The organism is Pyxidicoccus sp. M6, from assembly GCF_055568925.1.
Genome location: NZ_CM145714.1, coordinates 2214771 through 2270927 on the forward strand (window position 1 = coordinate 2214771; position 56157 = coordinate 2270927).

A 56157-nucleotide genomic window follows, 5' to 3' on the forward strand; every position below is an offset into this window, starting at 1 on the left:
GCGGCTGGAGCCGCTGGCGCGCGAGGCGGGAAACCGCCTGCGCATCCACGCGCTCGACGTGGAGGACGACGCCAGCATCCGCTCCTTCGCCGCGGACGTCTGCGCCTCGCCGGTGGACGTGCTCATCAACAACGCGGGCGTGCCCGGCCTGTGGTGTGGCCTGACGGACGTGGACTACGTGGACATGGCGCGCACCTTCGCCGTCAACGCGCTGGGCCCGCTGCGCGTCACCACCGCGCTCCTGCCCGCGCTGCGCCGGGGCCGCGCGCGCAAGGTGGCGCATGTCAGCTCGCGCATGGGCTCCGTGGCGGAGAACACCGAGGGTGGAGCGTACGCGTACCGGATGTCCAAGGCGGCGCTGAACATGGGCGTGCGCACCCTGGCCAATGACTTGCGCCAGGAGGGCTTCACCACCGTGGTGCTCCACCCCGGCTGGGTGCGGACGGACATGGGCGGACCGCAGGCGCCGCTGCCGGCGCCGGACTCGGTGCACGGCATGCTGCGCATCATCGACGGCATGGGGCCGGAGCACACCGGCCACTTCTTCGACTACCAGGGCTCGGAAGTGCCCTGGTAGGGCGTGGGGCCCGCGCCGTTCCGCCGGAACCATGGCTGGAGCCATGGCGGGGCCTACGGGTACAGCATCTCCGTGCGCCATCCGTCCCCCTCGCGCAGGTAGACGTGCCTGTCGTGCAGGCGGCTGGGGCGCGCATGCCAGAACTCGATGCGGTCTGGCACCACGCGGAAGCCGGACCAGTGCGGCGGGCGGGGCACCTCACCTCCGGCATGGCGGGCCTCCACCTCCGCCACGCGCGCGTCCAGCACATCTCTCGAGGGTAGCGGCTGGCTCTGGAGGCTGGCCCAGGCGCCCACCTGGCTGCCGTGCGGCCGGCTGTGGAAGTACGCGTCCGCCTCCGCGTCGGACACGCGCTCCACCCGGCCCTCGATTCGCACCTGCTCTTCCAGTGGCGCCCAGTGGAAGCACAGCGCGGCGAAGGGGTGCGTGAGCAGGTCGTGTCCCTTGCGGCTGTCGAAGTTCGTGAAGAAGACGAAGCCGCGCGAGTCGAAGTCCTTCAGCAGCACCACGCGCGCGCTGGGGCGTCCGTCCTCGCCCACGGTGGCGACCACCATGGCATTGGGGTCCACGGGAACGGCCTTCTTCGCCCGCTCGAAGATGGCCGCGAAACGCTGGATGGGGTCTGATGGAATCTGCACGTTTGAAACATAGGGGACGAAACGCCCAGGTGCACGTTCGCGGTTGACTCATGCCTGCCACTCGTCAATGTGGGCCCATGAAGATTCTCTTCATCTCCTCGGAGGTGGCGCCCTTCTCCAAGACGGGAGGCCTGGGGGACGTGGCCGGGGCCCTGCCCGCCGCGCTCGCCGCGCTGGGCCATGACGTCAAGGTCGTCACCCCGCGCTACCGGGAGCTGCGAGACGCTTCCCGCCTCACTCCCACCGGCCAGTCCCTGATGGTGCGGCTCCCCATCGGTCAGGCGTCCGGCCCCATCCTCTCCGCGCGCCTCTCGGAGAACCTGGAGGTCCTCTTCCTGGAGAACGAGCACCTCTACGGCAACCGCGACGGCCTCTACGGCGACGCGTGGGGCGAGTTCGGCGACAACGCGTGGCGCTTCGCCTACCTCTCCGTGGGCGCGCTCCAGGCGGCGCAGCGGCTGCGCTTCGTGCCGGACATCGTCCACGCCAACGACTGGCAGACGGGGCTCGTCCCGGTGTCGCTGCAGCGCGGCTACCGCAACACGTCGCTCTCCCGCGCGAAGAGCGTCTTCACCATCCACAACCTGGCCTACCAGGGGCACTTCCCCAAGCGCGTCATGGACGAGCTGGGCCTGCCCTGGGATTTGTTCACCGCCGAGGACGGCCTCGAGTTCTACGACACGGTCAACCTCCTCAAGGGTGGGCTCGTCTTCTCCGACGCGCTCACCACCGTGTCCCCCACGTACGCGCGCGAAATCCAGGCGCCGGAGCAGGGCTACGGGCTGGACGGCCTGCTGCGCCGCCGCTCGCACCGGCTGCACGGCATCCTCAACGGCATCGACGCGCACGAGTGGGACCCGCGGACGGACCCCGTGCTGCCGGCCCGCTTCGGCCCGCGCGAGCTGGAGGGCAAGGCCGAGTGCAAGCGCGAGTTGCTGAAGCGCTTCGGGCTGCCGGACGGGGACGCGCCGGTGTTCGCCATCGTCAGCCGGCTGGCGTGGCAGAAGGGCATGGACCTGCTGCTCGACGTGCTGCCCACCGCGCTCCAGGCGGACATCCGCTTCGTGGGCATTGGCAGCGGGGAGGGGCCGCTGGAGGACGGGCTGCGCGCGTTGCAGGCCCGTTACCCCAAGCAGGTGGCCGTGCACCTCGGCTTCGATTCGGCGCTGTCCCACCTGGTGGAGGCCGGGGCGGACTTCTTCCTCATGCCCAGCCGGTACGAGCCGTGCGGGCTGAACCAGATGTACTCGCTCCGCTACGGCACGGTGCCCATCGTCCGGGCCACCGGGGGGCTGGTGGACACCGTGGAGGGGGGGCTGGAGGGGACCGGCGTCCTCTTCGAGGCCTTCCATCCGGCCGCCCTCCTGGCGGCCATCCGCCGGGCCCTGGCCCTCTACGCGGACCCTCCCCGGCTGACGGAGTTCCGGCGCCGGGGCATGGAGAAGGACTTCTCCTGGAGTGCTTCCGCCCGGAAATACGAGTCCGTCTACGCCGGCCTCATGGCGGAATAATGGGTGCGGACGGAAATTCGCAGTAGGATTGAGACGTGGCGGAAGCTCCGGACCTGGGCGGTTACGAGGTGGTCGGCCGGTTGGCTGTCGGCGGCATGGCGGAGGTGTACCAGGCGCGTGCCCGGGCCACCACGCAACGCTCGCCGGGCGAGCCGGAAGAAGTCGTCATCAAGCGGCTGCACCCCTCGTTCCGCAGCGACACTGCGTACGTGAAGGCCTTCGTCGACGAGGCGAAGCTGACGGTACGGCTGCGCCATCCGCACATCGTCCGGACGTACCGGCTCTTCAAGGCGGGGCCGGACTACCTCATGGTGCAGGAGCTCGTCAGTGGCCGGACGCTCGGCTACATGCAGGAGCTGCTCATCAAGGCCGGCGCGGCCATGCCGCCCGAGTCCGCCTGCTACATCGCCTGGTGCCTGCTCAAGGCGCTCGACTACATCCACCGGGCGAAGGTGGGGGAGAACGGCGCCACCATCGTCCACCGCGACCTGAATCCGGCCAACGTGCTGCTGGGCATCAACGGCGACGTGAAGCTGACGGACTTCGGCGTGGCGGAGGTGGAGGGGATGATGCGCGGGGACGCGGGCGCGCTGCGCGGCACGCTGCCGTACATGAGCCCGGAGCAGGTGCTGGGCCAGCCGGTGGACGCGCGCACGGACTTGTTCGCGCTGGGCGTCATCCTCTGGGAGCTCTGGGCGAACCGCCGGCTGCACTCCGGGGAAAACGAGGCGGAGCTGATGCACAAGGTGCGTGACGCGCGGGTGCCGCTCCTGTCGTCGCTGGCGCCGGACCTGCCGGACTACGCGGTGCAGGTGACGCGCAAGGCGCTCTTCGCGGACCGGGCGCGGCGCTTCCAGACGGCGGCGGAGTTCATCAAGGCGCTCGAGGCACTGTCGAAGCGCGCGGGCTGGCCGCTGACGGTGGAGGCGCTCCAGCCTCTGCTGGGTGGGTGAGGCCTGTGCGCAGGACCGCGCTGGCGCTGCTGTGCGGTGGCGTCCTCTCCGGATGCCTGGGCTCGGTGCCCTTCCGGCCGCGCGCGTACGACGAGGCCGTGCGCGTGGAGGCCGTCGCGGTGGACTTCCGGCCGGACGGCTCGGGCGTGTTGGATTTGGCGCTCCAGGTGACGAACCCGTCCTCGGACGCGGCCAGCGTGTCCTCGGTGGACTTCGAGCTGCGGGTGGACGGGCGGCGGGTGGCGTCGGGCGCGCAGCAGGTGGCGGTGGCGCTGACGTCGGAGGAGGGGGCCATGCCCCTGCGCGTCCTCTTCCCGCTCGCCAGCGAGCCCACCACCGGAGCCTCCACCAGCGGCGCGGACCCGGAGACCCGCGAGGTGCGCGTCACGGGCGGCGTGGTGCTGCGCTTCGGCGGCACGGAGCGGCGCGCGCCCTTCGACGACACGCGCACGCTGCCCCTGTCCCACGTGCCCCCGCTGAATGGCCCCGAGGGGGACTGACACCTCAGGGCTTCGCCGTCACCGCCGGCTCCACGCGCGGCTCTCGGGGGCCGGGCTCCTTGCCGTCGCGCGGCTCGCGGCCGTCCTTGCCGTCGCGGCCGTCCTTGCCCGCGGAGGACTTCAGGCGGGACATGCGCACGCGGTCGATGCGCGGCCCCTCCTTGGAGGCCACCACGAACTGCCAGCCGCTGTACGTGAAGCGCTCGCCCACGTCCGGCAGGTGGCCGGCCAGCGACGACAGGAAGCCGCCGAGCGTGTCGAAGTCGCCCTCGGGGAGCGGGAAGCCGAAGGCCTGGGTGAAGGCATCCACCTCCAGCGCGGCGTCCACGAGGAAGCTGCCGTCGGCCATCTTCTCGACCTGCTTCTCCTCCACCTCGAACTCGTCGCCGATGTCGCCGACGATTTCGCGCAGGATGTCCTCCAGCGTGACGATGCCCATGAAGCCGCCGTACTCGTCGACGACCATGGCCATGTGAATCTTCCGCTTCTGCATGTCGCGGAGCAGGTCGCCGATGGGCTTCATCCACGGCACGAAGTGCGCGGGGCGGATGATGTCCTGGAGGACGATGAGCTCCGGGTGCTGGAGCAGGGGGATGATGTCGCGCGCGTGCAGCACGCCGATGATGTGGTCCACGTCGTCGCGGTAGACGGGGATGCGCGAGTGGTTCTCCTCGGCGAGCAGCCGCAGCAATTCGTCCGTGGAGACGGTGCTGTCCACCGTGACGACTTCCGTGCGCGGCACCATGACGTCGCGGCAGCGCTTGTCGGACAGCTCGAAGATGGAGCGGATGAGCTGCGGGGCGCTCTTGTCCACCTCGTTCTTCGCGGCCTGCGCGGCGAGCAGCTTCTCCAATTCCTCCAGCGGCGGGGGCGGGGGCTCGAAGCGCAGCGTGCGGCCGAAGGTGCGGGCCATGAGGTTGAGCACGCCCAGCGTCAGGCGCATGGGCGGGTAGAGCAGGAACACCAGCAGCGACACGATGCCGGACAGCCGCAGCGCCCAACGCTCCGGGTTGGCGTTGGCGAGGCCGCGCATGGTGACTTCCATGAGGCTGGCCAGCACGCCCACGAAGAGGGCGCCCGCGGCCACGGTGGCCACGGGCAGCCAGGCGGCCTCTCCGTACCGGGTCATGTCCAGCATGCGGGGTGGGACGAAGGCGCCAATGGCGGCGGCGAGGAAGCCGCTCAGCAGCGTGCCCAGGCGCAGCGCGGTGGCGGTGGCCTCGCGGTTCGTCTTGTGCCGGAGCACCCGGCGGCTCGCCGCGCCGGGCTGTGACTCCGCCAGCTCCTGGGCGCGCAGGTCCGACGTCCCGTACAGGGCGGACTCCGCGGCGGCGACCAGGGCCCGGGTGAAGCACAACGCCAGGCAGGCGACCCAGAGGGTCCAGGTAGGCATAGAGCCACTCTCTTATCCCGTGCTAGGGGTACGTACCACCCCGCCGGAGCACCCATGTCCGCTCGGATGTACGCCGTTGGAGCACTCCTGGCCCTCCTCGTCCCGGCCCTGTCCGGCGCCTGGCCGGTGGACCTGTCCGTCCCGCTGGAGCCTGGAAAAGAGCACTTCCACAAGCTGGCCACCGTGGATTGGGTGGAGGTGGAGGACACCTCCGTGGCCACGGCGGAGCTGCTCCCGGGCAGCAACGAACTGTTGCTCACCGGGCATTCGACGGGACGGACGCTCCTCCTCCTGTACGCCGAGGGGCGCTTCGCGGTGTGGCGTCTCACGGTGGGCTCGCCGCCGCCGGAGGACGTCGCGTCCCGGCTGGCCGCCGCGCGCAAGGCGTGTCCGGACCTGAAGACGACGGAGGGCGGGGAGCGAGGCCTGTCCGCCACGGTGAAGGACACCGCGTGCCGCACGGCGCTGATGGAGCTCTTGCGCACGGATGCGTACGTGGCGCGCGAATTGGAGCTCACGTTCGACATGCCGGTGCTGCAGGAGCAGCTCGCGTCGGTCGTCTCGGGGCTCCAACCCCTGGGGTTGGAGGCGCGCTACAGCGGCGCGGGCATCGTGCTGTCGGGCACGGCGACGCCGGAAGCGCACCACCGCGCGCTGTGGGAGCTCTTCCGCCGCTCCGTGGGGCGCGTGCCGCTGAATGACGAGGTGGAGGTGAAGGCCCCCGAGGCCCCCGCGGCGGCGCCGGATGCGGGGCCGGCCGTGAAGGCGGAGCCGCCGGTCCAGGTGGAGGTGCTGCCTCCTCCGAAGAAGCGCAAGCGCAAGCCCTGAGCGAGCGGCACCCCGCGTGGGCGTCTTGAGGTATGACGGCGCTCGGTCTTTTGCGAGGGGAGGAGTCCGATGATGTCCGCGGTCCGGCTGACTTCGCAGGCGCTGGTGGTGGGCCTGTCGCTACTCACGCCCCTGGGCGCGTTCGCGCAGGATGACGGCGAAGCGACGGTCATCCCAATGGAGGAGGCCGACCGAGGCTGCCCGGCGAAGCCGGACGTGGTGCCCTTCACCTCGCGCGCGCTGGTGGGGCTGTCCGGCTCGGGCTGGCTGGTGCACCAGGCCATCATCCCTCCGGCGAAGGACACGTACTTCCGGGGCGGCGAGGCCGACCGCGCCGGCGTGAAGCTGGTGCCTCCGGAGGACGTGAAGCGGCTGGGTGCGCCGGACCCGAAGGTGCCGCTGTGGGTCTTCGGCAAGGCGGACACCCAGGCGTGCCGAGCGACGCCCACGACATGGTGGGCGGTACGGATGGGCACGGACGAGGACCGCAAGACGTACCTCATGGCGGAGCTGGAGGTGGGGTGCGATTTGCTGCCCCCGGGCCGCCTGTCGGGCACGCCGGTGGCGCTGCGGCAGAAGGACGCGCCCACCGGGTGCAAGCTGCGCCGGGCCAACGACAATGAGACGGGACGCGCGGGCGTGGGCATGCCGCTGGAGGTGTTGGACTTCGTGCCCACGCGCGAGTGCGAGGCGCCCGACTGCACGCGGCTCTGGGAGAGCTTCGGCAGCAAGTGGGATGACGGCAGCTCGGTGACGGACCTCACCGTGTCGTGGATGGACCGCAAGGGGCGGAAGGACCCCTGTGAATGGCAGACGGAGGACTTCTCCATCCTGCTGCTGCGCCCGCCCAACGCGCTGGCGCCGATACCTCTGAAGCCCGCGGGTGCGTTCTTCGGCGCGTTCCACGACAGCACCGGCCTGCGCACCGTGCTCAGCCGCCAACTGGGCGTGGTGTACGTGCACGATGTGGCGAAGCTGAAGGCCGCGCCGAAGCAGGTGCGCTACGCCAGCCCTACTGAAGAAGACCTGCTCACCGCGAAGCGCACGCTGTCGCCGTGCAAGACGCGGTGAAGAGCAGCAGGCGCCCGCCGTGTTGAAGATGCGGGTGGTTTTCGTCACACTTCCCCAACCTGAAAAGGGCCGTGTTGATGCAACGGCAGGGGGGCGCGATGGCGAATACGGTCGGCGTCAACAAGATGTCCGTGGTCACCAAGGACTCCAGCGGGGTGACGGTGGCATTTCCCGATGTCTGCAAGACGCCGAGTCCCGGCGGCCCCATTCCCCTCCCGTACCCCAATATCGCGAAGTCCTCCGACACCGCTCAGGGCAGCAAGTCCGTGACGGTCGAGGGCAACCCCCTGTGCGTGAAGGACTCCAACTTCAGCACCAGTACCGGCGATGAGGCGGGGACGGCCGGTGGGGGAGTCGTGTCCGGAAAGACGAAGGGCAAGGCCGAGTTCGTCAACTTCTCCTTCGACGTGCAGGTGGAGGGGAAGAACGTGGCCCGTGCCATGGACCTGATGCTCCACAACGACAAGAACACGCTTCCTGCTCCGCTCATGCAGCCACCCGTGGTTGCGTTCGGCAAGGGCACGGGCAGGTGCAACTGCCTGGTCTGTGACAAGGAAATGTAGAAGCGGCCGGGAGCCGGTCGTAGGGGGGCACGTGGCCACACATGAGCGGGATGCCGGGCGTCCTCCGGCCGAGTTGGAAGAGCAAATCCTCGGAACACGGGTCGGCTGGGTGGTGGGCCAGGGTCGGCAGGGCACGGTGCAGGTGGACTTCGAAGGCAACCGCCTCGGTCCCCTGGAGGCCCGGCTCACGATTGCCGTGGAGGGGGCCACGCTGAAGCGGGCCATCGAGCAGCGTCAGGGCGCGGTCCTCTGCTTCGAGCGGGGGGCGCCCTCGCAGCCCATCGTCCTGGGCCTTCTCCAGATGGCAAGCGAGACGCCCTTGCTGGACGAGCTGCTGCAACCCGCGTCATCAGGAGCGGCGGACGCCGAGGCCCCCGAGCTCATCGCCAATGGGAAGCATTTCTCCCTGGCCAGGCTGCTGGGCGGAACCCCGGATGAAATTGAGCTGCGCTGCGGCAAGGCGAGCCTCGTCCTCCGGCGCAACGGTCAGGTGCTGCTCAGGGGCGACAACGTGCAGGTCGACGCCGAGCAGGTCCTCCGCCTGCGTGGCGGCAAGACGCAGATCAACTAGGCGCGCAGGGATGGATTGATGGCCGTGTCTCCACAGCACCTCTCGCTCCCCATCTCCTGGGACATGCTGGAGGCGCACCTCGACGAGTCCTGCTTCCTCTGGGGGAAGTGGCGGCTCGCCCTCGTGTCTCCGGACCATGTCCTGGAGGAGGTGGCCGTGTTGGAGGGCAGGCTCCTGGCCCACGTGGATGCGCTCGTCCTCGCGGGAGCGAAGGCGGCGGACCGGCTGCTGGTACCCGCGCTCGGTCAATGTGACGAGCCGGGCAGGGGGGAGTGTGGCGCGCTCGCACTGCTCCTCCAGGAGGCGCAGCCCGAGGTGGGGGTGCGGAGTGTGCTCCAGGTCTTCCTGGAAGGGGAGGACGGCCCGCGTGACGGCATCAGGCGAGCCCTGCGGCTCTTCAGGGGAGCGGAGTTGGAGAGCCGGCTGCGCTCCCTGCTGGAGTCCGCGCTTCCTCCTCCGGTGCTCGCAGCGGTCCTCGATGTGCTGGGGGCCTGGCGCGTGGACCCGGGGGCCCGGCTGGCTGGCTTGCTGACGCACGAGGCCCCCGAGGTGCGGGCCGCTGCGTTCCGCTGCGTGGGCGTGCTTCCTGGACGTCTTCCCGACGCGGCCCTGGCGCTCGGCCTGCGCTCCGCGTTGACGGAGGTGGGGGCGGCCGCCTTGGAAGCGGGGCTGACCGGGGGCAGTCGGCTGGCATGGCTGGAGTGCCGCCGGCAGGTGGCGGAGCGCGGGCCCCTGCGTGGGCTGGCGATGCAGGCCCTGGCCATCGCGGGCGGGGCCCAGAACCAGCGCCTGCTCCTCGAAGCCCTGGATGACCCACTCACCCGGGCCGAGGCCACGAGGGCGGTGGGGCTGCTCGGCACGGTGGATGCTGTCCGGGCCTGCCTGTCGCTGATGCGGGAGAAACGCTGGGCACCGCTGGCGGCGGAGGCATTCTCGATGGTGACCGGGCGGGTGATGGAGCCTGCCGCCGAAGCGCGGGAGTCCGCGACGGGAGATGAGGAGGCGGGCCTCGAGACGTCCCCGACGGAGTACGACGCCGAAGCGGACCTGCCCAGGCCGGACGTCGCCGTGGTCGAGGCGTGGTGGGCGGAGCACGCGAAGCGTTTCGAGCCCACTGCTCGCTATGTCCATGGCCAGCGCCTCGGGCAGGTGGCGCTGCTGGATGCCCTGCGGGACGCGTCCATGTATCGTCGGCGGTCGCTCGCACGGGTGCTGGAGGTGCGAACCCAGGGGGAAACGGGGCTGAGCCCCGATGCGTGGACGCGGGTGCAGCGTGCGCAGCTCGAGGCCGCGCGCCGGCTGCCCGCGTTGCGCTTCTCCCGCTCGCTGGAGGGCGGCGCTCATGGCTGACAAGGCATACGTCGATGGCGTAGGCGCGCGGGGGCTCCCGTGAAGGTGCTCGTCGGAGGAGTGGGGATGGCCTCCTGTCTCGGGCCGGCGCTTCCTGCCTGTGCCGCATTCCGGGCCAACCTGTTGCGTCCCTCCTCCGCCCTGGAGACCGAGCTCGCCCTGCCTGGAGACGAGGTGCCTTGGCCGTTGACCGTGTGTGCCCTGCCAGTGGCAACGTTCGGCTTCACGGGAGTCGGCAGGCTCGTCGCGCTCGCGTGCGAGGTGCTCAAGGACCTGGGGGCCCGCTTGGCTCTGGAGGCACTCGGGCCGGAGACGGGCCTCTACCTGGCGCTTCCGGACCCCTGGGAGCGCGGACTGGACCTGGGCGAGCCGGATGACACGGCGGCGCGGCGCATCGAAGTCCTGGGGACGCGCGTGCTGGACACCAGCCTGCGCAACCTGGGGCTGGGCTGGAAGGGGCCGCGACGCTTCTTCGGCGGCGGCAATGTGGCCTACGCGCAGGCGCTGCACGCGGCCCATACCGAGTTGCTGCGTCACGGGCTGCGCTCGTGCGTGGTGATGGGGCTGGACTGTCTGGTCGAGGAGTCGACGCTCCAGGTCCTCGCGAACGACGCGCGGCTGAAGACGCCGGACCAGCCGGTGGGGCTGACACCCGGAGAGGCGGGCGCCGCGCTGTTCGTGACGCTCGACGGGCCAGAGCCCTCGCCCCGGGGGGCGGCCCGCGTCGTGCTGCACGGGGTCCGGCTGGGGCAGGAGCTTTACCCGCGAGGCTCGGACAGGCCTTCGGATGGGCGGGCGCTGGCGGAGTGCGCGCGAGAGGTGCTCGCGGCGGTGGGCCCGGTCGGGGCGCCGCCGCTGCTCGTGAGCGACCACAATGGCGAGGAGGTTCGCGCCCGGGAGTGGGGGATGGTGCTGCTACGACTTCGCGAGTTGGCTGCGGCTCTGGCCGGCCCCCCGGCGTGGTATCCGGCCATTGGCTTCGGAGACGTGGGGGCTGCCACGGGAGGCGTCGCCGCCTGCGTGGCTGTCCGGGGCCTGCAACGCGGGTATGCGCCCTCGTCCACCTGCCTCATCCTTTCCAGCGCGGACGACGCCGGACGAGCAGCCATTCTTCTGGGGGCCGAGCCTCCACCACCGTCCAGGGGAGCTGTTCCATGACGACCGATGACTCCCGGCACAACCCGAACACGGAACTGGCGCGTCGGCTCAACGCCATCTTCAAGAGTGGCCTGGCCCGGAAGGCGGCGGCGCGGACGGCGGCCCAGGAGGAAGCGAAGAAGAGCAAGTCGAAGAAGAAGAAAAAGGCGGCGGAACCTCCGCCTCCCGACGGGCACCTGGACCCCAACGCGCCGCTGAATGGCGTGCTGACCAAGGGCGACAACTACGCGCGTCGCGGCTACACGTACCTCAAGGCGCAGGACGGCCGGGGCGTGTACCGCAACTTCAGCCATGCCCACCTGGATGAGATTCGGGACATGGTGAAGGAGCGGGCGGAGTTCCCCGAGGGGCCGAAGGAGAACTTCAACCCCACCTACGAGCAGCAGTACCCGTACGCGTGGAAGGCCCACCACATGCTGCCGGGCTCGGCCTTCTATTACGAGATGAAGGACGGCAAGCCTGCGTTCACGTACAAGCAGCTTCGTTTGATATTGATGTCTGATTACAACATCAACCACGGGCACAACATCATCAACCTGCCCGCGGAGGACTGGGCCGTTCCGGTCCACTCCCTCATCTGCCATCCCAGCGACCACGAGACGTACACGCTGAAGGTCATGGATGAGATGCGGAAGGTGTCCAAGGACCTGCAGGAACTCATTGATACTCAGAAGCCGCACGGCAATCTTCCGGAGCTTGTCTTCGAAGAGCTGAAAAAGCTGGAGGGTCGTTTCTGGAATTTCCTGGTCAAGCTCAGCCGGGCCCTCGTTGCCGCCAAGGTCGCTGGGGTGCGGTATGTGGGACCCGGCTCCGAGCATGTGAGGTACGCCAACAAGGACGGCGGTACCTACGAGTGGGGCAGCCTCTGGTAGGAAGCCAAACGCATGAACTACTGGGTATTGAAGGCGGAGTCAGCGGATGGGGCCATCATCGACGCGCTGCCCAAGGACAGCCCCACCAACTGGAAGTTCAGCAAGGGCGAACCCCTGGGGCGGCAATTCCCGGCGGGAGGGAAGGTCTCGTTCTCCGACCACTTCCCGAATCGGCGCAAGGTCTACGACTTCGTGCGCAACACGGTGGGCGTGCTGCTGGTGTCCTCGCGAGTGAAGGGGGTGTTGGGGGGGGTGCACGTGGACAACGTGGAGTTCCTGCCCGTCACCCTGTGCGACCACCAATGGAATCCGGTGGCGGAGGGCTACGGCATCCTCAACGTGCTCGGCTCCCAGGACGCCATCGACATGAAGAAGTCGGAGTACGAAACCAGCGCCATCTCCGGTGACATCAGTCATGTCAGCAACCTGGTGCTGGCGAAGGACAAGATCGACCCGAAGGCAGACCTGTTCCGCGCCCGGAACATGATGGAGCTCATCCTCATCTCGGACCGGGTGCGAGAGGCCTTCACCCAGGCAGGGCTGACGGGGTTCAAGGCGCACCCCGCCGAGGGCTTCGACGACATGTTCGCCTGAGCACCGGACGGAAGGAGACGGCGTGGCAAAGCTCGCAGCACTTCGGGAGGACTCGGCACGCGCCATTCAGCAACTGATTCGTCGGGTCGCATCCACCGCGGAGCGTGATGCGCTCGTCCGGGACGTGGATGAGCTCTGTCTTCACTTCCATATCGTCGCCGTGGCTACCCTGCTGGTGGACGGCAATCCGCAGGGCTTCTTCCTCAACCTCTGCCGGGCCGCAGAGAACTGGCGGCGGCTGCTGAAGCACCTTCAGCTCAAGGCGCTGCCCCTGCCTCCCTCCCGGTACACCGCGCCCCTGCTCGGGGCCGCTGCCGCAGGTGCCTGGGACCTGGCCCGGCAGGTGGCGGAGCTGTCGGAGACGCGCTGGCTTCCCGAGGAGGAGTACCGCACCGAACATGCGCGGGCCCAACTGCTCCATGCCCTGGTTGCTCCTGGGACGCGGGAAGCCGTCCTCCCGAAGCTCGAAGCCCTGGAGACGCTCGGCGGCGAGGAGGGTGCCGACCTCGTGGCCTGTGCCGGGGCCCTGCTGGACGGGGATGGCGCGGCCTTCACCGAGGCCTTCCGGCACGCGGTGCTCGTCCACGGCGAGGACGTGGAGAAGCGCGCGAAGCTGTTCACGACGCCGGTGACACGCTTCGCGCCCCGGCGGGCCATCTGGATGGAGGGGCTCGCACTGCTCCGGCTCGCCGAGCGTGCCGGAATAGCGCCCTTCGAGGAGCACTTCCGGTATTGCCCGCCGCTGGCCCGCCTGCCCATGACGGAGACCTATCGGGGGGACTGGGTCATCTCCCTGGCAGGGTGAACGTCCGCGACGCGGCCACCCGGCAACGTGCCGCTGAATGGCGTGCCGGCCAAGGGCGACAACCACGCGCGCTGGGCTCCGCCTTCCATTACGAGATGAAGGATGGGTAGGAAGCCAAACCACGGAAGAGGACCTGCTCACCGCGAAGCGCACGCTGTCGCCGTGCAAGACGCGGTGAGTGCCTCCTCCGGGCTCACGCGGGAAGGACGGCGACGGCTTCGATTTCGAACAGCATCCCGTCCAGCGCCAGGCGCGGCACCGGAATCAGCGTGCACGTCGGCTTCATGGCGCCGTTCCACGCCCGCTCCAGCTCGGCGCCGAGGACCTTCAGCTTGTCCTCGGAGTGGTCCACGATGAGGACGGTGAGCTTGGCGACGTCGCGCACGCCTGCCCCCGCGGCCTCCAGCGCCGTGCGGAGGTTGCTCATCGCCTGCCGCACCTGGGACGGGAAGTCCGGTGCCAGCGCGCCGGACTCGCTCTCACCGCCCTGGCCCGCGATGTAGACGAGCCGGCTGCCGGGCGCGACCTGGGCCACGTGGGAGAACCCGTAGGGTGTCGGGTCGAAGAGCCCCTTCGGGTTCATCAAGGACAGATGATTTGCCGCCTTCGCGGTGGGGGACTGGGACATAGGGGTGACCTCGTTGAATCTGGTTGCTCGGTGTCTGGGTTTCGAGCCGGAATGTGCGAAGGGGTGGATGCCTTGTCAATTCAATCTGGATGAGCAATATCCAGGTTGAGAGGACTGCGGACGATGCGGATGAGCGAAGGGGTGGAGTGGGGGATTCACTGTTGCGTGACGCTCGCGTGGCTGGGCGGGGAGGCCCCCGTTCCGGCGGCACGGCTCGCGGAGCGGTTCCTGCTTCCGCCGGCCTACCTGAACAAGTGCCTCCAGGCGTTGGGGCGCGCGGGCATCCTCACGTCGACTCCGGGCGCGCGCGGCGGGTTCCTGCTCGCGCGTGCTCCCGGGAAAATCACGCTCCTCGACATCGTCTCCGCGATTGAGGGAACGGAAGAGGCTTTCCGCTGCACCGAGATTCGCCAGCGCTGCGCCGAAGCCAACCCGTCGTCGCGTGAGTTCCTGAGGCCGTGTGCCATCGCAGCCGCCATGCACAGGGCCGAGGCGGCGTGGCGCCGGGAGCTCGCGGCGCAGACGGTGGCGGACCTGATGACCGCGGCCCCGCGCTCGGCGAGGGAGGGGACCCTGCGCTGGTTCGGCCACGACAGGCGGTCTTGAGCGCCACCAGCCGAGATGGCCGCAGCCCGTTCTCCCGCATGCCCCACGACGGGCCGTGCAGGGGTGGCGCGACAGCCAGGGATGCACGCCCTACCGTTGAGGGCCATGAGCCCCCTCTCCCTCCCCGCGAAGCTCCGTTCCTGGCTCGGTTCGAGCCGGCTCTCCGTTCCGTTGCTGGTCGCGGTGTCCGCCTGCGGCCTCGGTGCTCCCCGGCCACGACGCATGCGCGCGCTGGCCGTGTGCCCCGCGCTCCTGGGGCTGGCCTCCCTGGGGGTGCTCGGCTGGAGGGCTGCTCGAGCGCGCAAGGCCCCGGTGGGCGCGCCCGTCACCGGCCGCTCCCTCGGGGTGCCCTTCTTCTTCACCTGGCAGATGTCCGAGGAAATCACCGCGTCCGCCGCGTCCGGGCACTGAAGCCACGCCCCGCCGCGCGCAACGCGGTTGCGTCTTCGGAATGGGCGGCTCGCTCCCGCTTCTCAGGGCGACACCGGCCACGCTCCGGGCGCGAGCCACTCGGGGTGGTGGACGCGCAGGTCCTCGCGGTCCATGGGCACGCCGCCCAGGTCGTGGCCCGCGAGCATCGCCACGTCGGGCCTCGCGGCGAGGAGCGCGCGCACCTGGTTGCGCACGTCCGCCGCGCGCTCCGGCTCCACCGCGATGCGCTGCACGTCCCGGCTCTCCAGCCAGTCACGGTGCACCACCGCGTCCCCTGCGAGCAGCACCGGGCCCGAGGGGAGTGAGACGAGTGCCATCAGGTCCTCGTGGGTGTGCCCGCCACCTGCGAGCAGCACCACGCTTCCGTCGCCGAAGAGGTCCAGGCTCGCGTCGAAGGGCGGGAGCGGAGTGGCCTTGTCGAATGACAGCTCACGCCAGCGCGCGGACCAGGCGTGCTCGGCCGCGAACGAGGACGTGCCGGGGCCGGCGATGATGCGCGCGTTGGGGAACTCGCCGAGCTCTCCCACGTGGTCGTCATGGAGATGAGACACGATGACCTGACGCACGTCCTCGGGGCGCAGGCCCGCCTCGCGCAGCTGCGCCGTGAGGAGCCGTTCTTCACGGCCCCGGCTCTCGAAGAGCCACCGCAGGGGAATGGGCAGGGCGCTCTCTCCGTCGCGAGCCACCTCGCGCGAAATGCCCGCGTCGAACAGCACCAGGCCTTGCGTCGGGTGCTCGATGGCGAAGGCAGGCGCGGGACGCCACGGCCGCTGCGAGCCGACGAGCACGGAGGACATGCGGTTCATCGCCGTGTTGAAGACGTGCAGCCGGAGGCCGGGCTGGGGCGAGGGCAGGGTGTACGGCGCTTTTGGAGGCGCGGAGCCGTCGACCTCCACGGGTCGATAGGGCACGAGCACCGCTCCGGCCGCTCCGATCGCAAGCACCGCGAGGCCGGCAGCCCACTTCATCCAGGCGCGGCTCATGACCGGACCTCCTCCAGGGCAGAGGAGTGCGCTGTCATCGTGGGGGAGCGCATCCGTGCCGCTTCGAGCAGCAACGCGAGCGAGAGCCCGAGCACCGGACCATGCGGCATGTAGTGGAGTGCGGCGGTGGCGAGCAGCGCCAGCGGCAAAGCGAGCACCGATGGGCGGAGCCTTCCATCGCGGCGCCAGGCCCATCCGGCTCTCGCGCTCACGAGCAGCAGCAAGCCGACGAGCGCCGGTACCTCGAGGTTCCAGAAGACTCGCTCTCGGAAGGCCACGCCCAGCGTGCTGCTCAGCCAGTAGACGCCCACATCCGCGAGGGCTGCCACCGCGACGAGTGCCATCGCGAACGTGTTTCCGCGCCTGCCCTCGGCACGCGCGAGCGCCACGAGCGCGAGGCCCAGCGCGACGTAGGCCAGGACGAAGGGCCTTCCGAACGTGAAGTACGCGGCAGGCGGCGCGGCGAGATGCTCCGCGCCCGGTGAGCCTTCAGGGGGAAGCATGCCCCCGGTGATGCCGTACGCTACGGCCTGGGCCCAGCGTGGCGCAGCGGCGCCATTCCACAGAACGGTCTGGAACGTCCCCAGGGTGAGTGAGAGCGCCGCGGTCAGGGAAGCCAAGAGGAGGAGCGGTCGTTTCATCGGCGTGCCTTTCGATGGCACTTTCATGCCCCGGGCACGCCCGGAGCGCCGTGACCGCGCTGACCACCTGGGTGACCGCGCTGACCGTCGCCTGTGTCTCAGCTCCCGCGCGGCGTGCGGCCCGTCCACCGTCGGAATGCACGATGGAACGCGCTGGGCTCCGAGAAGCCGAGCAGGAAGGCGACCTCTCCGAGCGACACCTCGGCATTGCGCGTCAGCTCCAGCGCGAGCCCCCGGCGCAGGTCATCCACCACGCGCGCGAACGTCGTCCCTTCCTCCTCCAACCGCCGCCGCAGCGCTCGCGGTGACACCGCCAGTCTCTCCGCCACCTGCTCCAGCCGGGGCGTGCCGTCCGCGAGATGCCTTGCCACGTCCTCGCTCACCTTCGCGGACCACGGATGTGCGGTTCGCGCCTGGAGCAGCAATTGCTCCATGTGCCCGTCCAACACGCTCGCGAGCGATGCATCTCCTCGCGGCAGGGGCGCGTCGAGCACGGCCGCAAGGTAGTGCAGCTCCGCCTCCTCGCTCCCGAAGGACACGCCCTCACCGAAGAGCTCGCGGTGCAGAGTCGTGTCCGGCGGAGCGGGGTGGGGCAGCAGGACTCGCGACGGCGGCACGGGCGTGTCCACGAGCTGCCGGCCCATGTTCACCCAACTGCCGAGCACGAACTCGACATATGGCGGGGGCATCCGCGCTTCGATTCCGGGTCGCAGGTATCGGATGCGCACCTCTCCCGGGTGCTCGCTCAGCATCACCCGCGTGCGGTCATTCAGCAGCGCATGGAATCGGCTGACGCGCTCGAACGCGGCTCGCAGCGTGGGGCTGGAGCGCACTGCGAATTCGAGCGCCCCGTAGTCTCCGGGCACCAGCTCACGCGCCACGCGGATGCCGACGAGCGGGTCCTTCATCACCTCGGCCGCGGCGCGCCAGATTCCGGCGGCCACCTCCAACTCGACACGAGCCCCCACCTCGGGCACCACCCGCGACGCGTCCACACCCCGCGCGGCGAGGAAGCGCCGTAGGGGCTGCACGAAGTACGTCGCCACCGTCACCGTCGCGGGTGCCGTGGCTTCCTCCACCGCGAGCCGTCTGGAAGGCATGGCCCGAGGCTCCCCGGCTCAGGCCGGTGGCGCCGGTGTCTCCGTCCACTTCCCGCGCCGCGTGGGCTCCCTCAGCGCACGGGCGAGCGCCGCCAGGAACTTCTTCCTCGGCCACTGCTGGGCACCGAAGCGCGCGAGGTGCTCCGTCTCCACCTGGCAGTCGATGAGCTGGAAGCCCCACGACTTGAAGCGCTCCACCGACGCGACGAAGGCCACCTTCGACGCGTCCGGCGCCAGCGCGAACATGCTCTCCCCGAAGAAGGCCGCGCCCAGCGACACGCCGTAGAGGCCGCCCTTCAGCTCGCCCTCCGACCACGTCTCCACCGAGTGCGCGAAGCCCAGCTCATGCAGCGTGATGTACGCGCGCAGCATCTCGTCGGTAATCCACGTGCCCGTCTGCCCGGGGCGCGGCACGCGGCCGCACTCCTCGATGACGCGCGCGAAGGCCGTGTCGTAGCGCACCTCGTAGAGGCCCCGGTTCATCGTCTTGCGCAGCGAGCGCCCCACGTGGAGCTGGTCCGGCTCCAGCACGAAGCGCGGGTCCGGCGAGTGCCACAGGATGGGGTCCCCCTCGCTGTACCAGGGGAAGATGCCCCGCGAGTACGCGGCCAGCAGCCGCTCCGGCCGCAGGTCTCCCCCCACCGCGAGCACGCCGCTCTTGTCGGCCCGCTCCGGAGGAGGGAACAGCTCGGGGTGCTCTTCGCTCAGCAGGTAGATGGGCACGCGTGCTCCACTCTACCGGGACACGTTCAGCTTCACCTCCCCAGACAGTGAATAGGGCACGCGCATCAGCGGGCCCGTCAGCTCGCCCGCTACCCCGTACGGCAGCACGCCCTTGGAGATGAGCGCCTTCACGTCCGGGCCGTAGGTGTCCTTCGTCACCGCCACCTCCACCGGGTACACCCCCGTGGCGGACGCATCCACGCTGTCCGCCTGGGCCAGCGTCCCGGTCTCCAGCTTCTTGCCCGCCACCGAGACTTCGAAGCTCAGCCCTTCGAGCTTCAACGGGAAGGGATTGGGGTTGCGCACACCCAGGCGGAGGTTGAGCTGGACCTCCTCGGGCGAGTAGCGCGCCCCGTCCAACTCCGCCACCTCCACCGTGGGCAGGCGGGGCACGCGGGCCGCGCGGCTGGCCGCGAAGGGGAGCTTCTCCTCCTGGTCTCCCGAGCGCACCACCAGTGTGCCGCGCAGCGCCAACAGCAGCGTGCCGCCCTGGCTGCTCAGCCGGGCCAGGTCCTCGGGGCTCTTCACGTAGGGGGCCTTCTCCTCGAAGGAGACGTCCGCGGGCACGCCAGGCTCCAGCTTCACGTCGAGCTTCGCGCTGCCCGTCTTCACCACCTGCCCGTCCGAGACGAGCTCGTAGTCCGCCCGTTCCACCACGGCGGGGCCGGGGCTGGCGACCTGGGCGTGGTAGTGGACGGCGGCCTCGGTGAGGCCCTGCGAGAGGATGGTGGTCTCCTGGGAGGTGAGGACAGCCGGGCCGGAGGGCTTCGTCGGAGCGGAAGCACACCCCAGGCCCACGGTGAGCAGAACGGCCAGTCGGAAGAGGGGCGGGTTCGAGCGCATGGCGTTAGACATTGTGGCCAGCCTGGGGACCGACCCAAGGACTTTTCCGCTAGACTGTCCACCACTCGTGGCCCGACGCCGCCCCAACTTCAACAAGACGCTCCGCACCCTCATCCGCGACATCGCCGCGAAGATGCCGGAGTTCGCCCACGTGAAGCCGGGCCGCATCCTGGTGGTGGCGGGCGAGGCGCGCCGGGCGTCTCGGGGCACGGTGAAGCCGCTGTGCTTCCGGGGCGGCAAGAGCGTGGACCGCACCGGCCGCCGCAAGCCCATCATCCGCATTCGCGGCAAGCGGATGCTGTACTGCATCACCCTGCGGCCCCTCTTCTTCCGGGCCTCCACCGCCCAGACGCGGGTGGAGACGGTGATACACGAGCTCTTCCACCTGTCGCGCCGCTTCGACGGGACGCTGCACTCCGGACGGCGGCACGCGGTGCTGGGCAAGGCCTTCTCGCGCAAGCTGGGGCCGCTGGTGCGCCGCTACCTCAAGCTGTGCCCGCCGGAGCTGCTCTCCGAGCTGGCCCACACCGGCGAGGTGCGCGTCCTCCAGTGGCTGGAGCGCCCCGGCTCCGCCTACGTCCCCGGCACCTACAGGCGCGTGCGCCGCGTCTACACCGAGGACCAGCTGTACTACGGCATCGCCCGCATGGTGACGCGCAAGGCCCGCGCCGCTCGCGACGTGCCGGCGCGCGCCAAGGTCCACTGAATGACACCGTCCCGTTTCGACTCATTGACGCGGTCGGATTGAATGTTGACTCTGATAATGAGTATCAATATCGTCGGTGCCGTTTCGAGCCACGGAGCCGGGATGCGCGAGGGATGCCAGCCAGAGGGTGGAGAAGGGGAGCTGCGGTGTCTGTGCGGCAGCCTCCTGGCGAGGCTTGTGCCCGGGGGCGTGGAGCTGAAGTGCCGGCGGTGTCACCGCACGCGCGTGGTGCCGCTGGAGCGGGCGCAGGAGGGTGGGGCGGAGGGTGGGCGCGGCGAGCGCCGCTGAGCTCGTGAAGTAAGCGGGCTCTGTGGCCCGGAAGCAGAATCTTTCCTGAGGCCCGAGGCCCTTGAGCCCAGCGCCCTACGGGGTCTCCCACGGGAGGCCCGCCGGCCGTGAGCCGGAGGACGCGGTATGTCCTGGCGCGGGTGTCTTCTCATCCTGGCGTGTGCCCTGCCGCTGGCGGCGTGGGGGCAGGCCCCTTCGGGCGCGGATGGTGGCGTGGCGGCGCCCGTGGCGGACGTCGAGGCCGAAGAGCACGCCGTGCCACGAACAGTGGTGACGGCCTCGCGCACGGCGGAGCGGCTGAGCGAGACGCCGGTGGCCACCGAGGTCATCACCCGCGCCGAAATCCTTCGCAGTGGGGCGCGCAACGCCGCGGAGCTGCTCTCCGCGCACCCGGGCCTGCAGGTGATGCACTCCTTCTCCGGAGCGACGCTCCAGGTGCAGGGACTCGGGTCCGAGTACGTGCTGGTGCTGGTGGACGGCGAGCGCATTGCCGGACGCATCGCCGGCGGCGTGGACCTGTCCCGCCTGTCGCTCGAGGACGTCGAGCAGGTGGAAATCGTCAAGGGGCCCTCGTCGGCGCTGTACGGCAGCGACGCGGTGGCGGGCGTGGTGAATCTCATCACCCGTCGCGCCCAGCGGCCCCTGGGGGCAGAGCTGCGAGCCTCGTACGGCAGCCTGAGCCGCCTGGAGCTGGACGGTACGGGCGAGGCGCGCGGCGAGGGCTGGGGCCTGCGTCTCAGCGGCGGCGTGCAGCGCTCGGACGCATACGATTTGGAGCCCGCGGACGTGGGCACCACGGGCAGCAGCCTGGAAGGCTTCGACGTCTCCGCGAAGGGAGACTTGCGCAGCGGCACGGGGCTCGCGCTGGAGGGGAGCGCGTCCTACTCGCGGCGCACGCAGCGGGGCGTGGACCTGGGCGTGGCGGGCGCCGTCTTCGACCGCGCGAGCCGGGATGACTCCATCTCCGCGCGGCTGTCCCCCTCGTGGACGCTGGGAAGCAACGCGACATTGCGCGCGGACGGCGCCTTCGCCTGGTTCGACCGGCGCTACCTGAGAGACCAGCGGCGCTCGTCCGCGCTGGACACGGTGGAGGACACGCGCGAGCAGCAGGGGCGGCTCGGCGCCCAGCTCGACGCGAGGCCCGGTGAGCACCATGTGCTGGTGGTGGGCGCGGAGTGGCTGGGCGAGTGGCTGTCGTCGGACCGGCTGGAGACGGGGCGTGGCCGGCGCGGTCGCGGCTCCGTGTATGCGCAGGACAGTTGGACGGTGTGGACGGGCCCGGGACTGGTGCTCGTCCCCAGCGCGCGCGTGGACACGGACACGCAGTTCGGCTCGGCCGTCACGCCCCGGCTGGCGCTGCGCGCGGACCCGCTGTCCTGGCTCACGCTGCGCGGCGGCTACGGCTGGGGCTACCGCGCGCCAAGCTTCCAGGAGCTGCTGCTCGACTTCGAGAACCCCTCGGTCGGCTACTCCGTGCGGGGCAACCCGGACCTGAAGCCGGAGCGCTCGCGCAGCTTGAATCTGTCCGCGGAGGTGCGGCCCGCCAGCACGTCGCTGCTCTGGGTGGGCGCCTTCCACCACACGCTGCGGGACATGATTGGCGTCTCGCTCCAGGAAGGTGGCGAGCAGTCGCTCTTCACCTACGTCAATGTGGCGCGGGCCACCCTGCGTGGCGGCGAGCTGGGCGTGCGCCAGCGCCTCCTGGGGCGCGTGGACGTGGAGCTGGCCTACACCCTCACCGACGGCCGCTCCGAGTCCACGGGGCTCGCGCTGGAGGGACAGGCCCGCCACCGGCTCACCGCGCAGGCCTCCTGGCGTCACCGCGAGTCGGGCGTGGAGCTCTGGGCGCGCGGCGCGCTCGTGGGCAAGCGGCCCTTCTACCCGGATGCCAATGGCGACGGAGTGGTGGAGCCCTATGACTCCGACCCGTACGTCACCGTGGATGCCCGCGTCGGCTGGCGGCTGCGTGAACAGCTCCAGCTCTTCGTCATGGGCACCAACCTCGCGGACGCCGGCAATCCCACGGACCTGCCCATTCCGCCGCGCACCTTCCAGGCCGGGCTCTCCGCCCGGCTGTGATGTCCCAACCCCTCCCTGCAACCTGAAGGAGCATTCATGTTTCGATTCGCCCTGCGCTCGCACGTCCGCGTCGGTGTCTCCGCCCTGCTGCTGGCGGGCTTGTTGACGGCCTGCGGTGATGACCTCGAGCCCACGCCCGGTGAGGACGAGCAGACCGACCCCGAGCCCCTGCCGGACCCGGACCCGCAGACCCCCGCTACGCCGAAGCCGGTGAACGGCACCCACGTGCGTCACACGGACAACGGCGACGGCTCGTACACCACCACCGTGGATGCGACGGGCAAGGACGCTTGGATTGGCCTGGACCTGGACCTGGGCAAGCAGGTGGACGCAGCGGCGGACGCCGTCTGGGATTTGTCCTTCCAGCGCTTCGGCATCCGCTCGCGCGGCGGGACGAGCGGCACCGGCGGCGTGGAAGTGGCGGTGCTCAGCGACAAGACCTTCGCGCAGGTGTCGCAGGCTCCCGCGAGTGGCTACACCACCGACAAGGCGGATGGCGACGACGCGGGCACGGACCCGGACACCGTCTTCCAGGCGGGGGACGGCTGGTACGCCTACGACGTGATGACGCACAAGCTGAGCCCGCGTCCGCTGGTGTTCGTGGTGCGCTCGGACTCGGGGGCGTACTTCAAGGTGGAGATGCTCTCCTACTACGACGACGCCGGCACGCCCGCGATGCTGAAGCTGCACTGGGCGAAGGTGACGGCCCCCGTCTCGGGTGGCGAGCTTCCCTCGGTCCCGGGCTCCCTCTGATGCAAACGCCAACGCCTTCCATCTCCGAGGCCGTTTCCGAGCCCGCCCTCCTGCGCCAGCGCTGGCAGGCGCTGCGCCAGTCCCAGCCGCGCACGCGGGCCCGCGATGCCGCCGACCAGCTCCGGGTGAGCGAGGCGCAGCTCCTCGCCACGGGAGTCGGGGAGGATGCCGTCCGCCTCGATTTGCGCTTCGACGTGCTCCTGCCCCGGCTGGAGTCGCTGGGACGCGTGATGTCGCTCACCCGCAACGCGCACGCGGTCCACGAGAAGCGGGGCACCTGGCGCAACGTGGAGCTGAACGGGCTCCGGGCGCTCGTGCTGGACGAGGACATCGACCTGCGCCTCTTCCTGTCGCGCTGGCGCTTCGGGTTCGCCCTGCGCGAGCGCCTCGCGGACGGTGTGCGGCGCAGCCTCCAGTTCTTCGACGCGACGGGCACGGCCGTGCACAAGGTCTACGTGGAGGAGGCGGACCGCGCGGCGGAGTTCGAGGCGCTGGTCGAAGCGCTCACCCACGTGGACCAGGAGCCGACACTTTCCGTGGAGCGGTCCTCGCCGGTGAGCATGCCGAGGCCGGACAGCGAGGTGGACGTGGACGGTCTGCGCGCGGGGTGGCGGGCCCTGAAGGACACGCATGACTTCTTCCCGCTGCTTCAGCGGCTGGGCGTGGCGCGGACGCAGGCCCTGCGGCTGGCGGGAGCTGAGCTGGCCACGCCGGTGTCGACGGAGTCCCTGACATGGGTGTTGGAGCGGGTGGCCGCGTCGGGACTGCCCATCATGGTCTTCGTGGGCAACCCGGGTTGCATCCAGATTCACACCGGGCCGGTGCACACGGTGAAGCCGATGGGGCCCTGGCTGAACGTGTTGGACAGGGACTTCAACCTGCACGTGCGCGCGGACCACATCCACGACGCGTGGGTCGTCCGCAAGCCCACGCGCGATGGCGAGGTGACGTCGCTGGAGTTGTTCGACGCGGCCGGGGAGAACATCGCGCTCGTCTTCGGAAAGCGGAAGCCCGGCCTGCCCGAGCTGCCCGCGTGGCAGTCGCTGATGCGCGAGCTGATACAGGCACTGCCCGCGCGCGAGGTGCGGCCATGAGCCGTGCGTGGCGAATCGTCGGGGGCCTTGTTGTCTTCATGGCGGTGGTCGGTGCGCACGCGGCGGGCGCGGGTGCGGAGCCCCGGCTCGTCACGGTGGGGCCGGCCGTCACGGAGACGGTCATCGCCCTGGGCGCGGGAGCGCAGGTGGTCGGCGTGGATGACACCAGCCTCACGCTCTCTGTCGCCGCCGGGAAACCCAAGGTGGGCTACCAGCGCGCTCTCTCCTCGGAGGCCGTGCTGGCGACGGGCGCGTCGCAGTTGTTCGCGTCCGAGGAGGCGGGCCCGCCCGGTGTGCTGGCCCAGTTGAAGACGTCCGGCGTGGAGGTGGTGGTGCTTCCCAGCGCCCCCACCGTGGAATCGGCGCGGCAGCGCATCAAGACGCTCGCCGAGCGGCTCGGAAGACGCCCACAGGGCGACGCGCTCCTCGTGGAGCTGGAGAAGGACCTGGAGCGCGCCTCGGCTCGCGCGGCCGGGGTGAAGGACGGCAAGCGTCAGCGGGTCCTCGCCCTCTACTCGCGCGGGGGCGGTGTCCTCATGGTCGCGGGCTCGGAGACTCCGTCCGACGTGCTCATCAAGCTCGCGGGTGGCGTGAATGCCGTGTCGAAGTTCAGCGGCCACAAGCCACTGACGGCGGAGGCGGTGGTCGAGGCCGCTCCCGACGTCATCCTGCTCCCCGCCACCTCGGCGACGGCGTTGGGCGGTGCCGAGGGACTGGGACGTGTGCCCGGCCTCTCGCAGGTGAAGGGCTGGCGGCTCGTCACCGTGGAGGACGTGCACTTCATGGCGCTGGGCCCCTCGCTCGGGAAGGCCGTGGGCCGCTTGCAGGATGGCCTGGGGCTTCCGGCGGGGAACGTGCGATGAGCGCATCGGGCATCGCTCCCGTCTCCGCCACGCATGCGGAGCGGAGCGAGGCGCATCCACCGGCGCCACGTCCGTGGATGCTCCTGACGCTCCTGCTCGTCGGCGTAGCGCTGACCTCGCTGGCGGTGGGCGCGGTGCGCGTGCCTCCGCTGGCGCTGATGGGCGGTGTCCTCGAAGCCCTGGGAGTGGACGCTGGCAGCCGGCTCACGCCCGCACAGGAGGCGGTGCTGCTCTCCATCCGGCTGCCGCGGGTGGTGCTCGCCGTGCTGGTGGGTGCGGTGCTGGCCACGTGCGGCGCCGCGCTCCAGGCGCTGTTCCGCAATCCATTGGTGGAGCCCGGGCTGCTGGGTACGTCCAGCGGCGCGGCGCTGGGCGCGGTGCTGGCCATCGTCCTGGATGTATCCCTGAGCACCCGGCTGGGGACGCTGCGCCTGCTAGCGGTTCCGAGCGCGGCCTTCGCGGGCGCACTGGGCGCCACGTTGCTGGCCCAGCGCCTGGGCCGGGGCGGCGGCCGCACGGAGACGGCGCGCATGTTGCTCGCGGGCGTGGCGGTGAGCGCGGGCGCGAGCGCGGGCATCGGCCTGCTCACCCAGGTGGCCACGGACGCGCAGCTGCGCTCCATCACCTTCTGGAGTTGGGGCAGCCTGGGCGGCGCATCCTGGGACGTGGTGGGCGCCGCCGCCGTCCCGCTCTGCGCGGCGCTGGCGCTGCTCTTGCGCGAGGCCCGCTCCCTCAACCTGTTGCTCCTCGGTGAGCGCGAGGCTCGGCACCTCGGCGTGGACGTGGAGCGGCTCAAGCGCCGGCTCATCCTCTCCGCGGCCCTGGGCGTGGGCGCCGCCGTGGCCGCCACGGGCATCATCGGCTTCGTGGGGCTGCTGGTGCCGGCGCTGTTACGCCTCGCATTGGGGCCGGACCATCGGCGGTTGATGGGCGCCTCCGCGTTGCTCGGCGCCGCGTTGCTCGTGTCCGCGGACCTGCTGGCCCGGACGATGGCGACTCCCGCGGAGCTGCCCGTCGGCGCGCTGACGTCGGTGCTGGGTGTGCCGGTCTTCATCGGGCTGCTCGCACGCAAGGGTGCTGCATGAGCTTGACGGCTACCGGCATGGAAGTGTGGCGCGGCCGGGGCAGGGCGCTCGGCCCCATCGACCTGGTGCTCCAGCCCGGAGAAGTGGTGGCCGTCGTGGGGCCGAATGGCGCCGGCAAGTCCACGCTGTTGTCGGCGCTCGCGGGAGAGCTCCGACTCGCGGCCGGAGACGTGCTGCTGGAGGGCCTTCCCCTGGACCGCTGGCCCTCGCGCGAGCGGGCCCGGAGGCTCGCCGTGCTTCCGCAGGAGTCCTCGCTGGGCTTCGGCTTCACGGCCCTGGAGGTGGCGCTCCTCGGACGCAGTCCGCATGCCGGGCGGGGTTCGGAGCGCGCGGACCTGGAAGCGGCCCTGGCGGCGCTGGATGCCACCGATACGCGGCACCTGGTCTCGCGGCCGTACCCTTCGCTGTCGGGAGGAGAGAAGCAGCGGGTGCAGCTCGCGCGCGTGCTCGCCCAGCTCTCCGAGCCGTTGGAGCAGGGGCACCGCTATCTCCTGCTCGATGAACCGACTTCGAGTCTGGACCTGGCCCACCAGCACCTCGTCCTCGAAGCGGCGGGGCGCTTCGCGCGTGAGGGCGGCGCGGTGCTCGCCGTGCTGCATGACCTGAACCTCGCCGCGCGCCATGCGCATCGGCTGGTGGTCCTGGCCGGCGGTCGTCCGGTGGCGGAGGGGCCGCCCGCTCACGTGCTCCGTCCGGACCTCATCGCCGACACCTTCGGCCTCGACGTGGTCATCGCCGAATGGCCGGAGGCGCCCGGCCCGTGGGTCCTCCCCTCGGGACGAGCGCCTCTTCCCCGGTGAGCCGCTGTTCTCAGCGGCGCCGCAGCGCGGCCGGGGCGGGAGCGGCGAGGCCCACGGGGCCCTCCTCGCGCGGCTCGGGCTGGGCCGTGGTGGCGGGCTCCAGCGACCAGCCCGTCTTCAGCCCCACCACGAACCACGCCAGGAAGACGACGCCGAGCGCGAAGAGGGTGTCCCCCGGCGCGCGCAGCCAGCGCAGCGTGCCCATCAGCGGCGTCTGGAGGAAGTCCGCGCTGCGGGCCCACCACGTGCCCTGCTCAACCGCGGCCTGCGTCTGCAGGATGCCGATGGGCAGCATCGACAGCACCACCATCAGCACCAGTCCGCCGTTGAGCGACCAGAAGCTCCAGGCCAGCGTGCGCGTGCGCCACCGGGCCTCGGGCTGCGCCATGCGCAGCGTGAAGAGCATCAGGGCGATTCCCAGCATGCCGTACACGCCGAAGAGCGCGGTGTGGCCGTGCACGGGCGTCAGGTTGAGGCCCTGCATGTAATAGAGCGCCAGCGGCGGGTTGATGAGGAAGCCGAACACGCCCGCGCCCACCAGGTTCCAGAAGGCCACGGCGACGAAGAAGAGGATGGGCCAGCGGTAGCGCTCCATCCACCCACCGGCCCGCGACAGGCGCAGGTGGCTCCACACCTCGCGGCCCACCAGCACCAGCGGCACGATTTCCAGCGCGCTGAACGTGGCGCCCAGCCCCAGCGCCGACGACGGCGTGCCCGAGAAGTACAGGTGGTGGAACGTGCCGATGATGCCGCCCGCCAGGAAGATGATGGTGGAGAAGAGCACCGCCGGCGTCGCCACCTTCGGCGACAGCACGCCCAGCCGCGTGAAGAGGAACGCCATCACCACCGTGGCGAACACCTCGAAGAAGCCCTCCACCCACAGGTGCACCACCCACCAGCGCCAGTACTCCACCATGCCCAGGTGGCTCTTCTGCCCGTACATGAGGCCCGCGCCGTAGAAGGCGGCGATGGCCACCGACGACACCACGAAGAGCAGGATGAGGGGGCGGCTCTCCGAGGGCCGCTTCAGCGCCGGCCAGATGGAGCGAGCCGTCAGGAACAGCCACACGAAGAGGCCGACGAAGAGGAAGATCTGCCAGAAGCGGCCCAGGTCCACGTACTCGTAACCCTGGTGGCCGAACCAGAACCAGAGGTCACCGCCCAGCCGCTGCTGCACGCTGGCCCACTGCCCCACCATGGCGCCCGCGACGATGATGACCAGGCACACGAAGAGGAAGTTGACGCCGAAGCGCTGGAAGCGCGGCTCCACGCCGCTCACCGCCGGGCCCACGAAGAGGCCCGTGGCCAGCCACGCGGTGGCAATCCAGAAGATGCCCAGCTGCGTGTGCCAGCTGCGCGTCACCGCGTAGGGCAGGTACTTCGCCAGGGGGATGCCGTAGAAGCCCTCGCCCTCCACGCCGAAGTGCGCGGTGACGCCGCCCAGCACCACCTGCACCAGCATCAGCGCCACCACCACGAGGAAGTACTTGCCCGTGGCGCGCTGGCTCGGCGTGAGGACGAGCCCCGAGAACGGGTCCTTCGCGGGCGGCGGCTCCTCGCCCTCCTCGGGCCTGCGGCTCACGTACCAGACGAGCGCGCCCACCGCCGCGAGCAGCAGCACCACCGAGAAGTACGTCCACAGGTACGCGCCCGTCGTGGGCACGTTGCCCACCAGCGGCTCGTGCGGCCAGTTCTGCGTGTAGCTCACCGTCTCGCCGGGGCGGTTGGTGGACGTCACCCAGCTCGTCCACCAGAAGAAGGCGCCGAGGTCCTTCAGCTTCGCGGCGTCCGTCAGCGCGCCCTCGGGGATGGCGTAGGCCTGCCGTCCCTTCGCGAAGACGTCCGCGTAGTGCGCGGCGTTGGCGCGGTACGCCTCGACGCGCAGGGCGTCCAGCGTCACCGTGTCCGTGGCGGCGTCATATGTGTTGGTGCGCATGGCGCCCTGGAGGCGCGCGCGCAGGGCCGCCTGCCGCTCGGCGGGGGCGGCGTCGTAGCCGGAGAGGCCCTCCGCGTGCGCCCAGGAGTCGAGCAGGAAGACGCTCTCGCGGTGGAGCCAGTCCGCGCTCCAGTCCGGCGCCACGTAGGCGCCGTGTCCCCAGATGGAGCCCACCTGCTGCCCACCGAGCGACTGCCACACATTCTGCCCGCGCTGGATGGAGGCTCCCTCGACGAGCAGGGTGCCGTCCGGCGCCACCACCCGCGCGGGGATGGGTGGCAGCGTCCGGGAGATGTGCACGCCCTCCCGTCCAAGGATGAAGAACGAGGCGAAGAAGACGGCGCCCAATAGCGCCCAGAGCTTCTTGTGTTTCATGACGGCGGCTCCAGAGGAGGGGGTGTGGCGATGAGGCTTCAGTCCCCTCCAGAGCAAGGCGTGTTCCAAGAGCCCTCCCGCCCGGTACGCCGCCGCGCGCCCGCCCTGGAGACGCAGCCCATGCGCCAGAAGCCCCGACGACGCGCAAAACATGCATCCCAGATGCTTGTTTCACGGCTGGCGCCGTGTCCCTCCAGAGGGAGTGATGCGCTGGCACGTCTGTCGCAGCAGGGCCTCCGCGAACCAACTCGGGACGGGAGGTCCGTGATGTGGGGCAATGCCGCAGGAGGAGGAAGAGTCTGGGCCGTCGTGCTCGCCGCAGGTGCCGCGTGGAGCGGTCTGGGGTGTAGCGGAAAGGAGGGTTCGTCTACGGCCGCTCCTCCCGCGGTGGCCTCCGCGTCGGCGTCCGCGCCCGCCGTCACGCCCGAGGTGCGCAAGGAGGCGGAGGAGGTCTTCAACACGCGCTGCGCGGTGTGCCACGGGCCCCGGGGCGGTGGAGACGGGGCCGCGTCCGCGGGCCTCACGCCGCCGCCGCGCAACTTCCAGGACAAGGCCTGGCAGTCGGCGGTGAGCGACGAGCACATCGAGAAAATCATCGCGTATGGCGGAGGCGCCGTCGGTCGCAGCGCGGCCATGCCCCCCAACCCGGACCTGGCGGACAAGCCGGTGGTGCACGGGCTGCGCGAGCACATCCGAGGCCTCGCGGCGAAGTCGCCGTGAGCGCGGGCGAGGACACGTTCATGAAGACCTGGAGAGGGATGTGGAAGCTGGGCGCCGCGGCACTGCTGGCGCTGGCGTGCAATGGCTCCAACGGTGGCGGCGCGAGCGCGCCGGGCACCTCCTCCGCGGGCCTGGGCAGCGCCGGGCTGCGGGACATGATGGAGAAGCGCGGGCTGAACGAGGCGGACGTGGTCGCCGCGCTCAAGACGTACACGCCGTCCGGCAAGCATGACGAGTACTACCTGTTCGCCTCGGGTGGGCACGGCGGCAATCTCATCGTCATGGGGGTGCCGAGCATGCGCATCCTCAAGTACATCGGCGTCTTCACGCCCGAGCCGTGGCAGGGCTACGGCTACGGCGACCAGACGAACACGCTCCTGAAGCAGGGCAGCCGCGACGGGAAGATGCTCACCTGGGGGGACATGCACCACCCGGCGCTCTCCGAGACGAAGGGCGACTACGACGGCCAGTACATCTTCGTCAACGACAAGGCCAACCCGCGCATCGCCGTGGTGTCCCTCAAGGACTTCGCCACCACGCAGATTGTCGCCAGCGAGCTCATCGAGAGCGAGCACGGGTCCACCTTCGTCACCCCGGACACCGACTACGTCATCGAGACGAGCCAGTACCCCACGCCGCTGGGCGGGCGGTACGCGGACGTGAAGCGCTTCAACGACGAGTACCGGGGCGCGGTCATCTTCTGGAAGTTCGACCGCGCGAAGGGCCGCATCGTCCCCGAGGAGTCGTGGGCCATGGAGCTGCCTCCGTACATGCAGGACCTGGCGGACGCGGGGAAGCTGGCCAGCGACGGCTACATCTTCATCAACTCCATCAACACCGAGCGCGCCTACGGCGGCAACATGGAGGGCAACCCGCCGCTCGAGTCCGGCGTGTCGCAGAACGACATGGACTACCTCCACGTCATCCCCTGGCGGAAGGCGGAGGCGGTGGTGAAGGCGGGCAAGACGCGGACGATTGCCGGCATGCGCGTCATCCCCCTGGACACGGTGGTGGCGGAGGGGCTGCTCCACTTCGTGCCCGAGCCCAAGAGCCCGCACGGCGTGGACGTCACGCCGGACGGCAAGGACATCATCGTCGGCGGCAAGCTGGACACGCACGCCACCGTCTTCAGCATCGACAAAATCAAGGCCCTCATCGCCGCCGGGACGGTGGTGGGGAAGGACCCGTACGGCGTGCCCATCCTCCCGTTCCAGGACGCCATCCGCGGCCAGTGTGAAATCGGCCTCGGGCCGCTGCACACGCAGTTCGACAACGAGGGCTACGCGTACACGTCCGTCTTCATCGAGTCGAAGGTGGCGAAGTGGTCCCTCAAGGACCTGAAGCTCGTGGACAAGATGTCCACGCACTACAACATCGGCCACCTCGCGGCGGCCGAGGGCGACACCGTGTCTCCGGACGGGAAGTTCCTGGTGGCGATGAACAAGTGGGCCATCGACCGCTTCGCTCCGGTGGGCCCGCTGCTGCCGCAGAACTTCCAGCTCGTGGACACCACCGGGCAGAAGATGCAGTTGCTCTACGACAGCCCCATCCCCCTGGGCGAGCCGCACTACGCGCAGATGATCAAGGCGGACAAAATCAAGCCGCTCGACATCTACAAGCCCGCGGGCATCAACGCCCTGACGCACGAGAAGGACGCGAACGCGGTGGAGGGTGGCAAGGAGCGCGTGGAGCGCCGCGACGACGGCGTCCACGTCTACATGACGGCGGTGCGCAGCCACTTCACCCCGGACATCGTCCGCGTGAAGGAGGGAGACACCGTCCACCTGCACATCACCAACATCGAGCAGGCGAAGGACGCCACACACGGCTTCACCATCGGCTCGCAGAACATCCACCTGAGCCTGGAGCCGGGCAAGCACGCCAACGTCACCTTCGTGGCCGACAGGCCGGGCGTGTACCCCATGTACTGCACGGAGTTCTGCTCGGCGCTGCACCTCGAGATGGCGGGCTACTTCCTCGTCGAGCCGAAGTGAGCCGACCGGGTGCCCGGGATGTCACCTCCTCCGTCGTCCCGGGCACCATCTTTCCTCCCTGCCTCCCCACGCCATGTCCTCCCTCCTCAATAGCCGCGCCGGAGTCGTGCTCGCCGCCACGGTGGCCCTCTGTGGCTGCGCGCGGCCCGCTTCCACGCAGGTGGCGCGGCAGGACACCCTCCCCGCCGCGCCCGCGCGTCCGGTCGGGTGCCGGTCCGTGGAGGCCGGAGCGGACGTGCAGGCCCTGCTCGATGGAGCGCACTCGGGAGATGCGCTGTGCCTCGCGCCCGGGGCATACCGGGGCCCGCTGCGGCTGTCGGAGGGCGTCACGCTGTGGGGCCCGCGCGAGGCGGTGGTGCGCTCCTCCGGCGAGGGCACCACGGTACGGCTGGAAGGCGCGGGTGCGCGCCTGCTGGGGCTCACCGTGGACGGCAGCGGCGGCCGGTTCGACACGCTGGATGCCGCCATCCACGTGCGTGGGCGCGGTGCGCGGGTGGAGGGCATCACCGTGCGCAACGCGGTGTTCGGCATCCTGGTGGAGCGGACGGAGGGCGTCACCGTGCGCGGCAACCATGTGGTGGGCTCGGGGGCTCCGGCGCTGGGCATGCGCGGAGACGCCATCCGGCTCTGGGAGACGCAGCGCTCCTTCGTCGAGGACAACCGCGTGGAGGCGGGGCGCGACATGGTGGTCTGGTACTCCAGCCACAACACCGTGCGCCGCAACACCGTCACCGGCGGGCGCTACGGCACCCACTTCATGTACAGCCACGACAACGTAGTGGAGGACAACCACTTCACGGGCAACGAGGTGGGCATCTTCGTCATGTACAGCCGCGGCATCGTCCTGCGCCGCAACGTGCTGGCGGGAGCGACGGGGGCGGCCGGCATGGGCCTGGGTCTGAAGGAGAGCGGCAACGTCACTGCGGTGGGAAACCTGCTGGTGCACAACACGGTGGGCCTCTACCTGGACACGTCGCCGCTGCAGGAGGGAGACGCCAACGTCTTCGAGGGCAATCACTTCCGCCTGGGGGACGTGGGCGTGGTGTTCCACAGCAGCGAGCAGCGCAACGCCTTCCGCGGCAACAGCTTCCGCGACAACGCCGCGCCGGTGCAGGTGGAGGGGGGCGGGGACGCGCTGGAGGTGGAGTGGCGCGGCAACGACTTCGACGACTACGCGGGCTACGACCTGGATGCCGACGGCGTGGGGGACGTGCCCTACGAGCTGCGCAGCCTGTCCGCGGACCTGGTGGCGCGCCATCCGGACCTCGCCTTCTTCCGGGGCTCGCCCACGCTGTCGCTGGTGCGCGCCGCGGGGGAGGTGCTGCCCCTCTTCGCGCCGAAGCCGGTGCTGCGGGACGCGGCGCCGCGCATGGCGCCCCTGGACCTGGAGGCTGGCCATGCGGATTGAGCTGAAGGCGGTGCGCAAGCGCTTCGGTGGCGCGGAGGTGCTCAAGGGCATCGACCTGACGGTGCCCGCCGGGCGGCGCGTGGCCCTCATCGGCCCCAACGGCAGCGGGAAGTCCACCCTGCTGCGCTCGCTGCTGGGGCTGGTGGAGTGCGAGGGCGAGGTGCGGCTCGACGGGCTCTCGCCCTTCGAGCACCGGCTGGAGGTGGCTCGCGCCCTGGCCTACGTGCCGCAGGTGGCCCCGCAGCTCGGCGCCCCGGTGGAGGACGTGGTGGCCCTGGTGTCGCGCACGCGGGGACTGGCGCCGGAGGCCATCGTCCGCTGCGCCGCGCGGCTGGATTTGGATGTGGCGTCCTTGAAGGGCCGGCCCTTCCGCGCGCTGTCCGGCGGCATGAAGCAGAAGCTCCTCATCGCCGTCGCGCTCGCGTCGGACGCGCGCCTGCTGGTGCTGGACGAGCCCACCGCGAGCCTCGACGCGCGAGCGCGCGAGCGCTTCTTCGCGCTGTGCGAGGAGCGGGCTCCGGGGCGCACGCTCGTCCTGTGCTCGCACCGGCTGGAGGAGCTGCGGCACCTGGCCAGCCACGTGGTGTCGCTGGAGGAGGGACTCGTCACGTACGACGGGCCCGCGGACGAGTTCCTCGCGGGGCGGGGGCTCGCGGTGGTGGAGGTGGCCACCGGCTCGCAGGAGGCGGCGGGCTGGCTCCAGGCGCGGGGCTTCCGTACGGGGCTGCGCGGCTGGTGGGTGCGCACGCTGTCCCAGGCGGAGAAGCGGGCGCTGGTGCCCGAGCTGGCGCGCGAGTTGGGGCCGCGGATGAGCGATTTGCTCGTGCGGGATGTGGAGACGGTGGAGGTGCCCCATGGCGGCGACTAGGTGGCGGTGGCTCGCGCGTGCCGGAGTGGTGCTGGGGCTGGCCGGCGGGCTGGGTCTGGCGCTCTCCTGGACGGAGCGGCTCCCCGACGGGCCGGAGCCGGTGGTGTGGGACCGCGAGGCGTGCGCGCACTGCCGCATGCACGTGGGCGAGCCGTCCTTCGCCGCGCAGCTCCAGCTCGAGGACGGGAGGGTGTTGCACTTCGACGACCCGGGATGCCTGCTGCGCTACGAGTCCGAGGAGCACCCCCGCGTGCACGCGGCGTGGTTCCATCACGTGCGCGAGGAACGGTGGATTCCGGGTGCGCGCGTGGCCTTCGTGGCCGTGAGCCCCACGCCCATGGGTTACGGGGTGGGCGCGGTGGAAGCGGGGACTCCCGGGGCGCGCGGCGTCGCCGACGTGCTCGCGGAGGTGCAAAACGCGCAAAGGGGCACGCCATGACCCTCGCTCACGCGGAACGGGAGTCTCCCATGGCGACAACACACGAGGGCGGGCATGCCATGACGTCACTCATGCGAGAGGTGGCCGCGGTGGCGCGGCTGGACCTGGCGGAGGTGCTGCGCTCGCGGTGGATGGTGTTCTGCGGTGTCGTCTACGCGCTGCTGGCTGGAGCCTTCGTGCTGGTGGGCCTGCGCGAGTCCTCGCTGCTGGGCTTCTCCGGCATGGGGCGGGTACTGCTGTCCTTCTGCCACGCGTTGGTGCTGCTGTTGCCGCTGCTCGCGCTCACGGCGACGGGGCAGGTGGTGAACCGCGCGCGTGAGGACGGCACGCTGGAGTTGCTCTTCAGCCTGCCCGTGCGCCGGGGGGCCTTCTTCGCCGCGGTGAGCCTGGTGCGCTATTCGGCGCTGGTGGTGCCGCTGGCGGTGCTGATGCTGGGCATGGCGCTGATGGGACGGTTCGTCTTCGGGCAGGAGGTGCCGTGGGACTTCCTGCTGCGCGCAGTCACGGTGAGCGCCGCGCTGCTGCTGGCCTTCGTGGGGCTGGGAATCTCGGTGAGCACGCTGGTGCGCAGCCAGGCGCGGGCGATGGTCTGGCTCCTCACGCTGTGGGCCCTGGGCGTGGCGCTCATCGACTTCGGGCTGGTGGGACTGATGCTGCAGTGGCGGCTGGACCCACGGACGGTGTTCCTGCTGGCGGCTCTCAACCCGGTGCAGGCGGCGCGCATGGCGCTGCTGGCGGGTGTGACTCCGGACCTGGCGGTGCTGGGGCCGGTGGGATTCTTCCTCGCGAACCGTCTGGGAGGCGCCGGGCTGTTCGCGGTGGGGACGCTTTGGCCCGTGGCCGTGGGGCTCGGGGCCTGGACCCATGCGCTGCGGCGCTTCCAACGGAGTGACCTCGTATGAAACCCGCCCAGGAGACCGCGATGCGACAAGCGCTCCGGAAGTTCTACGCCTTCCTGGACCAGCCGCTGTTCGACGGAGCCCGGGTGGGGCTCGCGCTGCTCGTCGTTCCGCTGCTGCTGACCTTCACCGCGCCGCTGTGGAAAATCGAGCTGCATGCTCCGCAGTACCCGGACGGCCTCTTCATGGACATCTGGTCCTACAAGCTGGAGGGCGGCGGGGACGGGCAGCACATCCAGGAAATCAACACGCTCAACCACTACATCGGCATGCACCCCATCGACCGCGCGGCGCTGTCCGACCTGGACTGGCTGCCCTTCGCGGTGGGCGCGCTGGCGTTGCTGGCGCTACGGGTGGCGGCGCTCGGCAACGTGCGCTCGCTGCTGGACCTGTCCGTGCTCACGGCCTACGTGTCCCTCTTCGGGTTGGGACGCTTCGCGTACAAGCTCTACGTCTTCGGGCATGACCTGTCGCCCCGGGCCCCGGTGAAGGTGGAGCCCTTCATGCCCGCGCTACTGGGGACGAAGCAGATTGCCAACTTCACCACCACCAGCCTTCCGGGCCTGGGCAGCCTGTACCTGGGCCTGTTCGCCACCGGAGTGGTGGGCCTCACGGTATGGCACCTGGTGGCGGGGCGGAGACGCGCCACGCGGGCGGCCGCGTCGCTGTTGTTCCTCCAGGCATGAGGAGCCCGCGGGGATTGCGCCACCACGGGCCACCGGGGAGAGTTCGCGCATGAGCGCGCCGTTCTCCGACTTCGCCGGCCTGGCCGCCCTCCACCGTGAGCTGGAGGAGCAGTTCCTCCAGCATCAGGACGCGCTGTTGGAGCTGGATGTCTCACGGGCGGCGGCGCGGCTCGATGCATACGAGGCCGGGCTGCGCCGGCACCTGGAGGCGGAGGAGGCGCTGCTGCTTCCCGTCTTCGAGCGAGCGGGCCGCATCCGAGGTGCTTCGCCGGAGCTCTTCACCGGTGAGCACCAGCGCCTCCTGGAGTTCCTCGCGCGCTTCCGCGCGGAGCTGCGTGCGCTGGACTCGAAGGCTCCGGACTTCAAGCGCGCCGTGTTGCGGCTGCTGGACGCGGAGACCACGTTCAAGCACCTGTCGCATCACCACGAGCTGCGGGAGGAGACGCACTTCTTCCCGGCGTTGGACCGCGTGACGGATGAGGCGGAGCGGAGGGAGTTGCTCGCTGCATTCACCGCGAGGGTGGCGCCGTAGGACGGACTACGTGCTCGCCCCGGGCGTGACTTCCGGCTCGGCGCCCACGCGGCTCATGACCTGCGCGGCCCACGCGGGGTTGATGGGCGACACGTCCGTCTGGAGCTCGGGCGGAAGCTGCCCCTGCCGCTCCAGTCCCTCCGTCAGCTCGGGCAGCGCGCGCCACGGCGTCTGCGGCTTCAGGTGATGCGCCTGGTGGTAGCCCGCGTTGAAGAACCAGCGGTTGTAGAAGCGCGACGTGGACGTCACCGCCAGCCGCGTGCGCTCCCTCGCGTCCGCGCCCAGGTGCGCCGCGAGGTTGAGGTAGTGGATGCACGCCTGCGTGACGATGAGCGTCCCCAGCAGCGACAGGCCCAGCGACGGCTGCCACAGCGTCAGCGCCAGCAGCGTGCCGTCCACCACCACGAAGTCGATGACCAGCTCCACCTTCTGCCCGCGTGTCTTGCACGCGCTCCACACCTTGGCCACCGTGTCGAACGGCCACAACCACGGCGTGAGGGCCCAGCGCACGCAGTAGCGCAGCGCGCCCTCGCCCGGGCGGCGCCGGCCCCAGTCGCCGTCACCGTCGTTGAACCGGTGGTGGTTGAAGTGGTGGAGGTAGTAGCCGCGATACGCGAAGCCGCACGCCAGCCCCAGCGTGCGCGAGACAATCCACTTGAGCGCCCGGGGCTTCGCGATGGGCACGTGCATGTGATTGTGCAGCACGGCGTAGTTCCAGAACATCACCGCCCAGCCGAGCACCATCGCCCCCACGCGCGCCGGCACGGACCACCCGCTCCAGAGCACGACAGTGGTCCCCAGCCACATGGCCCAGAGCGCGTGGACTCCCAGGCTCGGGTAGTCCAGCCGCGGGTCCACCCGCGTGGCATGTGTGTCGGTCAGGGGCATTGGGAGTCCTGCTCGCGAGTCGGCGGACGAATGTAACAACACCCCCGAGGTGCGCGAACCCACGGCGCGGCTGGCTTCCCGCTGCCGGACAATCACGCCGCGCGTGGGCGTTGCATCGCGAACGAGCCGCGCGAGAGGCAGGCGAGCAGGCATCACCTGCTCTGCGCGTGTCGGGTGGAGGACATCGCGAGCCCACCGCAGCGAGCGAGCAGGGGACCCATGGGTTCCCCGCTCCTGCAGGGCGGCGCGCGACGCGTGCTGTCCTCCGCGAGCCCTGACGCGGGAGCGGCGGGCCTCTGGAGGTTCCACGGCGTTGCGTTTCGATTGGCGAGCGTCCTGGGCCCTCGTGCTGCTCGTGCTGGCCTGTGGTCCGGGGCGGGACGGCGAGCCGTGCGAGGCCTCGTGCGCGGTGGATGATGCCGCGTGCCTCGAACAGGCGTGCACCGATTCACCGGCGGAGTCGATGCGCGCCGCCACCGACTGCGCCTCGCTGCCCGAGGGCGGCCGCTGCCTGGGCACCCGCGTGTTGGAGCGGTGCCTGCTGGGCGTGCTCCTGCGCGAGGACTGCGATGCGGGGGAGGCGTGCGTGGAGGAGGAGGCCGGAGCGCGCTGCGTGGAGGGCGAGGAGTGCGTGGACGGCGTCACGCGGTGCTCGGCATCCGGAGGAATGGAGGCGTGCGTGGACGGACGCTGGCGCTCGCGGGAGTGCACGGCGGGCTGTGTGGAAGCGGGGAGCCGGGGGTGGTGCGGCACGCCGGGAAACACGCTGAGCGGCGCCGTGCGCTACGCGCGCCGCCGGCCGAATGCCGCGTTCCGGGATTGGACGACGGAGGCGGAGTGGATGCCGGCGGGTGGCTTCCTCATCGCGTCCTATCGTGGGGACACGCTGCTGGACCTGGAGGTGACGGACTCCGTCGGGCAGTTCACCGTGCGCGTGCCGGCGGGGGTGCAGTCGCAGGACCGCGTCGTCGTCTACGCGGCCGGGCGGGGGAGCTCCATCACGGTGGACTACGCGGTGGCGGACCCGGCGCTGTCCGGTGAGCAGCGCGTGCCCGCGACGCCGGGCGCATCGGCGCGCATCTGGAGTTGGTCGCGCTCCACGCGGGCGCTGGTGGAGCGGCCGGTGTTCAGCATCTCCGAGTCGGAGGGCTCGGGAGCCGCGGCGGTGTTCGACTCGCTGCGCCTGGCATGGCTCCGCGCGCGGGAGCGCTACGGGAGCGCGGGACTGCCGGTGGTGGCGTGGCTCGGCTTCGGCACCACGTGGTCGTGCGGCGCGTGCTTCGCGCCCAGGTCGGTGACGGCGGCGGGGCGCAAGTGGGAGGCACAGGTGTGGCTGCCTGGCGACGGAGACGCGGCGTACTGGTCCGAGGCCATGGTGCTGCACGAGCTGGGGCACTGGGTGATGGCGAGCCACGGCTCCAGCCCTGAGGAGGGCGGTCCGCACTTCATCGGCGTGCCCACCTTCCCCGGACAGGCGTGGAGCGAGGGCTGGGCCACGTGGTTCAGCTCGGACGCGCGTAACAGCCCGCGCTACTACGACCGGCAGGACGGGACGATGTTCTGGGTGGACCTCGCGATGCGCGTGCCCGCGTGGGGCTCGTGGACGCGGCCGAAGCCCGAAGACGGTCTGCTCCAACGCATCGAGGAGACCGAGGTGGCCGCCATGCTCTATCGGCTCGGCCGGGGCACGGCGTCCCGGCAGCCGCTGTACGAGGCGCTCGCTGCCCCTGGAATGAATGCCTCGCCGTGGGCTCGCGGCTACCTGCGGCACCGCTGGCGGATGGAGGACGGGAAGGTGGTGGACGTGGAGCAGACGGATGACTCCGCGCCGTGCCTCGCGGACTTCCTGGACGCGATGATGTGCCAGGGATTCGCCCGCTCGGTGATGGATATGGCCACTGAGCCCGCCGTGGCGTTTCCGTACCCCAGCCATGCGCCGCTGTGTCGGTGAGCGTCCGGTGAGCGTGATGAAGCCCATGGCTCCGAGGTGGCTGCGTCTTGCGGACGTCTTCACCGTGAGCCGCTGCATCGGTGGGCTTACGGTGAGTCTGGTGCCTTCCGTGTCCTTGCTGGGTCTTCGCACGGAGGTCTTCCCGTGCTCCTGACGCGACGGAGAATCGCGGGCGTGGTGCTGGCCCTCGCGCTCGCGGGAGCACTGTCCACGGGAGTGGCAGCCGGAGTGGAGCGCGTGCGGGGCAAGGCACGCAAACAGCCGGAGCCGCCGCCTTCGGTCTCCCAGCGGGACAAGGCTCGGACGCGAGTGGTCGCGGCGGCGCGAGACGACCCCGCGCCGCGACAGGTGACTCTCTCGCCCGAGGTGGCCGCCGCGCACGAGGCCACCGCCTCCGCTCGAAGCGAAAGTGGAGGGCCGCGCGCGGAGGCGAGGGTGAGGCATGCCACCGCATGGAGCGGCGACGTCGCGGAACAATCCATGCCGTCGGATGCGGGCTCGCCGGAGGACCACGCCGGTTCGCATGCCCAAGCGCCGCTGCCCGGGCTCACCACCCGCATTCCCGCGCCGATGCGGGTGGGCTGGACGGTAGTGGAGTCCTCCGCGGGTCACGTGCGGCTCGTCGCGGAGGTGGCGCGGCGGATGGGTTTCGGCGCTCCGGTGTCCGTACGCATCTCGCTGCCGCGCGACGCGGCGCTCCTCGAAGGGGCCACGGACTTCACCGTGCCCGAGGGCCCTGGAGGAGATGTCCGCAGCGTGGCGTACGTCGTCACCTTCGAGACGGGAGCACCACCGGTGGAGGACCTGGTGCTGGTGGCGCACGCGGAGGGCACGTCCTTCGGCGCGCACGCTGAGGGACGCTATTCCTTCGGACGTGCGCCTGGCGCCGCGCCGCATCCCGTACCGGAAGGCCCCGAGTTGCCCCCCGCGCTCATGAATGGCACGGGCGAGCCGCCTCCGTGAGAGGCATTGCCTGCGCTCCGGTGTAGCGCTGGGAGGCTCCTGTTCGGAAATGTCGGGACTCCTGGCGCGCGGAACCCCCGACATTTCCGAACAGCACGGTCCCTGTCCGCCTCCGGGGGCCCTGCCCACGAGGTGACTGCGCGAAGGGAACAGTTCCGGCTCGCATCCTGGAGCACAGCCCAGGTGCTCACGCGGGGACTGCGCGGAGGAAACATTCGCGTTACACACGGGCCTTCGCTGTCGTGAAGGAGCCGTGTTGGAGACCGTTGCACTGGTGCTGGTGTTGTCGTCCGCGTTCCTCCATGCCGCGTGGAACGCGCTGCTCAAGCGACACCCCAATCCCGAGGTGGGCGTGGTGAGCGTCATCGCCGTCTCGGTAGTGGGCGGCGGGATGTGGACGCTGGGGATGCGCGGGCAGGCATTTCCCACCACGCAGGGCCTCGCGTGGGCGCTGGGCGCGGGGGCGTGCGAGAGCATCTACCTCGCGTCGCTCTCGCGGGCGCTGAAGCAGGCGCCGCTGGGGCTCGCGTACACGGTGTCACGCGGCGGGGCCATGTTGCTGGTGTGGCCGGTGTCCGTGCTGTGGCTCGGTGAGGCCGTGTCCGTGTGGAGGGTGTGCGGCGTGGTGCTGCTGGGCGTGGGGTTGCTGGTGATGAACCTGTCCCGCCCGTCCGGCCCGGCGGCGTCGGGCGTGGCGTGGGCGGCACTGGCGGCGGTGTGCATCGCCGGCTACCACCTGAGCTACAAGCTGTCGCTCGGCCAGGGCGCGCAGCCGCCGGCCCTCTTCGCCACGGGGCTCCTCGTCGCGCTGCCGGTGCTCGTGCTGGAGCGCGTGCGGAAGCTCGGCTGGGCCACGCTCAAGCGCGAGGTGGTGATGCGCCCCGGGCTCGTCGTCATCGCCGGCATCGTCTGCACGCTGTCCTTCGCGCTGCTGCTGTCCGCGCTGGGCAGCAGCGGCGCGGGTGTGGTGCTGACGCTGCGCAATACCTCCATCGCCTTCGCACTGGTGCTCGCCGCGCTCCAGGGAGAGCGACTGGAGCGCAGACAGCTCACGGGCGCGGCCCTCGTCGCGGTGGGCGCGGTGCTGCTGGGCGTGCCGGGCTGAGGCCTACGGCGCCGGAGCGGCCGCCGTCGCCATCCGCTTGAGGGCCGCCTTCGCGTCCTCGTGGTCCGGCTGCAGCTTCACGGCCGTCTCGTAGGCCTGCTTCGCCTCGTCCGTGCGCTTCGTCGCCTCCAGCAACTGCCCGAGCGCGTTGTAGGGCTCGGCGAAGGTCGGGTCCTCTTGCGCGGCCTTGCGGAAGGACTTCTCCGCCTCCTTCGCGTTGCCCTGCTGGTACTGCGTGTGGCCCAGGTACAGCAGGCCCAGTGGGTGGTGGGGGTCCACCGCGAGCACCCCCGTCAGCACCTTCTTCGCCTTCGCGCCGTCACCGCCGCGCAGGTAGATGAAGCCCAGCTCGGCGCGCGCCTCCAGCTGCGCCGGGTCCCTGGCCACCACCGCCTCCAGCTCCGTCACCGCCAGGTCCGGCCGGCCGCGCCGCGAGTGGACGACGCCCAGCCGCGCCAGCGCCGCCGTGTCGGCCTCCTCACCGTCCTTCGGCTTCAGCAGGCCCTCGGCCGTCACGTAGTCGCCCATGGCCATCAACAAATCCGCCAGCCCCAGCAGCGCCACGTGGTTGCCCGGCTCTTCCTTCAGCAGCGCCTCGTACAGCGGCTTCGCCTTCGCGCTCACCCGCTTCTTCGCGTACGCGTCCGCCAGCGCCAGCCGGGACTCCACGGTGGGCGACAGCTCCACGCCCGCCTCGTACTGCGCAATCGCGCCGTCCAAATCCCCCTTGGCCTTGAGCGCGTCGCCGTAGGCCGCCCGGGCGCTCGCGTCCTTGGGGAAGGCGTCCACCGCCGTCTTCAGCGTGGCCACCGCCTCGTCCGGCTTGCCCAGCCCGAGGTACGCGCGCGCGAGGCCCTGGTACGCCTCCGTCGTCTTCCGCCCGTCCTCGTTGCTCTTTTCAATCGCCTTCTGGAAGGCCGCCACCGCTTGCTTCTTCTTGCCCTGAACGAGGTACAGGTGGCCGAGCTGCGTGTACGGCCCGCTGGCGCGGCGCGGCTCCAGCACCAGCGCCTTCTCGAAGGACTTGGTGGCCCGCACGTTGTCGCCGAGCTGGAAGTACGCGAGGCCCAGGTTGAAGTGCGCCTCCGCGTACTTCGGGTCCGCGGCGATGGCCTTGAGGAAGGACTCGGTGGCCTTCTTCGGGTCGCCCTTCTCGTTGAGGGCCACGCCCAGGTTGTTGTGCGCGCGCGCGTGCTTCGGCTCCGCGGCGAGCGTGCGCTGGTACTCGGCGATGGCACCGTCCAGGTCGTTCTCCCGCATGAGGATGACGCCCAGGTTGTAGTGCGCCTCCGCGTCGCCCAGCTTCTCGCGCGTGGCCTCGCGCAGGACGTCCTTGGCCTCCCCGTTGAGCCCCTTCTCCGCCAGCGCCTTGCCCAGGTTGACGCGGGCGACGTTGAGCTTCGAGTCCAGCTTCAGCGCCTCGCGGTAGGACTCAATCGCGTCGTCGGTGCGGCCGGCGCGCTGCAGGGCCTCGCCCAGGTTGAAGCGCAGCTCCGCGTCCTTCGGCGACAGCTCCGAGGCCACCGAGTACTGGCTGATGGCCACATCCACCTCGTCCAGCACGCGGGCCAGCAGGCCCCGCTCCGCGCGCAGGGTGGAGTCCTCGGGGAAGGCGGCGATGGCCGTGTCCAGCACCGTGCGGGCCTTCTCCGCGTCACCCGACAGGCGCAGCGCGCGGGCCAGCGCCAGCTTCGGCGGCACGAGGTCCGGCGCCAGCTCCACCAGCTTCGTCAGCGGCTCCACCGCCTTCTTCGGCGTGTTGAGCGCGAGGAAGGCCGTGCCCAGGCGGTAGAGCGCGTCCGCGTCGTCCGGTGACTGCTCGAGCCGCGCGCTCTCCACGGCGGCGGTGCGCTCGAGCGTGGCCGCGTCCGGACCGGAGGCGGGCGTCTGCGCGGTCAGCAGCTGGAGGACGAGGAAGCTGGCGGTCGTCGTCATTTAGAGGTTCTCCACGTAGGGACTGGCCCGTGCGTCGAAGGTCTTCTTCGCGAGCGCGGTCTTCTTCGCCTCCCACGCCTCGCGCGCCGCCTTCTCCTCCTTCTCGTCCTCGGCCAGGTCCGCGCGCTCCTCCTTCACCTCGGCCTCGCACTCGGACACCTGCTCCTCGAATTCCTTCGGCTCCAGCTTCTCGCTGCCCTCCACCTTGGCCTTGCGGGCCACGGTGAGGCGGGCCAGCTCGAACTTCGCGAAGGCGCAGCGCAAAGACAGCTTCTCCACCTCGCGCAGGCCCACGCTGAGCCGCTGCTTCGCGCGCAGGTACTCCACGCGGGCCTCTGCCTCGGCGATGGCCAGCTTCGCCACGTCGCGGGAGACTTCGTCCGTGGCGCGGTCCACCTCGTCCTCGGCCGCTTCCTGGCGGGAGCGGGCCCGGCGGATGTTGTCGCGCGCGCGGCCAATCTCGTTGTCGGCCTCGTCCACCTTGTCGATGGCGAGCGCCAAATCATTCTCCGCCTCGAGCAGCTCGATGCGTGCCTCGTAGGGCAGCTTCTTCTCCAGCGAGCCGGGCACGCGCATGCCGTACTTCGGGCCACAGGCGGCGAGGAGGGGGAGTGTGAGCAGGAGGATGCGCTTCATTGTTGGACCGTAGCCTCGAAGCTTCCGAAGATGGTGCGGCCTGAATAGACGTCGATGCCGTTGACGAAGGTGACGTGGAAGTCGCCGGTGATGCGGCTGCCGGGCTCGGTGGCGGTGCTGTCCACCTTCAGCGAGCCGACCTCCAACTGCGGGAAGGTGCGCGCCGGCTCGTCCAGCACGCTGCGGCCGATGGCGCCGCGCTGCGCGCCGTCCTCCAGCACCTCGGCGAGGTTGATGTCCAGCGAGCCGGTGTAGCCCTCCGGAATCATGTCCCCGACGACGGCGCTGACCTTCAGCACCGTGTTCACCCCCGTGCCCTGCGGGGTGACGAAGTTGATGGCCAGCTCACCGGGAGCCCACTGGGCCTCCACCCGCTCGTAGCTCAGGTCGATGAGCGTGGACACGCTGCCCTCCAGCTCGCCGCCCTTGGAGGAGCAGCCGCTGGAGGCGAGGAGCGCGGCCCCCGCGAGGAGGGCCCGCGCCATGCGGCGGGGATGGAGCGGGCTCACTTGCACGCCTTCCACCCGCCGTCCACGTCGGCGCCGGTGAGCGTGGTGACGTCCTTGAGGACGGCCAGCTCGCGGCGGGCCCCGTCCACGTCGCCGAAGCGGCAGCGCAGCGCGGCCAGGTTGAGGCGGGCCTTGGCGTAGGTGGGGTCCGAGTCCATGGCCTTCGCGTACGCGGCGCGAGCGCCCATGGCGTCACCCATGTTGAGCAGCGCCACGCCCAGCGCGTTGTGCGCCGAGGCGCGCGTGTCCTGCAACTCCGTCACGCGGCCCAGCGTGAGCTGCGCCATGCCGTACTGGCGCGCGTCCAGGTAGCCCAGGCCCAGCGCCTCCAGCGACTCCGCGCTGAGCGTGCGCTCGGCCTTCTTGCGCAGGTCCTCCAGCGCGGCCGGCTGCGTGGGCGTGCCCGGCTGCGGCACCGGCAGCGCCGCCGTCTCCGAGCGCGTGCGGCAGCCCAGCACCGCGGCGTTGAACACCTCCAGCGACTCGGCGCGCGAGAGGCACGCCTTGAAGGCCTCCTCCGAGCGCTGCTTCAGCGGCGCCACCTGCTCCTTCACCGCGGCCTGGAACTGCTGCGTCTCCGCGGCGGACAGGCCCGCCGGCACCGGCGTCGCCTCCACCACGTCCGCGATGTGGCCGTACGCCAGCGCCAGCTTCCACAGCGAGGCCACCGCCCACTCCGGGTAGCCGAGCTGCGCGGCCTGCGTGTAGATGCCCTCCAGCCCCTGCAGCGCGGCGACCTTCTCCTCCACCTTGTCCGCGGGCAGGTCCTTGTAGCCGCGGTAGAGGACCTCGCCGAGGTACCACAGGCCCTTGGCGGCCTCTTCCGTCTGCCCGTTGGGGCCCTGCACCGCCTTGGTGAGGGTGGCGATGAGCGGGTCCGCCGGGGCGTTGGGAGAGGTGGTGGCCTGCACCTCGGCCAGCACCGCCGCGGCGCCCGCGCTGGTGGCGTCCAGCTTCAGCGCGGCCTCCGCGGCCGTCCTCGCGCGCATGTAGTCCTTCTGCTTCAGCCGCGACTCGGCCAGCAGCACCAGCACCTCGGCCTTGCGCGCGCCGGCGACTTCGGACGCGGCCTCCAGGTTGCGCGCCGCTTCCTTGTACTCGCCCAGCGCCATGCGCAGCCGCGCGCCGGCCAGCCAGCCGTCCACCGCGGCGAAGTCGGCGCCGAGCTTCTGGCCCACCTGCTCGAACCAGCCCGCCGCCTCGCCGAAGGCCGCGGACTCCGCCGCGTGCCGGCCCAGCGTGAGGAGCACGTCCGAGAGGTACTGGCTCTTCGGGTAGTCCTGCGCCAGCTTGGCGCCCAGCTCGCGCTCGGCCTGCATGTCGCGCTTCTCGCGCGCCGCGGTGAAGGCGCCGTACAGCGCCTTCTCGCCGATGTCGCTGTTCTTGTTCTCGTCGGCCACCTTCACGAGGCCCTGGATGACGTCGCCCGTCTCCTGGGCGCTCTGCAGGGCCAGCTCGTCGAGCGCCTCGGCGCGGCTCTCGGTGAGAATCTTCTGCACGTCCGCGCGGAAGGCCTGCGGCAGCGGCGCCGCGAGGAACTTCTTGCCCGTCTCGTCCAGGCCCTTGAAGTCGTTCACCTGCCGCAGGCTGTCCAGCGCGAGGTTGCCTGCGACGGCGGCCTCCTTGTGCTGCGGGTGCGTCAGCGCGAAGGCGGTGAAGAGCTCCGCCGACTTCGCGTACTCGCCGTCCTCGTAGTAGGCGCGGGCGATGTTGAACTTCACGTTGAGGGCGTTGGAGCTCTGCGGGTAGCGCGAGACGAACTCGGCGCCCAGCAGCTTCATGGCCTGGCGCGCGTCCGCCACCTCGAAGGCGTTGCGCTTCAGCGCCTCCTCCGGCTTGAGCGTGGAGAAGTGCGCGAGCAGCGCCGCGTTGAGGGCCTCCTCCTCGCCCTTGGCGTCCTTGGCCTTGGCGTTGTAGCGGGCCAGCTCCTCGAACTGGCGCGCGGCCTCGGGGAACTTGTTGGCGGCGAAGAGCGCGTCCGCGCGGTTCTTCATGATGGGCCGCACGTACTGCTCGGGCCGGAAGAGGCCGAGGTACTCCTCGTACGCCTCGGCCGCGCGCACGTAGAGGTCCTTGTCCTCCTTCTTCTGCGCCGCGACGTGCAACTGCGTGGAGAGGTCTCGTGCCATCTCCTCCAGCTCCGCGAGATGCTTCTTGCGGTCCGCGTCCGGCAGCTCCGGGTCCGTCTTGCTCTCCACCGCGGCGCGCACGAGGAAGCGGAGGTCCTCCGGCTCCGGGAGCACCTTGCCCTTGGACGCCTTGATTGCGTCATAGAGCTTCTGGCCGCGCTCCAGGTCCATCTCCGGGTCGTGCTGGATTTCCATCAGCTTGCGGAGGGCCGGAATCGCGAACTCGTACTGCTGCTTGATGAAGTAGCGGTTGCCCAGCTTGTCCAGCGCGAGCGCGTAGGTGGCGCGGCTGTCGCTGAGCTTCTCGAAGTAGTTGAGCGCGCCCTTGGCGGGGCGGGCCTCGGTGTAGCTGTAGACGAGGTCCAGCAGCGCCTCGCGCTTGACGTTGAGCGCCTTCTTCACGTCCACGCCGGGCAGGGGCGCGCTGGCGGCGGCGGCTTCGAAGAACGTCACCGCCTCCGCGTGCTTGGCCTGGTTGACGCGAATCCAGCCCAGCTTGTAGCGGGCCAGGTCGTGCGTGGGGGAGGGCGGGGCCTCGAGAATCGCCTGGTAGTGCCGCTCCGCCTCGACGAGGTCCGCCTTGTCGAAGAAGTGGTCGCCCAGAATCTGCTCCGCCTCCAGCCGCAGCGGGCTGTTGGGGAACTTGCGCGTCAGGTCGCCGAGCGTCTTGAGCATCTCGTCGAACTGGCCCAGCTCGCGCTGCTCGTGCGCCAGGTAGAAGGTCACCTGGTCCCCGTCCTTGAAGTCCGGGTACTCGCGCAGCAGCCGGTAGTACATCTGCACGGCCTTCTGCTTCATGAGCCGCGTCTCGGGAGAGACGATGGCGCCGGTGGCGCCCTCCGGCCGGGACTCGGCCTGGAGGTAGTACACGTAGCGGCTCTTCTCCACGTAGAGCTCGGCCAGCCGGAACTGGAGGTCCGGCAGGTACGGCGCGTTGCGGCTCTTGGAGATGAGCTTCTCCGTCTCGCCGATGGAGCGGTCCACCTTGAAGATGTCGCGCTTGAGCTTGGCGATGAGCTCGTCGCGCTCCTTCGCCTTGGAGACGATGGGATTGAGGTTGGCGTTGGGCCCGACGCGCGAGGGCGCGCCGGGGGCGGCCGCCAGCAGGGCGGCGGCAATCAGGCCGGTCAGGTGGCCGGTCATGGCGTCTCCTCGATGCAGCGGCTCTCGATGCTGACGCGGTACGACTTCAGCTCGTCGTTCCAGTACTCACCGCTGAAGCGGAAGGCGACCTGCGTGGGCGACATCTCCTGCTCGTCCTCCGGCGGCACCACCTTCGCGCCCTTCTTCACGCGCTCGTACAGCTTCAGGCCCACTTCGTACTCCATGAGTCGCACCTGCTCGGCGGCGCGCAAGAGCGTGTCCGCCTCCTGGCGCACCGCCTCGGCCAGCCGCGCGTCGTGCACGCGGACCGCCTCGGCGCGGGAGAGGTCATACAGCTTGGTGAGGTGCGCGAAGAGCTGGTCGCCGAAGCTGCCGGCGTAGCGTCCCAGGCGCTCACCTTCCAAATCCAGCACCTCCACGAAGCGCGCGGCGCGCCGGGTGCTGCCGTGCGCGTCCGCCGCGCGGCGCAGGCGCGGGTCCTGCGTGAGGTCCTCGCGCTCCTTCACCGCCTCCAGTGAGTCCGCGAAGCGGCGCGTGAGCTCCTTGGCGGCGCGCTTGGCGGGCAGGTAGTGGCAGAGGTCGCGGTAGATGAGCGCGCGCAAGAGGTACTTGTCCGGGAGGAACTCGTCGCGGAAGACGGGGGCGTCCAGCGTGGTGAGGATGCCCATGGACGCGCGCAGCTCGCCCAGCTTGTAGCGGGTCCATGCCTCCTCCAGGTAGAGGCTGGCGCGGCCCGGGTCCAGCTCGGGCAGCTTCACGAGGTTGTACGCCTCCAGCGCGCCCGTGTAGTCCTTGCGCTCGTAGCGCAGGCGGGCCACCGCGAGCGCCGCCTCGTTGCGCGCCTCACGGGTGAGCTTCTCGTCCTTGGACAGCGTGAGGAAGTCGGCGACGAGCTCCTCGGAGGGCTCCTTCACGGACTTCAGGCGGGTGACGAGCAGCGCGAACTTCGCGCGGCTGGCCTCGGCGCTGGTCTCCGCCAGCTTGGCGAAGTGCGTGTTGGCCCAGCGCTCGTTGCCCACGCGCAGGTCCACGAGGCCCTGCTGGTAGTGGGCGTACGCGCCGGTCTCCTCCGGGAGGAAGCCGAGGTCCAACGCGCCGAACACCTGCTCGTCAATCATCACCTCGTCGTGCGGCTGGTCGGTGAGCTGCTTGAGCGAGTCCAGCGCGCGGGGAATCACGTTGGGGTTGGAGCGCTCGCGGGCGATGCGCGCCAGGTACGTGGCGCCCGCGTGCGTCAGGCCCAAATCGATGAGGCTGCGCGCGAGGAAGTACTGACCCCAGGCGTAGTTCTCGTCCGTCTTGGCGGCCTGCTGCAGCCAGGCGTACAGGGGCCCGGCGGCGGCGCGCGGGTCGCCGTCGAAGTAGTCCTGCAGCGCCTTGTCGAAGACGGCGTTCTCCACCTTCTTCGGCGCGGGCGGAGCGGCCTCGGCGGCGGCGTCCTTCTTCGGAGCGGCGTCGCCCTGGGCCGCGGGCTTGTCGCCCCCGGCGGGCGCGGCCTCCGCCTTGCCGTTGGCGGCAGGAGCGGCGGGCGTTGCCTGCGCGGGAGCGGACTTGCCGCCGGCCGCGGAGGGAGTCGATGCGCCACCGGCCGGGCGCTGGGCGCCGGCGGGAGGCGGGGGCATGGGCAGCGAGCCACCGCCGGACTGCGCGGAGGCGGGTGCCGGAGACACGAGGAGCGCGGCGCTGGCGAGCGCGGCGACGAGCGAGCGGGCGGGGTTCATTCCGTGGCGCCGAAGTTGAACGCGGTGCCGAGCTGCACCATCAGGACGTTGTTGATGTGGCTCGCGCGGGTGAAGACCGCGTTGTTCGTCACGTCGAGCCGGAACGAGACGGTGTCACCCTTGAAGAGCCGCAGGCCGAGGCCCAGGTTGACGCCGGGGCGGAAGCCGTCCGTGCGGTTGATTTTCACCACGGAGCCGCCGCCGAGGATGAAGGCCTCGAAGTGCAGCACCTTCTCGTTGAGGAGGGCCACCTTGCCGTAGAGGGGGCTCCACATCAGGTCCGAGCCCACCATCCACTGCACCTGCTCTTCGTAGGCGGAGGACGTGGGGGCGACCTCGAAGTCGCGCTCCAGCTGGGTGCGCAGGCCCGTCTGGAAGTTCTTGCTGTACGTGCCGCGTCCCACCTGCCACGCGAAGCTGTCGCTGAAGTGGTACGTGTACGAGACGCTGCCGACGAGGCCCTTGTAGAAGGCGTCATCCGGCAGCACACCAATGCCGAGCAACAGCTCGTGGTGCATGCGGTACTGACGCTCCTGGATGGCGGAGACGGCACCGGGGTTCTCCAGCGCCTCGGCCTGCGCGCGGGCCAGGCCGGGCGCCAGGAACAGGAGGATGAGCAGGGCGTATCGCACGGAGGGGCTTCCTGGGGGTGGGGGGTGGGCTGGCCTCAGTAGCCAACCGAGTTGAAGAGGAACGGGTAGGTGATGATGACGACGCCGCCCTTGGGGGCGGGGAAGGTCCATCCCTTGAGGGAGGAGAGGATGCAGGCCTCGACGGCCGCGTTGCTGAGCGTGGAGGACTTCGTCTTCGCGGCAACCACTTTGCCCGCGGGGCCGATGGTCCACTCCAGCACCACCTTGCCGGCGAGGCTGGGCTGCTTCAGCAGCGCGCGCTCGTAGCAGCCGTGCACTTCGTTGAGGTGGCTGTTGATGACGCGGGCCACGGCCTCGCGGTCCACGGTGCCCTGGGTGGAGGCGATGCTGCGGGCCGTGGCGCGGGTGACGGTGCCGCCCACGGCGCCCTTGCCCACGCCGCCCACGCCCAGCGCGCCGATGCCGCCGCCGCCCTTGCCGCGCAAGAGCTCCGCGCCCAGCGTGGCGCCGCCGCCCTTGCCGCCGCCGCCCAGGCCGAAGGTGCCCACGCCAGCGTTGGCGATGGGCGCCTTCCCGATGAGGCCGGACAGCTTGTAGTTGCTGTTCTTCACGTTCTTGCTGCCCGGGCCGCTGCCCAGCTTGTCCACGGCGGCGAGCAAATCATTGGTGGCGGGCCCGGCGGCGGACAGCTTCGCCAGCGCCTTGAGCGCCTTGTTCTCCGACGCGGCGGCCACGGCCTTGTTGGGCGGCGGGGGCGGCGTCTTCTCCACCGGCTTGGGCGGGGCCTTCTCCGCCACCTTCTCCTTCACCGGCTTGGGCGCCTTCTCCTTGAGGGCCTCCAGCTTCTTCTTCGCCTCCTCCTTCTTCTTCGGCTCGGGGGCGATGAGGCGCAGGGCCACGGGAGGCAGGTTCTTCTGCGTGAAGTCCGCCGTCTCCGGCGTGGCCGGCTTGAGGACGAGGAAGGACGCGAAGCCGCCGATGAAGAGGAGGAAGCTGGCCAGCGCCAGCCAGGGAATGCCGCGCAGCGGGTTGACCCAGACGCGCTCCGGCTTGGGCGCGGCGTAGGCCACCAGCGACATGTGGCCCTGCGTCAGGCGGGCGGCGGTGCCCTCGCGCAGCGTGATGAAGCGGCGGCTGCCGTCGGACTCCAGCGCGGCGCCGGTGACGGGGGTGAAGCGGCCGTCATTGGCGCTCTTCTCAACCTCGGTGCCCGGAGGGACGAAGAGGCGGAAGGAGCCGTTGAGGGACTCGGCGAGCGTGAAGGGCGCGCTCGTCTCCGGCAGCGTGAAGCCCCACAGGGGCATGGCCTCCGGCAAATCCAACGAGGCCTGCACCGGCTTCTTCTTGTCCGGCTTGAAGCGGCGCGCGTCGCGGCGGATGGCACCCCAGTACAGCTCCAGGTAGAGCTGGGCGGCGCCCTTGCCCGGCGCAATCTTCGGCGCGTGCGTGGGCCGAGTCGTGGCCACGCGCTCCTCCTGGAGCAGCGGGCCCGAGGTGTCCGGGAAGTTGTCGATGGCGACGTCCGCCATCAGGTCGTCCGCGAGCAGGATGCCGGGGTTGGCGCTGGCCTGCTGTTCCTGCGTGGCGCGGCGGCGCACCGAGGGCAGCGTGCCGGCGGGCACGGCCACGGGCGCCTGCGGCTGCACGGGGCGCTGCGCGGGTGCGCTGGCCGCGGGCACGGCCGCGACGGGGGGCTGCACCGGCGCCGGCATGGGGACGACGGCGGGCGCCAGCGGCTGCGGCGCGGGGACGGGCGTCGGGTACGCGGCCTGCGTCGCCACGTTGGAGGCGCGCGCGGCGGGCGGCTGCTGCGGCACCGGCCTCAGCTGCGGCTGCTGCGGCGGAGGCTGCGGCACGGCGCGCACCGCGGGGACGGTGGTGGCGAGCGGCTGCTGCGGTGGGGCCACCTGCGTCGCCGGGCGCAGCTGGCGCACGGGCGCGGGCTGCTGCGGCGGCACCATGGGGGCCACGGCGGGAGGCGTGGGCTGCGCACCGCCGAGCAGCGCGGCGACCTCGGGCGGCGGCTGCGGCTTGGCCTCCTGTGGCCTCTGCGCGAGCACGCGAGTCTTCAGGACGAAGGGGCCGCAGAGCACCTCGTCCACGGAGCGGATTTCACACGCCGACACGCGATGGCCATTGACGAACAGGCCCGTGGTGGAGCCCGCGTCCTGGATGGCCGCGCGGCCGTTCTGGAAGTAGAGCAGCGCATGGCGCGACTCGACGGACGGGTCATCCAGTCGCAGGTCGGACGCGGGGTCCGAGCCGAGCGAATACGTGCCGGGGACGAAGACCTCCGTCCCTACGAGGAGGCCGTCGCGGAGGATGACGACTTGCAGGACGCTGGGCTGACCGCTCAACGGTGACGCTCCCTTCAAGGGCTGGTGGGCGGTGCTGCCCTACTGGTCGTACACCGTGGCGAGAGTCTCGGAGCGGAAGCTCTCGCGCTCGCGGATCATCGACCGCGTCTTCAGCTCCTTGCGGTCATAGAGATAGACGGCTCCGGACTTGTTCGTCTGTCCCTGGATGAGCCGGTCGTCGAAGTCGATGCGGGAGGGGCCGCGCTGCGGCGGCGCACCGGAGGCACTGGCCTCGGGCTCGCCCGTCACGGGGTCCGTCACCGCGGAGCCTTTCGTCTCAATCTTCGGAGGGGCCTTGTTGTTGGCCTTCTTGCTGGACTTCGACTTCGCAGAGCGCGCCGTACGGCCGCGGCCCTGGGCCCAGGAGTCACTCGGGGTGATCAGCATGCCGATTCCGAGGAGCTGGGCGACGGCCATGCAGAGGAGGAAGCGTCGCATCATCAACAGGTTAAGCGATGCGTGTACCGAGCTGTCAACGCACACTCCAGTCCCGTGGGGAATGGGTGCACACACAGGTGTGGTGGGCACTCCACCCCATGTGGGGCGCGTGCTCCACGAATCGGCATGAACGTTGCGGGAGCGCTGGAAAGATGGCGTGGGAGAGCGTGATTTCCCGCTCCCGCAGTCGCAGTCCGGCCGAGCAGGCAGGGCCCAAAGACATCGCGGCGTGACAGGCGATGGAGGATGCTGCCGCGAGGAGGTCTCGGACATCCCGTGACAGGCAAGGCGCGCAGGCAGGCAATCTTCGCGGCACTGGTGGCGGTGGTGGCCGGCGCGGGCGTGGTGGTGTGGCGGAGCGGCGCGAAGCAAGAAGCGCCCGAGCCCGTGGCGGCGGCGCCAGTGCAAGCATCGACGACAGGGCCACGGCTGCTGTCGGTGGGGCCGCGGCTCACCAGCAACGAGACCTCTCAGCCGCTCTCGATTCAAGGCGAGCGTCTGGTGCCGGGGCTGAAGCTGGTGCTGGGCCCGCCGCTGTCGCGCGAGCTGCCGCTGGTGGTGGTGGACGCGGGCCACGCGTATGCCCGCCTGCCCTCCGGACTGGCGCTGCCGGAGGACGTACCGCAGGTGGTGGTGGAGGCGCGGCTGACGGGGGTGGGGGAGACCGACGGCTCCGCGCGCCTCACGGTGGTGAACGACGCGGCCTTCGTGGACCTCACGGCCATGGCGCTGTCGCCGGATGGGCGCACGCTGTTCCTCGCCTCGCAGCCCACGGACACGGTGTTCACGCTCGAGGTGGAGTCGGGCCGCGTGGAGTCGCTCGCCACGGGCGATGGGCCCTCCGCGCTGGCGACGTTCACCGACGTGGCCGGCAAGCCCTGGCTGGGCGTGGCGCACCGCTTCCAGCCGGAGCTGCGCCTGTACGCATTGGATGCGCCGGGGAGCGCGCCGAGGGTGCTGCCCGCGCCGCTCGGTGCCCAGGGCCTGGAGGTGGATGGCGCGCACGGCGTGGCCTTCATCGCGGACCACGTGAAGGACCGCGTCCATGCGCTGGCGCTGGCGGATGGGAAGGAGCGCTGGTCCATGGCGGTGGACCCCAACCCCCGTGCGCTGACGCGGTGGAAGGGGCTCCTGGCGGTGGGCAGTCTCCAGACGGGGCAATTGGAGCTGCTGCGGCAGGAGGACGGCGCGCCGGTGTCCACGGTGGTGCCGGGGCCGGGCGTGTCGATTCTGGGCGGCCACACGGAGCCGTTCCGCGCGCAGGTGATGGGCGGCAAGGCGCCGCGCGCGCTGGTGGCGAGCGAGCGGCTGGGCCGCGTCTTCATGGCGAGCCTGGGACCGAACGTGGGCCCCAACCCGCAGCGCATGGAGGTGAGCGCCAACAGTGGTGTCGCGGTGGTGGACCCGGCGAGCGGCGCCTATGTGCGGCACCGTGGCTTCGGCATGGGCGTGACGGAGGGGCTGGCGCTGGATGACGCGGCGGGCCTGCTCTACGCGGCGGACGTGGGAGTCGGCCGCGTGCGGGTGCTGGATGCGCGCGCGCTGGCGGGCAAGGACGAGAAGGCCGCGCGCGGGGCGGTGCTGCAGGAGGTGGCCCTGACGCCACCGGAAGGCACGCCGCGCATCCGCCCGGCCGCGGACTTCGGTGTCAACGGACGGGCTGGGGAGGAGCTGCACTCCGGCCCGCGCTCGCTGGCGCTGTCGCCGGACGGGCGCACGCTCTACGTGCTCAACCGCTTCACGCGGACGGTGGCGGTGGTGGACGTGCGCGAGGCGCGCGCGGGCCGGGCTCACGTGGTGCGCCAGCTGCCGGTGGTGTCCGCGCGCACGCAGGCGAAGCGCCGCGTGGGCCAGGTGCTCTACTACGTGGACCTGGGCCGCACCGGAATCACCTGCGACGGCTGCCACATCGAGGGCCACACCGGTGGCATCTTCTACGAGAAGACGCAGCCCAACCGCATCTACCGCTCCACCACGGTGCTGGGCAGCCGCGATACGCCCCCGTACTTCACGCCGGCCAGCCAGCACAGCCTCGCGGATACGGCGAGCTTCGTGGGCGCGCGCAACCGCTTCCACAACCCGGACCCGTCGACACAGGAGGTGGAGGCGCTCGCCTTCTTCAACTCGCTGATGTCCACGCCGCCCAATCCCTACCGGGGTGGGGACGGCGCGCCGCTGGAGACGGTGGAGCTGCCGGACGGCCACTCGGGGCACCCCGCGCGCGGGCGCGAGCTGTTCGAGGGCCGGGGGCGCTGCGTGCAGTGCCACCCCGCGCCGCTCTACACGCTGGACCAGGACCCGGCGACGCGCGGGCAGTACCTCGATGTGGGCACGCCGGTGGCGCTGCCGCTGCGGCTGGAGCAGCAGACGCTGGTGCCCGGCGCGGCGCCGCCGTCGCTGGTGGGCGCCTGGGACGTGTGGCCCATGCTGACGAGCGCCACGGCGGGCTACGCGGTGAAGGACGAGCGTTTGGTGGTGGGCACGCGCTTCCCGCTGCGCGCGGTGCTGGAGGCCTCCGGGCCGAAGCACGGCGACGTCCAGGGGCTCTCGCCGGAGGAGCGCGATGACCTGCTCGCGTTCCTCCTGACGCTATAGCGGCGCCTGACGTGCCTTCTCTTCCAGCGCCTTCAGGCTCGCCTCGACGTCGTTCAGCTCGGCCCGGAGGTCCTCGTTCATCGGGTCCGCATCGAGGAGGTCCTCCAGCAGCTCGCGGTGCTCCTGGTGGTGCCTCAGGGCCTCCATGAACTGGCCCCGCTTCAGCGCCGTCTCCCCCAGCTTCGAGTGGAGCGTGCCGAGCACGCGCTGGTAGAGCACCGAGTCCGGATGTCCCGCGCGCAGCCGTGTGGCGAGCTGGAGCGCCTGGCTGTAGTCCGCGTGCGCCTCCGCCGCGTCGCCGCGCACCATGGCCGAGTCACCGCCGTGCAGGTGGTTGGCAATCCGCTCCATCAGGATGCCGGACTCGG

At 70.7% G+C, this 56157-nt stretch carries 53 protein-coding genes (2 of these 53 running past the window's edge); 34 read left to right on the forward strand and 19 right to left on the reverse strand.

From position 1 onward, the window contains the following. Window positions 1-577 carry the 3' portion of an SDR family oxidoreductase gene (locus ACVTJA_RS09230; RefSeq protein ID WP_465835637.1) on the forward strand. Its footprint begins 113 nt before the window's first position, so only the last 577 of its 690 coding nucleotides appear in the window; its start codon lies beyond the left edge, outside the window; it ends in the stop codon at window positions 575-577. A gap of 53 nt (window positions 578-630) precedes the next feature. Here ACVTJA_RS09230 and pdxH read toward each other — a convergent pair whose 3' ends face one another. Then, window positions 631-1215 (reverse strand): pyridoxamine 5'-phosphate oxidase, encoded by a 585-nt coding sequence (pdxH, locus tag ACVTJA_RS09235; protein WP_465835639.1) that lies wholly within the window; start codon window positions 1213-1215, stop codon window positions 631-633. A 77-nt stretch (window positions 1216-1292) separates the two neighbouring features. On the opposite strand from pdxH, the gene glgA reads away from it, so the two are divergent. Genes glgA through ACVTJA_RS09250 form a run of 3 tightly spaced genes read left to right on the forward strand, consistent with a single transcriptional unit; the run spans window position 1293 to window position 4179 of the window. Further along, window positions 1293-2726 (forward strand): glycogen synthase GlgA, encoded by a 1434-nt coding sequence (gene glgA / locus ACVTJA_RS09240; protein ID WP_465835641.1) that lies wholly within the window; start codon window positions 1293-1295, stop codon window positions 2724-2726. A 35-nt stretch (window positions 2727-2761) separates the two neighbouring features. Continuing rightward, complete coding sequence (locus ACVTJA_RS09245) at window positions 2762-3679, forward strand: serine/threonine protein kinase (protein WP_465835643.1); 918 nt, start codon at window positions 2762-2764, stop codon at window positions 3677-3679. A 5-nt stretch (window positions 3680-3684) separates the two neighbouring features. Further along, the gene (locus tag ACVTJA_RS09250; protein WP_465835645.1) at window positions 3685-4179 is read left to right on the forward strand and encodes a hypothetical protein; all 495 of its coding nucleotides are present in this window, start codon (window positions 3685-3687) and stop codon (window positions 4177-4179) included. 4 nt (window positions 4180-4183) lie between these two features. Here ACVTJA_RS09250 and ACVTJA_RS09255 read toward each other — a convergent pair whose 3' ends face one another. After that, on the reverse strand, window positions 4184-5572 hold the full coding sequence (locus ACVTJA_RS09255) for a hemolysin family protein (RefSeq protein WP_465835647.1): 1389 nt from the start codon (window positions 5570-5572) through the stop codon (window positions 4184-4186). Between the two features lie 54 nt (window positions 5573-5626). Here ACVTJA_RS09255 and ACVTJA_RS09260 point away from each other — a divergent pair, with 54 nt between their 5' ends. The 9 genes from ACVTJA_RS09260 to ACVTJA_RS09300 all read left to right on the forward strand — a co-directional run bounded on the left by ACVTJA_RS09260 (window position 5627) and on the right by ACVTJA_RS09300 (window position 13384). Next, window positions 5627-6400, forward strand: coding sequence for a hypothetical protein (locus ACVTJA_RS09260; protein ID WP_465835649.1), 774 nt, complete (start codon window positions 5627-5629; stop codon window positions 6398-6400). 69 nt (window positions 6401-6469) lie between these two features. After that, window positions 6470-7471: a hypothetical protein gene (locus ACVTJA_RS09265; protein WP_465835651.1), complete on the forward strand. Its 1002-nt coding sequence runs from the start codon at window positions 6470-6472 to the stop codon at window positions 7469-7471. A 98-nt stretch (window positions 7472-7569) separates the two neighbouring features. Further along, on the forward strand, window positions 7570-8034 hold the full coding sequence (locus ACVTJA_RS09270; protein ID WP_465835653.1) for a DUF4150 domain-containing protein: 465 nt from the start codon (window positions 7570-7572) through the stop codon (window positions 8032-8034). A 31-nt stretch (window positions 8035-8065) separates the two neighbouring features. Continuing rightward, the gene (locus ACVTJA_RS09275; RefSeq protein WP_465835655.1) at window positions 8066-8605 is read left to right on the forward strand and encodes a DUF6484 domain-containing protein; all 540 of its coding nucleotides are present in this window, start codon (window positions 8066-8068) and stop codon (window positions 8603-8605) included. 18 nt (window positions 8606-8623) lie between these two features. Next, window positions 8624-9955 (forward strand): TIGR02270 family protein, encoded by a 1332-nt coding sequence (locus ACVTJA_RS09280; RefSeq protein ID WP_465835657.1) that lies wholly within the window; start codon window positions 8624-8626, stop codon window positions 9953-9955. 66 nt (window positions 9956-10021) lie between these two features. Further along, window positions 10022-11113, forward strand: a complete 1092-nt coding sequence (locus ACVTJA_RS09285; protein ID WP_465835659.1) for a hypothetical protein — start codon at window positions 10022-10024, stop codon at window positions 11111-11113. Then, the gene (locus tag ACVTJA_RS09290; RefSeq protein ID WP_465835660.1) at window positions 11110-11985 is read left to right on the forward strand and encodes an AHH domain-containing protein; all 876 of its coding nucleotides are present in this window, start codon (window positions 11110-11112) and stop codon (window positions 11983-11985) included. Before ACVTJA_RS09285 ends, ACVTJA_RS09290 begins: the two co-directional genes overlap by 4 nt. 12 nt (window positions 11986-11997) lie before the next feature. After that, window positions 11998-12579 (forward strand): imm11 family protein, encoded by a 582-nt coding sequence (locus tag ACVTJA_RS09295; RefSeq protein WP_465835663.1) that lies wholly within the window; start codon window positions 11998-12000, stop codon window positions 12577-12579. A 22-nt stretch (window positions 12580-12601) separates the two neighbouring features. Beyond that, window positions 12602-13384 (forward strand): hypothetical protein, encoded by a 783-nt coding sequence (locus tag ACVTJA_RS09300; protein WP_465835665.1) that lies wholly within the window; start codon window positions 12602-12604, stop codon window positions 13382-13384. Between the two features lie 193 nt (window positions 13385-13577). Here the strand turns inward: ACVTJA_RS09300 and ACVTJA_RS09305 are convergent, their stop codons facing one another. After that, the gene (locus tag ACVTJA_RS09305; RefSeq protein ID WP_465835667.1) at window positions 13578-14012 is read right to left on the reverse strand and encodes a RidA family protein; all 435 of its coding nucleotides are present in this window, start codon (window positions 14010-14012) and stop codon (window positions 13578-13580) included. A 165-nt stretch (window positions 14013-14177) separates the two neighbouring features. Between ACVTJA_RS09305 and ACVTJA_RS09310 the strand changes: the two genes are divergently transcribed. Beyond that, window positions 14178-14618 carry an RrF2 family transcriptional regulator gene (locus ACVTJA_RS09310; protein WP_465835669.1) on the forward strand — a complete coding sequence of 147 codons (441 nt, stop codon included), beginning with the start codon at window positions 14178-14180 and terminating at the stop codon, window positions 14616-14618. 105 nt (window positions 14619-14723) lie between these two features. Then, window positions 14724-15029 (forward strand): hypothetical protein, encoded by a 306-nt coding sequence (locus ACVTJA_RS09315; RefSeq protein WP_465835671.1) that lies wholly within the window; start codon window positions 14724-14726, stop codon window positions 15027-15029. A gap of 62 nt (window positions 15030-15091) precedes the next feature. On the opposite strand, the gene ACVTJA_RS09320 is transcribed toward ACVTJA_RS09315, so the two are convergent. The 5 genes from ACVTJA_RS09320 to ACVTJA_RS09340 form a co-directional block, all read right to left on the reverse strand. Then, window positions 15092-16033: an MBL fold metallo-hydrolase gene (locus tag ACVTJA_RS09320; protein WP_465835673.1), complete on the reverse strand. Its 942-nt coding sequence runs from the start codon at window positions 16031-16033 to the stop codon at window positions 15092-15094. Then, window positions 16030-16536 (reverse strand): hypothetical protein, encoded by a 507-nt coding sequence (locus ACVTJA_RS09325; protein ID WP_465835675.1) that lies wholly within the window; start codon window positions 16534-16536, stop codon window positions 16030-16032. The genes ACVTJA_RS09320 and ACVTJA_RS09325 overlap by 4 nt, the downstream gene beginning before the upstream one ends. Before the next feature lie 236 nt (window positions 16537-16772). Next, window positions 16773-17774, reverse strand: coding sequence for an AraC family transcriptional regulator (locus ACVTJA_RS09330; RefSeq protein ID WP_465835677.1), 1002 nt, complete (start codon window positions 17772-17774; stop codon window positions 16773-16775). A gap of 18 nt (window positions 17775-17792) precedes the next feature. After that, entirely contained in the window at window positions 17793-18497 is a 705-nt protein-coding gene (aat, locus tag ACVTJA_RS09335; protein ID WP_465835679.1) for a leucyl/phenylalanyl-tRNA--protein transferase, read from the reverse strand. Window positions 18498-18509: 12 nt separating this feature from the next. Continuing rightward, complete coding sequence (locus tag ACVTJA_RS09340; protein WP_465835681.1) at window positions 18510-19340, reverse strand: LEA/WHy family protein; 831 nt, start codon at window positions 19338-19340, stop codon at window positions 18510-18512. A gap of 67 nt (window positions 19341-19407) precedes the next feature. Between ACVTJA_RS09340 and ACVTJA_RS09345 the strand changes: the two genes are divergently transcribed. The 7 genes from ACVTJA_RS09345 to ACVTJA_RS09375 all read left to right on the forward strand — a co-directional run bounded on the left by ACVTJA_RS09345 (window position 19408) and on the right by ACVTJA_RS09375 (window position 27008). Next, window positions 19408-20046: a hypothetical protein gene (locus ACVTJA_RS09345; RefSeq protein WP_465835683.1), complete on the forward strand. Its 639-nt coding sequence runs from the start codon at window positions 19408-19410 to the stop codon at window positions 20044-20046. A gap of 414 nt (window positions 20047-20460) precedes the next feature. Beyond that, window positions 20461-22413 (forward strand): TonB-dependent receptor plug domain-containing protein, encoded by a 1953-nt coding sequence (locus tag ACVTJA_RS09350; RefSeq protein ID WP_465835685.1) that lies wholly within the window; start codon window positions 20461-20463, stop codon window positions 22411-22413. Between the two features lie 36 nt (window positions 22414-22449). Continuing rightward, the gene (locus tag ACVTJA_RS09355; RefSeq protein ID WP_465835686.1) at window positions 22450-23166 is read left to right on the forward strand and encodes an HmuY family protein; all 717 of its coding nucleotides are present in this window, start codon (window positions 22450-22452) and stop codon (window positions 23164-23166) included. Then, complete coding sequence (locus tag ACVTJA_RS09360; RefSeq protein WP_465835688.1) at window positions 23166-24260, forward strand: hemin-degrading factor; 1095 nt, start codon at window positions 23166-23168, stop codon at window positions 24258-24260. Before ACVTJA_RS09355 ends, ACVTJA_RS09360 begins: the two co-directional genes overlap by 1 nt. After that, on the forward strand, window positions 24257-25123 hold the full coding sequence (locus ACVTJA_RS09365; protein ID WP_465835690.1) for a heme/hemin ABC transporter substrate-binding protein: 867 nt from the start codon (window positions 24257-24259) through the stop codon (window positions 25121-25123). The genes ACVTJA_RS09360 and ACVTJA_RS09365 overlap by 4 nt, the downstream gene beginning before the upstream one ends. Next, a complete protein-coding gene (locus ACVTJA_RS09370) occupies window positions 25120-26208 on the forward strand; it encodes a FecCD family ABC transporter permease (RefSeq protein ID WP_465835692.1) in 1089 nt (362 codons plus the stop codon). Before ACVTJA_RS09365 ends, ACVTJA_RS09370 begins: the two co-directional genes overlap by 4 nt. Then, the gene (locus tag ACVTJA_RS09375; RefSeq protein WP_465835694.1) at window positions 26205-27008 is read left to right on the forward strand and encodes a heme ABC transporter ATP-binding protein; all 804 of its coding nucleotides are present in this window, start codon (window positions 26205-26207) and stop codon (window positions 27006-27008) included. The genes ACVTJA_RS09370 and ACVTJA_RS09375 overlap by 4 nt, the downstream gene beginning before the upstream one ends. 10 nt (window positions 27009-27018) lie before the next feature. Here the strand turns inward: ACVTJA_RS09375 and ACVTJA_RS09380 are convergent, their stop codons facing one another. Beyond that, the gene (locus ACVTJA_RS09380; protein ID WP_465835696.1) at window positions 27019-29319 is read right to left on the reverse strand and encodes a nitric-oxide reductase large subunit; all 2301 of its coding nucleotides are present in this window, start codon (window positions 29317-29319) and stop codon (window positions 27019-27021) included. 309 nt (window positions 29320-29628) lie between these two features. On the opposite strand from ACVTJA_RS09380, the gene ACVTJA_RS09385 reads away from it, so the two are divergent. From ACVTJA_RS09385 to ACVTJA_RS09420, 8 genes are all read left to right on the forward strand, one after another. Further along, window positions 29629-30039 (forward strand): c-type cytochrome, encoded by a 411-nt coding sequence (locus ACVTJA_RS09385; RefSeq protein WP_465835698.1) that lies wholly within the window; start codon window positions 29629-29631, stop codon window positions 30037-30039. A gap of 20 nt (window positions 30040-30059) precedes the next feature. Beyond that, on the forward strand, window positions 30060-32033 hold the full coding sequence (nosZ, locus tag ACVTJA_RS09390) for a Sec-dependent nitrous-oxide reductase (RefSeq protein WP_465835700.1): 1974 nt from the start codon (window positions 30060-30062) through the stop codon (window positions 32031-32033). A 73-nt stretch (window positions 32034-32106) separates the two neighbouring features. Continuing rightward, on the forward strand, window positions 32107-33441 hold the full coding sequence (gene nosD, locus ACVTJA_RS09395) for a nitrous oxide reductase family maturation protein NosD (protein WP_465835702.1): 1335 nt from the start codon (window positions 32107-32109) through the stop codon (window positions 33439-33441). Then, window positions 33431-34309, forward strand: coding sequence for an ABC transporter ATP-binding protein (locus ACVTJA_RS09400; protein ID WP_465835704.1), 879 nt, complete (start codon window positions 33431-33433; stop codon window positions 34307-34309). Before nosD ends, ACVTJA_RS09400 begins: the two co-directional genes overlap by 11 nt. Further along, window positions 34296-34748 (forward strand): hypothetical protein, encoded by a 453-nt coding sequence (locus tag ACVTJA_RS09405; RefSeq protein ID WP_465835706.1) that lies wholly within the window; start codon window positions 34296-34298, stop codon window positions 34746-34748. Before ACVTJA_RS09400 ends, ACVTJA_RS09405 begins: the two co-directional genes overlap by 14 nt. A gap of 59 nt (window positions 34749-34807) precedes the next feature. Continuing rightward, window positions 34808-35650: an ABC transporter permease gene (locus tag ACVTJA_RS09410; RefSeq protein WP_465835708.1), complete on the forward strand. Its 843-nt coding sequence runs from the start codon at window positions 34808-34810 to the stop codon at window positions 35648-35650. Window positions 35651-35670: 20 nt separating this feature from the next. Beyond that, the gene (locus ACVTJA_RS09415) at window positions 35671-36333 is read left to right on the forward strand and encodes a hypothetical protein (protein WP_465835710.1); all 663 of its coding nucleotides are present in this window, start codon (window positions 35671-35673) and stop codon (window positions 36331-36333) included. A gap of 49 nt (window positions 36334-36382) precedes the next feature. Further along, complete coding sequence (locus ACVTJA_RS09420) at window positions 36383-36865, forward strand: hemerythrin domain-containing protein (RefSeq protein WP_465835712.1); 483 nt, start codon at window positions 36383-36385, stop codon at window positions 36863-36865. A gap of 6 nt (window positions 36866-36871) precedes the next feature. On the opposite strand, the gene ACVTJA_RS09425 is transcribed toward ACVTJA_RS09420, so the two are convergent. After that, window positions 36872-37753: a fatty acid desaturase family protein gene (locus ACVTJA_RS09425; protein ID WP_465835714.1), complete on the reverse strand. Its 882-nt coding sequence runs from the start codon at window positions 37751-37753 to the stop codon at window positions 36872-36874. A gap of 313 nt (window positions 37754-38066) precedes the next feature. Between ACVTJA_RS09425 and ACVTJA_RS09430 the strand changes: the two genes are divergently transcribed. The 3 genes from ACVTJA_RS09430 (at window position 38067) to ACVTJA_RS09440 (ending at window position 41772) form a co-directional block, all read left to right on the forward strand. Continuing rightward, window positions 38067-39704 (forward strand): hypothetical protein, encoded by a 1638-nt coding sequence (locus ACVTJA_RS09430; RefSeq protein ID WP_465835716.1) that lies wholly within the window; start codon window positions 38067-38069, stop codon window positions 39702-39704. 144 nt (window positions 39705-39848) lie between these two features. Then, window positions 39849-40667, forward strand: coding sequence for a hypothetical protein (locus tag ACVTJA_RS09435; protein ID WP_465835718.1), 819 nt, complete (start codon window positions 39849-39851; stop codon window positions 40665-40667). 253 nt (window positions 40668-40920) lie between these two features. Continuing rightward, a complete protein-coding gene (locus ACVTJA_RS09440; RefSeq protein WP_465835720.1) occupies window positions 40921-41772 on the forward strand; it encodes an SMR family transporter in 852 nt (283 codons plus the stop codon). Between the two features lie 3 nt (window positions 41773-41775). Here the strand turns inward: ACVTJA_RS09440 and ACVTJA_RS09445 are convergent, their stop codons facing one another. The 8 genes from ACVTJA_RS09445 to ACVTJA_RS09480 are packed head-to-tail and all read right to left on the reverse strand — an operon-like array spanning window position 41776 to window position 53143. After that, a complete protein-coding gene (locus tag ACVTJA_RS09445; protein ID WP_465835722.1) occupies window positions 41776-43707 on the reverse strand; it encodes a tetratricopeptide repeat protein in 1932 nt (643 codons plus the stop codon). Continuing rightward, on the reverse strand, window positions 43708-44343 hold the full coding sequence (locus tag ACVTJA_RS09450; protein ID WP_465835724.1) for a hypothetical protein: 636 nt from the start codon (window positions 44341-44343) through the stop codon (window positions 43708-43710). It lies immediately after the preceding gene. Then, a complete protein-coding gene (locus tag ACVTJA_RS09455) occupies window positions 44340-44852 on the reverse strand; it encodes a hypothetical protein (RefSeq protein WP_465835726.1) in 513 nt (170 codons plus the stop codon). Before ACVTJA_RS09455 ends, ACVTJA_RS09450 begins: the two co-directional genes overlap by 4 nt. Further along, window positions 44849-48124, reverse strand: coding sequence for an outer membrane protein assembly factor BamD (gene bamD / locus ACVTJA_RS09460; RefSeq protein ID WP_465835728.1), 3276 nt, complete (start codon window positions 48122-48124; stop codon window positions 44849-44851). Before bamD ends, ACVTJA_RS09455 begins: the two co-directional genes overlap by 4 nt. Beyond that, entirely contained in the window at window positions 48121-49806 is a 1686-nt protein-coding gene (locus ACVTJA_RS09465) for a hypothetical protein (RefSeq protein WP_465835730.1), read from the reverse strand. Before ACVTJA_RS09465 ends, bamD begins: the two co-directional genes overlap by 4 nt. Further along, on the reverse strand, window positions 49803-50438 hold the full coding sequence (locus ACVTJA_RS09470; RefSeq protein ID WP_465835732.1) for an outer membrane beta-barrel domain-containing protein: 636 nt from the start codon (window positions 50436-50438) through the stop codon (window positions 49803-49805). The genes ACVTJA_RS09465 and ACVTJA_RS09470 overlap by 4 nt, the downstream gene beginning before the upstream one ends. A gap of 35 nt (window positions 50439-50473) precedes the next feature. Continuing rightward, window positions 50474-52756 carry an AgmX/PglI C-terminal domain-containing protein gene (locus ACVTJA_RS09475; RefSeq protein ID WP_465835734.1) on the reverse strand — a complete coding sequence of 761 codons (2283 nt, stop codon included), beginning with the start codon at window positions 52754-52756 and terminating at the stop codon, window positions 50474-50476. A gap of 39 nt (window positions 52757-52795) precedes the next feature. After that, window positions 52796-53143 carry a hypothetical protein gene (locus ACVTJA_RS09480; protein ID WP_465835736.1) on the reverse strand — a complete coding sequence of 116 codons (348 nt, stop codon included), beginning with the start codon at window positions 53141-53143 and terminating at the stop codon, window positions 52796-52798. 327 nt (window positions 53144-53470) lie between these two features. Here ACVTJA_RS09480 and ACVTJA_RS09485 point away from each other — a divergent pair, with 327 nt between their 5' ends. After that, the gene (locus ACVTJA_RS09485) at window positions 53471-55789 is read left to right on the forward strand and encodes an MtsA protein (RefSeq protein WP_465835738.1); all 2319 of its coding nucleotides are present in this window, start codon (window positions 53471-53473) and stop codon (window positions 55787-55789) included. Here the strand turns inward: ACVTJA_RS09485 and ACVTJA_RS09490 are convergent. Beyond that, window positions 55784-56157: the 3' end of an nSTAND1 domain-containing NTPase gene (locus tag ACVTJA_RS09490; protein WP_465835740.1), read on the reverse strand. Its footprint extends 2824 nt past the window's final position; 374 of the gene's 3198 nt are visible here — the last part of the coding sequence; its start codon lies off the right edge, out of view — the gene reads right to left on this strand; it ends in the stop codon at window positions 55784-55786. The two genes, ACVTJA_RS09485 and ACVTJA_RS09490, sit on opposite strands and share 6 nt — an antisense overlap.

Bases quoted from the DNA above. Each gene is read 5' to 3' on its own strand.
- ACVTJA_RS09400 (WP_465835704.1), top strand. From the start codon at position 33,431: ATGCGGATTGAGCTGAAGGCGGTGCGCAAGCGCTTCGGTGGCGCGGAG.
- ACVTJA_RS09355 (WP_465835686.1), top strand. From the start codon at position 22,450: ATGTTTCGATTCGCCCTGCGCTCGCACGTCCGCGTCGGTGTCTCCGCC.
- ACVTJA_RS09320 (WP_465835673.1), bottom strand. From the start codon at position 16,033: ATGAGCCGCGCCTGGATGAAGTGGGCTGCCGGCCTCGCGGTGCTTGCG.
- ACVTJA_RS09325 (WP_465835675.1), bottom strand. From the start codon at position 16,536: ATGCTTCCCCCTGAAGGCTCACCGGGCGCGGAGCATCTCGCCGCGCCG.
- ACVTJA_RS09380 (WP_465835696.1), bottom strand. From the start codon at position 29,319: ATGAAACACAAGAAGCTCTGGGCGCTATTGGGCGCCGTCTTCTTCGCC.
- ACVTJA_RS09445 (WP_465835722.1), bottom strand. From the start codon at position 43,707: ATGACGACGACCGCCAGCTTCCTCGTCCTCCAGCTGCTGACCGCGCAG.
- ACVTJA_RS09420 (WP_465835712.1), top strand. From the start codon at position 36,383: ATGAGCGCGCCGTTCTCCGACTTCGCCGGCCTGGCCGCCCTCCACCGT.
- nosZ (WP_465835700.1), top strand. From the start codon at position 30,060: ATGAAGACCTGGAGAGGGATGTGGAAGCTGGGCGCCGCGGCACTGCTG.
- ACVTJA_RS09375 (WP_465835694.1), top strand. From the start codon at position 26,205: ATGAGCTTGACGGCTACCGGCATGGAAGTGTGGCGCGGCCGGGGCAGG.
- ACVTJA_RS09315 (WP_465835671.1), top strand. From the start codon at position 14,724: ATGAGCCCCCTCTCCCTCCCCGCGAAGCTCCGTTCCTGGCTCGGTTCG.
- ACVTJA_RS09465 (WP_465835730.1), bottom strand. From the start codon at position 49,806: ATGAACCCCGCCCGCTCGCTCGTCGCCGCGCTCGCCAGCGCCGCGCTC.
- ACVTJA_RS09270 (WP_465835653.1), top strand. From the start codon at position 7,570: ATGGCGAATACGGTCGGCGTCAACAAGATGTCCGTGGTCACCAAGGAC.
- ACVTJA_RS09405 (WP_465835706.1), top strand. From the start codon at position 34,296: ATGGCGGCGACTAGGTGGCGGTGGCTCGCGCGTGCCGGAGTGGTGCTG.
- glgA (WP_465835641.1), top strand. From the start codon at position 1,293: ATGAAGATTCTCTTCATCTCCTCGGAGGTGGCGCCCTTCTCCAAGACG.
- ACVTJA_RS09260 (WP_465835649.1), top strand. From the start codon at position 5,627: ATGTCCGCTCGGATGTACGCCGTTGGAGCACTCCTGGCCCTCCTCGTC.
- ACVTJA_RS09410 (WP_465835708.1), top strand. From the start codon at position 34,808: ATGACGTCACTCATGCGAGAGGTGGCCGCGGTGGCGCGGCTGGACCTG.
- ACVTJA_RS09425 (WP_465835714.1), bottom strand. From the start codon at position 37,753: ATGCCCCTGACCGACACACATGCCACGCGGGTGGACCCGCGGCTGGAC.
- nosD (WP_465835702.1), top strand. From the start codon at position 32,107: ATGTCCTCCCTCCTCAATAGCCGCGCCGGAGTCGTGCTCGCCGCCACG.
- ACVTJA_RS09265 (WP_465835651.1), top strand. From the start codon at position 6,470: ATGATGTCCGCGGTCCGGCTGACTTCGCAGGCGCTGGTGGTGGGCCTG.
- ACVTJA_RS09285 (WP_465835659.1), top strand. From the start codon at position 10,022: ATGGCCTCCTGTCTCGGGCCGGCGCTTCCTGCCTGTGCCGCATTCCGG.
- ACVTJA_RS09290 (WP_465835660.1), top strand. From the start codon at position 11,110: ATGACGACCGATGACTCCCGGCACAACCCGAACACGGAACTGGCGCGT.
- ACVTJA_RS09340 (WP_465835681.1), bottom strand. From the start codon at position 19,340: ATGCGCTCGAACCCGCCCCTCTTCCGACTGGCCGTTCTGCTCACCGTG.
- ACVTJA_RS09295 (WP_465835663.1), top strand. From the start codon at position 11,998: ATGAACTACTGGGTATTGAAGGCGGAGTCAGCGGATGGGGCCATCATC.
- ACVTJA_RS09305 (WP_465835667.1), bottom strand. From the start codon at position 14,012: ATGTCCCAGTCCCCCACCGCGAAGGCGGCAAATCATCTGTCCTTGATG.
- ACVTJA_RS09280 (WP_465835657.1), top strand. From the start codon at position 8,624: ATGGCCGTGTCTCCACAGCACCTCTCGCTCCCCATCTCCTGGGACATG.
- ACVTJA_RS09330 (WP_465835677.1), bottom strand. From the start codon at position 17,774: ATGCCTTCCAGACGGCTCGCGGTGGAGGAAGCCACGGCACCCGCGACG.
- ACVTJA_RS09350 (WP_465835685.1), top strand. From the start codon at position 20,461: ATGTCCTGGCGCGGGTGTCTTCTCATCCTGGCGTGTGCCCTGCCGCTG.
- ACVTJA_RS09365 (WP_465835690.1), top strand. From the start codon at position 24,257: ATGAGCCGTGCGTGGCGAATCGTCGGGGGCCTTGTTGTCTTCATGGCG.
- ACVTJA_RS09415 (WP_465835710.1), top strand. From the start codon at position 35,671: ATGCGACAAGCGCTCCGGAAGTTCTACGCCTTCCTGGACCAGCCGCTG.
- ACVTJA_RS09360 (WP_465835688.1), top strand. From the start codon at position 23,166: ATGCAAACGCCAACGCCTTCCATCTCCGAGGCCGTTTCCGAGCCCGCC.
- ACVTJA_RS09255 (WP_465835647.1), bottom strand. From the start codon at position 5,572: ATGCCTACCTGGACCCTCTGGGTCGCCTGCCTGGCGTTGTGCTTCACC.
- ACVTJA_RS09450 (WP_465835724.1), bottom strand. From the start codon at position 44,343: ATGAAGCGCATCCTCCTGCTCACACTCCCCCTCCTCGCCGCCTGTGGC.
- ACVTJA_RS09370 (WP_465835692.1), top strand. From the start codon at position 25,120: ATGAGCGCATCGGGCATCGCTCCCGTCTCCGCCACGCATGCGGAGCGG.
- ACVTJA_RS09480 (WP_465835736.1), bottom strand. From the start codon at position 53,143: ATGCTGATCACCCCGAGTGACTCCTGGGCCCAGGGCCGCGGCCGTACG.
- bamD (WP_465835728.1), bottom strand. From the start codon at position 48,124: ATGACCGGCCACCTGACCGGCCTGATTGCCGCCGCCCTGCTGGCGGCC.